The organism is Bacillus timonensis, from assembly GCF_004799755.1.
Lineage (GTDB): Bacteria > Bacillota > Bacilli > Bacillales > Bacillaceae_L > Ferdinandcohnia > Ferdinandcohnia timonensis_A.
Window position 1 is genome coordinate 57,672 of sequence record NZ_SLUB01000004.1, and the last position, 57,671, is coordinate 115,342.

The following is a 57,671-nucleotide window of genomic DNA, read 5'->3' on the forward strand; positions in this document are numbered from 1 at the left end:
TTGAAACAGCTCTTACAAAGAATAAAAAGGTTAATCGTAAGGCGATGAGTGTTGCAGAATTCCGTAAGCTATGTGAGGAATATGCATATGAGCAAATCAATAACCAAAGAGAGCAATTTAAACGTCTTGGTGTACGTGGTGACTGGGAGAATCCATATATCACATTAAAACCAGAATATGAAGCACAACAAATCAAAGTGTTTGGAGAAATGGCAAAAAAAGGCTATATCTACAAAGGACTTAAACCTGTTTATTGGTCTCCGTCAAGTGAGTCAGCACTTGCAGAAGCTGAAATTGAATATCAAGATAAGCGTTCACCGTCTATCTATGTTGCATTCCATGTTAAGGATGGGAAAGGTGTATTAGAGGGCGACGAAAAAATTATCATCTGGACAACAACACCTTGGACAATTCCAGCGAACCTTGGAATTAGCGTACACCCAGATCTTGAATATAGTGTGGTCAGTGTTGACAATCAAAAATATGTCGTAGCATCCGCACTTTTAGAGGCGGTAACTAAAGAAATCGGCTGGGAAGATGTTTCAGTCGTGAAAACTTTCAAGGGTCGTGAATTAGAAAATGTGGTGGCATCCCATCCAATCTATGGCCGTGACTCATTAGTCATGCTTGGTGAACACGTTACAACGGATGCAGGTACTGGATGTGTTCATACAGCTCCAGGACATGGGGAAGACGACTTTATCGTTGGTCAAAAATACGGAATCGGCGTTCTTTGTCCGGTTGATGAAAAAGGATATATGACAGCGGAAGCTGAAGGGTTTGAAGGCTTATTCTATGATGAGGCAAATAAACCAATTACAGAAAAACTAAATGAAGTTGGAGCTCTTTTAAAGCTTTCCTTCATCACTCACTCTTATCCACATGATTGGCGTACTAAGAAACCTACCATCTTTAGAGCAACAGCTCAATGGTTTGCGTCAATTAAGGATTTTAGAAATGAGCTAATGGAAGCTGTGAAAGAAACGAAATGGGTTCCAGCATGGGGCGAAACACGACTTTATAATATGGTTCGTGACAGAGGAGATTGGTGTATTTCACGTCAACGTGCTTGGGGAGTTCCAATTCCTGTTTTTTATGGTGAAAATGGTGAACCAATTATCACAGATGAAACCATTAACCATGTATCTGAGCTATTTAGAGAATATGGATCAAACGTTTGGTTTGAACGTGAAGCAAAAGATTTATTGCCTGAAGGATTCACACATGAATCAAGTCCAAATGGACAATTTACAAAAGAAGTAGATATTATGGATGTATGGTTTGATTCTGGTTCTTCCCACCAAGCTGTTTTAGTAGAAAGAGATGACTTACAACGTCCAGCAGACCTATATTTAGAAGGTTCAGACCAATATCGTGGCTGGTTTAACTCATCATTATCAACTGCAGTAGCGGTGACTGGAAAAGCACCATATAAAGGCGTACTAAGCCATGGTTTTGCACTAGATGGTGAAGGCCGTAAGATGAGTAAGTCACTTGGTAATGTAGTTGTTCCTGAGAAGGTTATGAAACAACTGGGAGCAGACATTTTACGTCTTTGGGTAGCTTCGGTTGATTACCAAGCAGACGTTCGTGTATCTGATGCGATTTTAAAACAGGTTGCTGAGGTGTACCGTAAAATCAGAAATACCTTCCGATTCTTACTTGGTAACTTAAGTGACTTTAACCCAGAAACAGATGCAGTGCCTGTAAATGAATTGCGTGAAGTAGATCGCTATATTCTTGTTAAGCTAAATAAATTAATCGATAAGGTTAAAACATCCTATGAAAATTATGAATTTGCGGGTGTTTACCACTCTGTTCATAATTTCTGTACAATCGAGTTAAGCTCTTTCTATCTAGATTTTGCGAAGGATATTTTATATATCGAACCCGTTAATCAACAGGATCGCCGTTCGATTCAAACAGTGTTATATGAGGCATTATTAAGTTTAACTAAGCTCGTAACTCCAATTCTTCCACATACAGCAGACGAGGTATGGTCTCATATCGATTCTGTTAAAGAAGAAAGTGTTCAATTGGTTGATATGCCTAATTCAGTTGAAATTCCAAATGCTGATCAAGTAGAAGCTAAATGGGATTCATTTATGGAGCTACGTGATGATGTTCTTAAAGCACTAGAAGCAGCAAGAAATGAAAAAGTCATTGGAAAATCGTTAGCGGCTAGCATTACATTATATCCGAATAAGGAAACAAAAGCCCTTTTAGATTCTGTTGAAGAAAACTTAAAGCAATTATTCATTGTATCAGGATTTGAAATTGGTGGATCGTTTGAAGATGCACCAGAAAATGCACAAGCTTTTGAACAAGTAAAGATCGTTGTAGGTGTAGCAGAAGGCGAAACATGTGATCGTTGTTGGGTCGTAACACCAACTGTTGGCGAAGACCAAGATCATCCAACTCTTTGCTCACGCTGTGCATCCGTTGTAAAAGAAAATTACCAAAACTAATCTAGGAAAAATGCCATGAATCTTAAGGTTCATGGCACTTTTTTATGGTCAAAAGATTATCTTGAAATATTGCGTTAATATAACTGTAAACTTAAAAAATGCTTGCCAACCGTCAATATTTTATAAGAAGAACGTATTATGTAATTGGAAACAGTGACAATATATTGAAAAAGAATGAAACTCTAAAGCGTCATTTTTTCAACTTACAGGAAAAAGTTGTTGGCTTTAACACAAACCTTTATCGGTAACACTAACTTTACTACCTTATAGAAATAGAAATGTTCTAATGCATTTAATCAAAAGCATGATAAGGAGGCGTTCCAATGAACGGTCAGTATGCAGAGATTAAAGCGGAGTTAGAATTAACGAAGAAGGAACTATTATCAAGGTTGAGGCAGTCAACACAATATGAGGTAAGTCAAGAATTTCTCTTTCAGAATCAGCAGTCTGAAAAAGAAAAATTTATTATCAGTCATATAAAAGAAGACCTATATGATGTCGAAAGAGCATTAAACAAAATGAAATCCGGAAGCTTTGGAATTTGTGAAGAAACAGGTGCAGAAATTCCAATCGAGAAATTAAGGATTCTTCCAACAGCTCGAACCATTTTTGAATTTTCCTTCACTGATTTATATGACAGAAATAAAGTCATATCTCCTCAACGTGAAAACCATCTATATTTAGTGTAGCAGAAGTGAAGGTTTACCTTCTGCTACTGCTTGCGTTATCCCTCAAATAATTGTACAGTCGTCCAATCATGTGCTAAAATGCAGAAAGGTAAAGTTTGTTAACATGGGGGCGTTTACGTGTATTATTATTTAATAGCTTTGTTTGTCATTTTATTAGATCAGGTTACAAAATGGGTCATTGTCCGTTTTATGGAACTCGGGGACTCAATTGAAATTATTCCAAACTTTTTGTATATAACTTCACATCGTAACCGTGGTGCAGCATGGGGAATTTTACAAGGACAAATGTGGTTTTTCTATATTATCACCATAGTCGTTGTGGTTATGCTTGTTCTGTACATTCAACGTCTCAAACCAAACCAGCGTTTATTTGGCATTGCGCTTTCATTGATGCTAGGAGGTGCAATTGGTAATTTTATCGATCGTATCTTTCGTAAAGAAGTTGTCGACTTTATAGATACATACATTTTTACATATAATTTCCCAATTTTTAATATTGCCGATTCCGCACTTGTTATAGGTGTTGGTTTAATCCTATTATTAACATTGTTTGAAGGGAAATTAGAAAAGGAGAAATCAAATGAATCAATTCGAACTAACGATTGAGGAACATCAGCAAAATGACCGAATTGATAAAATTGTCTCAGCCTTCAATTCAGAGTGGTCAAGAACTCAAGTTCAGACTTGGATTAAGGATGGAAACATTACGGTTAATGAGAATAAAACAAAACCCAATTATAAAGTAAATCTTGGCGACAAAATTCAAATAGTCATCCCAGATCCGGAACCGCTTGATGTTGTTCCTGAAGAGATGAATTTGGATATTTATTATGAAGATGGAGACGTTCTTGTTGTCAATAAACCGAAGGGAATGGTCGTGCACCCTGCTCCAGGTCATGTCAGTGGCACTCTTGTAAATGGTCTTATGGCTCACTGCAAGGATTTATCGGGGATCAATGGAGTTCTTCGCCCGGGGATTGTCCATCGGATTGATAAAGACACTTCAGGCCTGTTAATGGTTGCAAAAAATGATGTTGCTCATGAATCTTTAGTAAATCAATTAGTCGAAAAGACAGTCACTCGTAAATATAAAGCAATTGTCCATGGAGTCATACCGCATGACCAAGGGACAATAGATGCTCCAATAGGAAGAGATAAAAAGGACCGTCAAAGTATGACGGTTACTGATGAGAACAGTAAAGTTGCCGTTACTCATTTTAATGTTTTAGAGCGTTTTAAAGATTTTACCTTTATTGAATGTCAGCTTGAAACAGGAAGGACCCATCAAATTCGTGTTCATATGAAATATATAGGATATCCGTTAGCAGGTGATCCAAAGTATGGACCTAAGAAAACATTAGAACTTGACGGACAAGCTTTACATGCAGGACTACTGGGCTTTGTTCACCCAAGAACGAAAGAGTATCTTGAATTTGAAGCCCCACTACCTGCTTATTTTGAGGAACTTCTTGAAAAACTTCGTCATTAAAATTTTGTCACATAAAAGGATTGACAAAATTCGATACGAACATTAAAATTAACTTAATTAAATGAGCCCCTTTAAAATCAGTCCCGTGAGGCTGAGAAGGAAACGGAAATTACATTGGGATAGCTATATCTATATCTCTGTGTAAAAATCTCTTTGTCCTCTCACTAGCGGTGGGAGGACTTTTTTCGTTAATAAGGGAGTTATCCATGTAAGAGAGGTGGTACGAATGGCGGATACTGAAAAAGCTGTAGTATTAGACAATCAGGCAATTAGAAGAGCATTAACAAGAGTAGCTCACGAAATCATTGAAAAGAACAAAGGGATCGAGGATTGTGTAATCGTTGGGATCAAGACGAGAGGAATTTATTTGGCTAAACGTATTGCAAGTCGAATCGAACAAATTGAAGGCAAAAAGATTGCCATCGGTGAACTAGATATTACATTATACCGAGATGATTTAACAACAAAGACAGCAGATCAAGAACCGATTGTCAAAGGGTCTGATATACCAGTTGATATCACCAATAAAAAAGTCATCCTCGTTGATGATGTATTATTTACTGGGAGAACAGTACGGGCAGCATTAGATGCACTGATTGATATCGGACGGCCCGCACAAATTCAACTAGCTGTTTTAATTGATAGAGGTCATCGAGAGTTCCCAATTCGAGCTGATTATGTTGGAAAAAACATTCCAACGTCCAACTCGGAAAAAATAGTGGTGGAACTAGAAGAAATTGATCAAACAGACCAAGTAACCATCCATAAAAAATAAAACGAAATGCGTAAGCTCCTTGTACAGAAACGAGAAAACTGGCCGACTAAAGGCGCCACATTCTGTGGCAACGTCGGCACTAGCACGTCCTGTGCGTCGAAGACTCCGACAAAAGAAGCGTTCTTTGCTTCTGAAGGAGGAGTTGAAGTTTCTCGAGTTTCAAGGCGCTGAAGCTAGACAAATAAATACCCTTTAATTGTAGTCCAGAGAGGCTAACAAAGGGGTTACATTCCTTCTCTACATGTAAGGATTTGTGTACCTCTTTGTGTAAAAAACACAAAGATTTTTTTGTTTTGGGTATGTTAAACATGAGGAGGAAATAAGGTAATGAAAGATAACCAAAAGGTTGTTTTAGGCATAAAAGAAAAACCATCAGCAGGTCTCTTCGCAATACTTAGCCTGCAACATTTATTTGCAATGTTCGGTGCAACAATTCTGGTACCGTATCTAGTAGGAATTAGTCCTGGGGTTGCGCTAATCTCCAGTGGATTAGGTACACTCGCATTCTTACTTATCACAAAAGGTCAGGTTCCTGCATACTTAGGTTCGTCCTTTGCTTTCATCATCCCACTTCAAACGGCAATTGCAGCTGATGGTCCAGGCGCTGCAATGATGGCAAGTTTACTAGCTGGTTTAGTATATGGGGTTGTAGCACTCATCATTAAAGCAACAGGACATAAATGGCTAGTCAAAATACTGCCGCCTGTGGTTGTTGGTCCGGTCATTATTGTTATCGGATTAAGCCTAGCGGGAACAGCAGTAGGAATGGCAATGAATGATGCAAATGGCGCATACAGCCTACAGCATTTTTCAGTGGCATTAGTTACATTAGCAATCGTGATTATCGCAACCATCTTCTTTAAAGGTTTCCTAAATCTAATTCCGGTGTTAATCGGAATTATCGGTGGATATGTATATGCACTGGCAATTGGATTAGTGGATTTTACAGCTGTCAAACAAGCGAAATTTATTGAAATGCCAGATTTTATTATCCCGTTTGTTTCATACACACCACATTTTTCGATGGACATGATTGCCTTAATCGTTCCAGTAGCGGTTGTGACCTTGTCCGAGCATATCGGACATCAAATGGTGTTAAGTAAAGTTGTTCAAAAAGATTTGATTAAACAGCCAGGATTACATCGCTCGATTATGGGAGATGGAGTTGCAACGATGATTGCATCACTTCTTGGTGGCCCACCAAACACAACTTATGGGGAAAACATTGGCGTCCTTGCGATCACTCGTGTATTCAGTGTTTATGTAATCGGTGGTGCAGCAGTTGTCGCGATTTTCTTCGGATTCAGTGGAACAATCAATGCGTTAATCAGTTCGATTCCAACTCCGGTCATGGGCGGAATTTCCATCCTGTTATTCGGAATCATCGCTTCCTCAGGTTTACGGATGTTAGTGGATAGCAAGGTAGATCTTAGTGAAAACAGAAACTTAGTTATTTCTTCAGTCATCCTTGTTGTTGGAATTGGCGGAGCCTTCATTAGAGTGTTAGGTTTTGAAATTCACGGTATGGCATTGGCTGCCATCATTGGTGTGTTACTAAACATCGTTCTTCCTGGTGGAAAAGTGAAGGAAGATGAAGATATTTATGAGACTCATCTTGAGGATGATGACTCTGTTGCATAGTGCAACACCTTTTAAAATAACCCAGAGAGGTTATTAAGGGTGTCAGGTTTTGCGAAGGAGGGGTATAATTTTCTTTACCCTTTTTTAACCAAAATCAGATTTCATACACCCTTACCAGATATAGGTAAGGGTGTTTTTTATAGACATTAGACTTAATTAGGAGGAGAGAGAATGACTCATTTACTTACGATGACCGAATTAAGTATTGAAGATATTGACCGTATACTTTTTGATGCAGAGCTTTTTGCCCAAGGAAGTAAATGGAAGCTTGAAAAACAAACATTTGTAGCCAACCTTTTCTTTGAACCTAGTACGCGCACTCGCTTTAGTTTTGAAGTTGCAGAAAAACGATTAGGTGCAGATGTATTACATTTAGAGGCGATGACCTCAAGCGTTCAAAAAGGTGAAAGTCTATATGACACCGTAAAAACACTTCAATCAATCGGTGCTAATGCAGTGGTGATTCGTCATCCAAACGATGAATATTTCAACGAACTTAAGACTGGAATCACCATTCCGATCATTAATGCAGGTGATGGATGTGGTCATCACCCTACACAATCTCTCCTCGATTTATTAACGATTAAACAAGAGTTTACTAGATTCAAAGATATAAATGTTCTAATAGTAGGCGATATTCGTCATAGCCGGGTCGCAAGATCAAATGCGCAAACATTAACAAGACTCGGTGCAAAAGTTTATTTTTCTGCTCCATTAGAGTGGCAGGATCATACAAATCCATATGGTGAATATGTAGATCTCGATGAAGGACTTAAACAAGCAGATGTCGTAATGCTTCTGCGGATACAACACGAACGTCATCAATCATCCATGGGCCTAACGAAAGAAGAATATCATGAACAATACGGTTTAACGCTAAAACGAGGAAAAAACTTGAAAAAAGGGAGTATCATCATGCATCCAGCTCCAATTAATCGTGGCGTTGAAATGGCAAGTGAATTAGTCGAAGCGAAAGAATCAAGAATTTTTAAGCAAATGGAAAATGGTGTATTTGTAAGGATGGCCGTACTTAAAAGAGTTTTACAGCAGGTAGAAGGAGGAATTTTAATATGAGCACATTACTAAAAAACGCAAAGATTCTAAATGAACATGGTGAGTTAATCGCTGCAGATATCAAAATCAAAGACGGTTTAATTGAAGCAATTGGAACGGAACTAGTTCAAACCAATTGTGAGGTTATTGATGTAGAAGGGATGTTTGTATCAGCTGGACTCGTTGATGTCCATGTTCACCTTCGCGAGCCTGGTGGGGAACATAAAGAAACCATTGAAACCGGAAGCCTTGCTGCTGCAAAAGGTGGGTTTACAACGATTGCGGCAATGCCAAATACAAGACCAGTTCCAGATACAGTCGAGCAAATGAACTGGCTACAACAAAGAATTAAGGATACGGCTCATGTTCATGTCCTTCCATACGCATCTATCACTATTCGTCAGCTTGGTGAAGAGTTAACAGATATGAAAGGGTTAAAAGAAGCTGGAGCATTCGCATTTACAGATGACGGTGTTGGAATTCAATCAGCAGGAATGATGCTTGAAGCAATGAAGCAAGCGGCAGCTATTGATATGCCAATTGTTGCTCATTGCGAAGAAAATACGCTCATTAATAAAGGTGCTGTTCATGAGGGTGAATTTTCGAAGAAGCATGGGATTAATGGAATTCCTTCTGTGTGCGAATCTGTACATATTGCAAGGGATGTTTTATTAGCTGAAGCTGCAGGCTGTCATTATCATGTATGTCACGTAAGTACTAAGGAATCTGTACGAGTTATTAGAGATGCGAAGCGTGCAGGAATTCATGTAACTGCTGAAGTTACTCCGCATCACTTACTGCTATGTGAAAACGATATTCCAGGCTTTGACACAAATTATAAAATGAATCCTCCATTACGTGGAAAAGAGGATTTGGAAGCACTTATTGAAGGTCTTCTTGATGGAACAATCGATTTTATCGCAACCGATCATGCCCCACATTCAAGTGAGGAAAAGGAACAAGGGATGGCTTTAGCACCATTTGGTATTGTTGGCTTAGAGACAGCTTTCCCACTTCTTTACACTCACTTTGTTGAAACAAATAAAATCACTTTAAAGCAATTAGTAGACTTTTTAACTAGCAAACCAGCAAACACATTTAAGCTACCATGTGGAAGCTTAGAAATTGGGAAAACTGCTGATTTAACGATCATTGATTTAGAAGCAAAAGAAACAATCAATCCAGATAACCTCGTATCAAAAGGAAAAAATACACCGTTTGTAGGCTGGGAATGTAAAGGATGGCCAGTCATGACATTCGTAAATGGCAGCATTGTTTGGCAGAAGGGAAGTGTTCTAGCATGAAGCGACAACTAATCTTAGAAGACGGGACCATTATGGTTGGAGAGGGATTTGGAAGTGAGGAAGACACATTCGGAGAGGTTGTTTTCAATACTGGCATGACTGGGTATCAAGAAATTCTATCTGACCCGTCCTATTGTGGACAAATTGTAACCTTAACCTATCCGTTGATTGGAAACTATGGCATAAATCGGGATGATTTTGAATCAATCCATCCAGCAATAAACGGTTTTATCGTAAATGAAGTGTGTGACCACCCGTCAAATTTTAGGAGTCAATTTAGTCTAGACGATTATTTTAAATTAAAAAACATTCCAGGTCTTTCTGGAATTGATACAAGAAAACTGACCAGAATCATCCGTCAATATGGAACATTAAAGGGTTCTATTTGTGGAATGGATGTCGATGTGAATGAAGTTATCAACCAATTAAAAGATAAAACATTACCTGCTGACCAAGTGAAACAGGTTTCTACAAAAGGATCTTATCCTAGTCCAGGTAGAGGACAGCGTGTTGTATTAGTTGATTTCGGAATGAAGCATGGAATTTTACGAGAATTAAATAATCGCGATTGTGATGTCATTGTCGTTCCTTATAATGTATCAGCAGAAGAAATTCTTCGCTTAAATCCTGATGGAATCATGTTATCTAACGGCCCTGGGGATCCGAAAGATGTCCCTGAAGCAATTACGATGATAAATGAGGTTTTAGGTAAGGTTCCTCTCTTTGGGATTTGTTTAGGACATCAATTATTCGCGTTAGCATGTGGAGCAGACACTGAAAAAATGAAATTTGGACATAGAGGTTCTAACCATCCAGTAAAGCACCTAGCTTCGGGCAAGGTTGCCATTACCTCTCAGAACCATGGATATACAGTTAAAGAAGAATCATTAGCAACGACTAGACTTGAAGTAACACATCTAGCACTTAATGATGGAACTGTGGAAGGACTGCGTCATTTGGATTATCCTGCTTTTACAGTTCAGTATCACCCTGAGGCTTCTCCGGGACCAGAGGATGCAAATAGCTTATTTAACGACTTTTTACAGATGATTGAAAACTTCAAGAAAGAAGGCGAAGAGCTATGCCAAAACGTTTAGACATTAACTCCATATTAGTAATCGGTTCAGGTCCAATCATCATTGGCCAAGCAGCAGAATTTGATTATGCAGGAACACAAGCCTGCTTAGCACTTAGGGAAGAAGGCTATAAAGTTATCTTAGTTAACTCAAACCCTGCAACGATCATGACAGACGTTGAAATTGCAGATAAGGTTTATATAGAGCCATTAACTTTAGAATTTGTAAGTAAAATTATTCGAAAAGAAAGACCAGATGCAATCCTACCCACACTAGGAGGGCAAACGGGTTTAAATATGGCTGTAGAGCTTTCAAAATCAGGCGTACTCGAAGAATGTGGGGTAGAAATTTTAGGAACGACACTTACAGCAATTGAGCAAGCTGAAGATCGTGATTTATTCCGTAGTTTAATGAATGAACTTAATGAGCCAGTCCCAGATAGTGACATCATCCATAATTTAGAAGAGGCATATGGGTTTGTTGAACAAGTTGGCTACCCTGTGATTGTAAGACCAGCCTTCACATTAGGAGGTACTGGCGGCGGAATTTGTAATAACGAAGAAGAATTGATTGAAATTGTCTCAAGTGGTTTGAAAAATAGTCCAGTGACCCAATGTCTTTTAGAAAAAAGCATTGCAGGCTATAAAGAAATTGAATATGAAGTAATGCGGGACTCGGCTGATACTGCGATCGTTGTTTGTAATATGGAAAACATCGACCCGGTTGGTATTCATACTGGTGATTCAATTGTTGTCGCACCAAGTCAAACATTGAGTGACCGTGAGTATCAGCTTTTAAGAAATACATCTTTAAAAATCATTCGTGCATTGGGTATTGAAGGGGGATGTAATGTGCAGTTAGCCCTTGATCCTCACAGCTTTAATTACTATATTATCGAGGTAAATCCGCGTGTAAGCCGTTCTTCGGCTTTAGCTTCTAAAGCAACTGGTTATCCGATTGCAAAGCTTGCGGCAAAAATTGCAGTAGGGTTAACACTCGATGAAATGATTAACCCAGTTACGGGAAAAACATATGCTTCTTTCGAGCCAGCATTAGACTATATCGTTACAAAGATTCCGCGTTGGCCATTTGATAAGTTCGAGTCTGCAAATCGAAGACTAGGGACACAAATGAAGGCTACTGGTGAAGTTATGGCGATTGGAAGAAATTTTGAAGAATCCATTTTAAAAGCCGTGCGTTCTCTTGAAGCGGGCGTGTACCATGTAGAACTTGAAGATGCAACAAATGCTGATATAGCTACGATTGAAAAACGAATTCGCAAAGCGGGAGATGAACGACTATTCTATCTTGCAGAGGCTATTAGACGAGGCATCACGATCCAGCAAATTCATGAATGGTGTGAAATTGATTTATTCTTCCTGCAAAAGTTTGAAAATATGATTAAGCTTGGAGACACTTTACGCCAAAATGTTGGTGATCTCGAAACATTAAAACTTGCGAAAAAGAGAGGCTTTGCTGATGCAATAATTGCAAAGCTTTGGAATACGACGGAAATAGAAATTTACGAAACCCGTAAACAAGAAGGAATCCTCCCGGTTTATAAAATGGTAGATACATGTGCAGCAGAGTTTGAATCTGCAACACCTTATTATTACGGAACTTATGCAGAAGAAAATGAGTCAATTGTAACAGAACGCAAAAGTGTCATCGTTCTTGGTTCTGGACCAATTCGGATTGGTCAAGGTGTGGAGTTTGATTATGCAACAGTTCACTCAGTTTGGGCAATTAATCAAGCGGGATATGAAGCAATCATTATTAACAACAACCCTGAAACAGTATCAACGGATTTCAGTATTTCAGATAAGCTTTATTTTGAGCCACTCACAATCGAAGATGTCATGCACATCGTAGACCTTGAACAACCAGAAGGTGTAGTTGTCCAGTTTGGCGGTCAAACGGCTATCAATCTAGCAAGTGCATTAGCAGAACGGGGCGTTAAAATTTTAGGTACATCATTGGAAGACTTAGACCGAGCAGAAAACAGGGATAAATTTGAGCAAACGGTTATTTCACTTGGGATTCCGCAGCCAAAAGGAAAAACTGCAACATCAGTAGAAGAAGCAGTCGTGATTGCTGAAAATATCGGATACCCTGTACTTGTAAGACCGTCATATGTTTTAGGTGGAAGAGCAATGGAGATTGTCTATCAAACAGAAGAGCTCCTTCACTATATGGAAAATGCGGTGAAAATTAATCCGCAGCATCCGGTTCTTATTGATCGCTATTTGACGGGTAAAGAAATCGAAGTGGATGCAATTTCTGATGGGGAAACCGTTTATATTCCAGGAATCATGGAGCATATCGAACGTGCTGGAGTCCACTCGGGTGATTCTATTGCTGTGTATCCTCCTCAAACATTATCAGAGCCTGTAAAACAACAAATCATTGACCATACTATCGCACTTGCAAAAGGTTTAAATATTATCGGTCTATTAAATATTCAATTTGTAGTTTATAACGAGGAAGTATTCGTCATCGAGGTAAACCCAAGATCAAGCCGTACAGTCCCGTTTTTAAGTAAAATTACTGGCGTACCAATGGCAAATATCGCAACAAAGGTTATTCTCGGCAACTCCTTACCTTCATTAGGATACAAAACAGGATTACACCCTGAAAGTGAGGGAGTGTACGTAAAAGTTCCTGTCTTCTCATTTGCGAAGCTTCGCAATGTGGACATTTCCCTTGGTCCTGAAATGAAATCAACCGGGGAAGTAATGGGTAAAGATTATACGTTAGAAAAAGCACTATATAAAGGGTTAGTAGCTTCAGGCATCACGATTCCAACATACGGTTCTGTGTTACTGACGGTAGCAGATAAAGACAAGGAAGAAGCCCTTGAAATAGCAAAACGATTCCATATGATTGGTTATCAACTTCTAGCAACAAGTGGTACTGCTAGCTATATACAAAAGGCAAATATCCCAGTAACAGTTGTTAATAAAATTGGTTCAGAAAAACCAAATTTAATTGATGTTATCCGACAAGGAAAAGCGCAATTCGTCATTAATACCTTAACAAAAGGAAAGCAGCCTGCAAGAGATGGCTTTAGAATTCGTCGTGAAACCGTTGAAAATGGAGTTGCATGCTTAACATCATTAGATACAGCAAAAGCAATTGTGAAGGTGTTGGAATCAATGACATTTTCAAGCGAATCCATGGGTTCTCACGTGCAAAAGCGTGAGGTGGTACACTCATGATTAAAAAGGAACAAATGAAGGTTGTCAGCCACTCGCAAATTGCAGAGGATATTTTTGAGCTTACCCTAGCAGGGGATTTAGTGCAGGAAATGGGCGAACCCGGGCAATTTGTCCATATAAAGGTAAGCGATGGAATTGACCCATTGTTAAGAAGACCGATTAGTATTGCAAATATTAACCATCAAATCCAAGAATGCACATTTATTTATCGGAGGGAAGGACTCGGAACAAGAGTCCTTTCTGAAAAAAACATCGATCAATCAGTTGACGTCCTTGGTCCCCTTGGACGTGGTTTTCCGGTTGATGAAGTCAGAACAGGTGAAACCGCATTGCTTGTCGGTGGAGGAATTGGTGTTCCACCTCTTTATGAATTATCACAGCAATTAGTTGCAAAAGGTGTAAATGTCATCCATGTCCTTGGATTTCAATCAAAATCTGCAGTCTTTTATGAAGAAAAATTTAATGAGTTAGGAAAAACTCATATTGCCACAGTCGATGGGTCTGTCGGGACTAAAGGGTTTGTGACAGATGTCATAAATAAGTATGGAATCACATTTGATACCCTTTATTCCTGTGGGCCGACACCGATGCTTAAGGCACTTGAAAATAAATATCCAGATCAAAATGCATATATCTCTTTAGAAGAACGAATGGGCTGCGGGATTGGCGCATGCTTTGCGTGTGTTTGTCATCTTCAAAGTGATCCTGACGGGTCTTCCTATAAAAAGGTTTGTAGTGATGGTCCAGTATTTAAGGTTGGAGAGGTGATCCTATGAATAGACTTCAAGTTGAACTTCCAGGTTTATCATTAAAAAATCCCGTTATGCCAGCATCTGGTTGCTTTGGATTCGGAAAAGAATACTCTAAGTTTTATAATTTAAGCAAGCTAGGTGCGATAATGATCAAAGCAACAACCATTGAACCAAGATTCGGGAACGCAACCCCACGAGTAGCAGAAACAAGTGCAGGAATGCTGAATGCAATTGGATTACAAAATCCAGGGCTTGAGAAGGTATTGTCTGAAGAGCTACCATGGCTTGAACAGTTTGATGTACCGATCATCGCCAATGTTGCTGGTTCACAAATCGAAGACTATGTCGAAGTAGCTAAGGAAATTTCAAAAGCACCTAATGTTCATGCAATTGAATTAAATATATCGTGTCCGAATGTTAAAACAGGAGGAATTGCTTTCGGTACAATTCCAAAGGTTGCGGCAGAGCTGACGAAATATGTGAAAGATGCATCAAGTGTACCGGTTTATGTAAAATTATCTCCAAATGTTTCAAATATTGTTGAGATGGCAAAAGCAATAGAAGAAGCGGGTGCAGATGGTTTAACGATGATTAATACATTAATTGGAATGCGCATTGACCTTAAAACAGGACATCCGATTTTAGCGAATAAAACAGGTGGTTTATCAGGTCCGGCAATTAAACCAGTTGCCATTCGAATGATTCATGAAGTAAGTCAGGCCGTGTCTATTCCGATTATTGGAATGGGAGGGGTTCAAACAGCTGAAGATGTACTAGAATATTTCTATGCCGGTGCAAGTGCTGTTGCAGTAGGTACCGCGAACTTCGTTGACCCTTATGTTTGCCCTACAATCATTGAGGAGCTTCCAAGTTTACTAGATAAATATGGATTTAATCATATATCTGAATGTCAAGGAAGGAGCTGGAAATAATGAATCGTCCCCTCATAATCGCTCTTGATTTTCCAAGCCTAACAGTTGCGAAACATTTTCTAGCAGACTTTCAAGAAGAACAGCTTTTCGTGAAGGTTGGAATGGAATTATATTATCAAGAAGGCCCATCAGTCATTCATTTTTTAAAAGAGCAAGGCCACTCTGTTTTCTTAGATTTAAAGCTTCATGATATCCCCAATACGGTATATTCAAGCATGAAGCGTCTTGCTGGACTTGGTGTTGACCTAGTCAATGTGCATGCGGCAGGCGGAAAGAAGATGATGGAAGCAGCTAGAGAAGGACTTGAAGCGGGAACATCCATCGGGCGATCAAGACCTAAGTGTATTGCCGTCACTCAACTTACAAGTACAACTGAAGACGTAATGAGAAACGAAATATTAATAGAACGTAATCTACTAGATGTAGTTGTTGAATATGCCACATTAACGAAAAAAAGCGGATTAGATGGAGTTGTCTGCTCGTCTCTTGAAGTTCCAGTCATTAACAACCATCTAGGAAACGAATTTATGACAGTCACTCCAGGAATTCGTCAGGCTTCTGATGAAGTTGGTGATCAAGCACGGGTTGTTACACCCGAAAAGGCACGAGAATTAGGATCTTCTGCGATAGTTGTCGGCCGTTCGATCACAAGAGCGAATAACCCATTACAAACATACAAACAAATGAAAGCAGCATGGGAAGGGGTACAAGTATGAATAAAGAAATTGCTGGACATTTATTAGAGATTGGTGCTGTATTTTTACAGCCAAATGAACCATTTACGTGGTCTTCAGGATTGAAATCTCCTATTTATTGCGACAATCGTATGACCCTTTCATTTCCACATGTTCGTAAAGAAATAGCAAAGGGACTATCCGAATTGATTCAAACTCACTATCCAGATGTGGAAGTAATAGCAGGAACAGCAACAGCAGGAATTCCTCACGCAGCCTGGGTAAGTGATTTGTTACAATTACCGATGTGTTATGTTCGCAGTAAAGCAAAAGCACATGGCAAAGGAAATCAAATTGAAGGCAAGGTAATGAAGGGACACAAAGTAGTGGTGATTGAAGACCTTATTTCAACTGGTGGTAGTGCGATTACTGCAGCTGAAGCCCTTCGTGAAGCAGGATGTGAAGTAGCAGGTATTGTGGCAATTTTCTCATATCAGCTTCAAGCAGCTGCAGATCGTTTACAAGCAGCAAAACTTAGTGCACATACACTAACAGATTATCCTACATTAATCGAAGTAGCTTTAGAAAAAAATGTCGTAACTGAAAATGATATCGATAGTCTTCAAAGCTGGAGAGAAAACCCAGCTGAATGGAATACAAGTAAAGCGTAAAAAGAACCCTAGGAATTCGTTCCTAGGGTTTTCTAAGTTTTAGTATTACATCCTCTTCTGGTGTTATATATACAGTTTGTTGATTGTCATAGATTACATAACCTGGCTTTGAACCATTTGGTTTTTTGACATGACGAACCAATGTGTAATCGACTGGTACGGAGGATGAGTTTTTGGCCTTGCTGAAATATGCGGCAATGGTTGCAGCCTCAAGGATCGTTTCATTTGTTGGTTGCTTACTTCTAATAATGACATGTGAACCTGGAATGTCTTTCGTATGAAGCCAAATATCATCTCTAGCTGCTAATTTATTCGTTAAATAATCATTTTGTTTATTATTTTTACCAACGAGGATATCAGTCCCATCACTCGCTTGATAATGCTCAATGGACGGTTTCGTCGGCTTTATTTTTTTATGCCCTTTTTGTTGTTTGTTTTTAAGGTAGCCTTCCTCCATAAGTTCCTCACGAATTTCTTGTAAGTCCTTTGGTGCAGCAGATTCGATTTGTTGTAACAGAGAATCAAAATAGGCAATTTCTTCGTTTGCTTTTTCTATTTCATGCATGACATACGCAACAGCATTCTTTGCCTTCTGGTACTTTGAAAAATAGCTCTGAGCATTTTCAGATGGCGTTTTTTGCGGGCTTATAGGAATTGTTACCATCTCATTGTCTTCGGAATAGTAATTTAACACCTTTGCTTCCTTATCACCGCGGGAAATTGCATACATATTGGCGGTCAATAGCTCGCCAAATAGTTTATATTTTTCAGCTTTTTCGGATTCCACTAAGGTTGCTTCAAGCTTTTTAATCTTCTTTTCATTTTTCGATTTTTCATTCGCGATAAACCGTTCCAAATCGTTTCCTTGCTGCTTAACCCTATCCCGTTCTGCTTTTCCAAAATAATAACGATCAAGCATTTCACTAATTGAAGCGAATTCTCTTGCCTCACCGCCAATATGCTGTAAAGGAAGGATATAGAAAAAGTCCTTCTGCCCTTTTGTAATGATTTGTGGTGTGATTTGATGTTGCTTTAAGGCATCAATCATCGATAAAAATGGTCCAGCCAATGTTTTCCGGTTGGCTATTCCAGCTCGATATACAACTTCCTTGGCAAATAGCGGAGAAATGCCAGAAAACTTATTTACAATTTGCTGATCTAATTTACCAGCATTAAAATCGATTTTTGCCAAAAATAATTCTTCGTCGACTGTAAAAGGATCCGTCTTTTCTTGGGCTGGTGGTGCGACATATGTATAGCCTGGTAACACAGTGCGGTGTCGATTGACCGCTGGGGAGACGTGCTTAATACTATCTAAAATGGTTTGCTTTTGGGCATCAACAAGAATGATATTGCTATGTCTGCCCATAATTTCAATGATAAGTTGTTTTAATGAAACATCACCAAGTTCATTTCGACCCTTCATATCAAAGATGATAATCCTGTCCATGTCTACCTGACGAATATTTTCGATGATGCTGCCTTCAAGATGTTTGCGCAGTAGCATACAGAACATCGGTGGTTCATGTGGATTATCATATAATTCATTTGTCACATGAATACGGGCATAGCTTGGGTGAGCTGAAAGCAATAGCTTTTGATTCCTGCCATTTGAACGAACCTGAAATATTAATTCATTTTTATATGGTTGATAAATTTTTGAAATTCTTCCGTTTTCTAGTGTTTGTTGTAATTCATTCACGATTTGTTTAGTGAATATCCCATCGAATGTCATATCAATTTCCTCTTTTCTATATCAATAGAAGGAAGGCCTTCTACATCTCTTCAAACAATTGTACCAACAAAAAGGTGACTTAGAAAAAGTATAGCATTTTTTTGGACGAGACTGAATAAGCTTTCATAGATAGAACATTAATCATCAGAAGTTTCCACTTCTAATGATTAAGTTCAAGCCTCCGGCGGATGCTACGATTTTTCAAAGGAAATTTTTCGATCGTAAGACCAAAGACTAGGAACGCCACTTCCTGTGGCAACGTCTTTGTGACCCACATCGTGTGGGCCTAAAAAAATCGGGCGGCAAATACGCCAAGGCGCATTTGATTTATTGTGAGGGGTGTGTAAAAGACGGATGAAGTGGTATGAGCTTAGGTCAGAAGAAGTCGAAAAAAAAGTTAATACAAGCCTTTCTAGCGGTCTTTCCGACCACGAAGTGAAACAGCGACAAAAGCAATTTGGATATAATGAATTGAAGGAAGCAGAACGCCCTTCAGCACTTTTGCTTTTTTTAGCTCAGTTTAAGGATTTTATGGTTCTTGTATTACTTGCGGCAACTCTTGTTTCCGGGTTGTTAGGGGAATACATCGATGCCATTGCGATAATGGCGATTGTCTTAATCAATGGGTTTTTAGGTTTTTTTCAGGAACGAAAAGCAGAAAAATCGCTTCAAGCTTTAAAAGAGCTTTCTGCACCTCAAGTGAATGTATTCCGAAATAATGAATGGGTTCGAACTCCTTCTAAAGAACTTGTGGTAGGGGATATTATCAAATTCACTAGTGGAGACCGGATTGGTGCAGATATACGATTAGTAAATGTGAAAAGCTTAGAAATTGAAGAATCTGCATTAACAGGGGAATCAGTTCCGGTTACAAAGCAAGTTGACCCCATTCGTGATGAGGATGACGTTTCACTTGGTGACCAAGAAAATATGGCGTTTATGGGAACGATGGTAACACGTGGTAGTGGTGTCGGAATTGTAGTGGGTACAGGTATGGATACAGCGATGGGGCAAATTGCAGAGCTTCTTCAAACAGCACAAACGATGATTACCCCATTGCAAAGACGACTAGAGCAGTTAGGGAAAATCTTAATCACAGTTGCATTAATTTTAACGCTTATAGTTGTTGTTGTGGGTGTTATAAATGGACATGAAGTCTATGAAATGTTCTTAGCTGGAGTTTCTTTGGCTGTTGCCGCAATACCTGAAGGTCTTCCTGCAATTGTTACAGTTGCACTATCATTAGGTGTTCAACGGATGATTAAGAAGAATGCCATTGTCCGTCGTTTGCCAGCTGTTGAAACTTTAGGCTGTGCATCTGTCATTTGCTCTGATAAGACAGGGACAATGACACAAAATAAAATGACGGTAACGCATCTATGGTCTGGTGGCAAAACATGGACTGTTTCAGGTACAGGCTATGATGTAAATGGGAAATTTTTTGCGGAAGAAAAAGAAATCATACCTTCCGATCACAAAACCCTTCAACAATTATTAACCTTTGGCGTTTTATGTAATAATGCTTCATTAAAGCGAACCGATGATGACATTATTGTTGATGGTGATCCGACTGAAGGTGCTCTTCTTGTAGCGGGTATTAAGGCTGGCTTCTCAAATGAATTTTTAGCAAACCAATTTGAGATCGTTGAAGAGTTCCCATTTGATTCTGCAAGGAAAATGATGAGTGTCATTGTTAAGGATCGTTCAGGAAATCAATTTGTGGTGACAAAAGGGGCACCAGACGTTTTACTTGGTGTAAGTAAATCGGTTCTTTGGGATCATAAACAACAAACTTTATCACGAGATTACGAAAATAAGATTAAAGATGCGATTGAAGGATTAGCTTCAAATGCGCTTCGTACAATTGCGGTTGGTTTTAAACCATTACGCCCAAATCAACAAATAGTATCTGAACGTGAGGCAGAAAGTGATTTAACCTTTATTGGAATACAAGGGATGATTGACCCGCCACGCCCAGAAGTAAGAGCAGCTGTTAAAGAATGTAAGGATGCAGGTATTAAGACAATCATGATCACGGGTGACCATCTCGTTACGGCTAAAGCAATTGCTACTCAGCTCGGAATTCTACCAGCAGGTGGCAAAGTGCTAGATGGAAATGCTCTTTCGAAAATGGATGTTGAAGAGCTAGAAAACATTGTTGATGATGTCTATGTATATGCAAGGGTATCTCCTGAACATAAACTGAAAATTGTTAAAGCACTTCAAAGCAGAGGTCATATTGTTGCGATGACGGGTGACGGGGTAAACGATGCTCCAGCAATTAAAGCATCTGATATTGGAATAGCGATGGGGATTACAGGAACAGATGTTGCGAAAGAAGCTTCATCACTTGTATTGCTTGATGATAACTTTGCAACCATTCGTGCAGCGATTAAGGAAGGTAGAAATATCTATGAAAATATTAGAAAGTTCATCCGATATTTATTAGCTTCCAATGTTGGGGAAATTCTAGTGATGTTGTTTGCGATGCTAATGGCTCTTCCACTGCCACTCGTACCAATTCAAATTCTTTGGGTCAACCTTGTGACAGACGGATTACCAGCGATGGCACTTGGGCTTGACCAACCAGAGGGTAATTTGATGAAACATGGACCCCGACATCCAAAAGAAGGAGTATTTGCAAGAGGCCTAGGTTGGAAAATCATAAGTCGCGGTTTCTTAATCGGTATTGCGACATTAGCTGCCTTTATGGTGGTATATCATCGAGACCCTAACAATCTAGGGTATGCGCAAACAATCGCGTTTGCAACACTTGTCATGGCTCAGTTAATCCATGTATTTGATTGTCGGAGTGAGCGTTCTATTTTTCATCGAAATCCATTCCAAAATATGTACTTAGTATGGGCGGTAATCTCATCTATTCTTTTGATGTTAATTGTTATTTACTATCCGCCGCTACAACCTGTTTTCAAGACGTATGCGATCGAACCAAGAGATTGGCTCCTAGTAATTGGAATGTCAGCATTACCAACATTCCTACTTGCAGGATCGTTATTAACAAGCAAAAAATCCGAAGCACGTGCATAAAATCGAGCAATACTTGGAATTTAGACATAAAACTGTGTTATAATTCATGAGGTAATGGAGATCATACTCTATTACCTTTTTTCATTGGTTTAAAACTATTCGCTTTTAAAAAACAGTGGTAAAATATAAATTGTTATGGTGAACGTGTACATATAAAGAAATACCTGTTTTGAAGGAATGGATGTGATATGATGATTGCAAGTATGACAGGTTATGGACGTGCCAAAAAAGAATCCAATACATTTTTCGTTCATGCAGAGTTAAAATCTGTAAACCATCGATTCTTTGAAATCAATGTAAGATTACCTAGACAACTACTGTTCCTTGAAGATAAAATAAAAAAAGCAATAGGCGAGTATGTAAAAAGAGGGCGTGTCGAGGTATTTCTTACAATTGAAGGTGAAGGACTTGTTACGAAAACAGTCTCTATTGATTGGGATTTATTAGAAGCCTTAGTAACATCAACAAAGCAAATCCAAGATAAATACCAGCTTACTGATCAAATCACAACCGGGCAGCTGCTTTCAAATGAAGATATTCTCTCCATTGAAGAAAAAGAAACAGAAAACCAAGAACTGGAAACCGTCGTTCTAGAGGTTATTGAACGCGCAGCACTGCAGTTGAGACAAATGAGAGAAGTTGAAGGTAAGGCGTTAATCGAAGATATTTTTTTATTTCTTGGACAAATCGAAGAGAACATACATACGATCAAAGAATATGCACCAAGAGTAGTTTCTCATTATCGTGACCGTATTGAAAAAAGAATTAAGGAATATATTGGAAATGAATTTGATGAAAATCGGATTCTCACAGAAGTTGCTTTATTTGCGGAAAAAGCGGATATCAGTGAAGAATTAACACGACTTGAAAGTCATATGAATCAGTTCAGGGAGACCGTCCAAACAAATGAACCTATTGGTAGAAAGCTTGATTTTATTGTTCAAGAAATGAACAGGGAAATCAATACAATTGGTTCAAAAGCAAATGATTCTTTAATTGCTAAGCATGTGGTGGAAATGAAAAGCTTATTAGAGAAAATAAAAGAGCAAGTTCAAAATATAGAATAAGCTTGATTAGTAAACCATATTCGCGGCAAAAATAGAGGGGTACATAATGGGGGAGATTAAGTGCAAATCAAATTAATAAATATCGGATTTGGGAATATTGTCTCGGCCAACAGAATTATTTCTATTGTTAGTCCTGAATCTGCTCCGATTAAACGAATTATTCAAGATGCTAGGGACCGAGGAATGCTTATTGACGCTACATATGGAAGAAGGACACGTGCTGTCATGATTATGGATAGTGACCACATTATACTATCTGCAGTCCAGCCAGAGACGGTTGCACAAAGACTATCAAAAGAAGAAGAGCTAACAGACGAAGGGTAGGGTTAAGGACGAATGAAAGAAAGAGGTTTACTAATTGTTCTATCAGGGCCATCTGGTGTGGGAAAAGGAACTGTTCGAAAAGCCATTTTTTCACAGCCTGATACAAAATTTCAATACTCCATTTCAATGACGACGAGAAAACCTCGAGAAGGCGAAGTCGATGGTGTCGATTACTTCTTTAAATCGAAAGAGGAGTTTGAAGAATTAATTCAAAATGACAAACTTCTTGAATGGGCAGAGTATGTGGGGAACTATTATGGAACTCCAATAGATTATGTCGAATCAACGTTACAAGAAGGGAAGGATGTATTTTTAGAAATTGAAGTTCAAGGTGCACTTCAAGTAAGAAAAGCGTTCCCAGAAGGTTTATTCATTTTCTTAGCTCCACCAAGTCTGAAAGAATTAAAGAACAGAATCGTTACGAGGGGTACTGAAACTGATGATTTAATTCTTAACAGAATGAAGGTTGCAAAAGAAGAAATTGAAATGATGGACGCCTATGATTATGTGGTTGAAAATGATCAAGTTGAGCTTGCCTGCGATCGGATTAATGCAATCGTTACTGCTGAGCATTGTCGACGAGACCGTGTGGCAAGACGCTATAAACAAATGCTGGAGGTTGATTTTTAATGTTAGACCCATCTATTGATTCATTATTAAATAAATTAAATTCCAAATATACGCTTGTGACTGTTGCTGCTAAACGGGCAAGAGTCATGCAAGAAAAAAATGATGGAATGGTACAAAATCCTGTATCCTTTAAGTCAGTTGGTAAAGCACTAGAAGAAATCGATGCAGGTCTTCTTTATTATTCAACTGATAAGAAGACTGATGTTGATACAACACCAACAATTAATGAATAACCGAAAATAACAACCTCTCTTGTAGGTTGTTATTTTTTTACAAAGTATGCTTTTTTGTTAAGGGGGATTCAAATGCTCAATAAAAATATACTGCTCTGTGTCAGTGGTGGGATTGCTGTATATAAAGCTGCAGCATTAACAAGCAAGCTAACTCAGGCTGGGGCTAATGTAAAAGTAATTATGAGTGATTCTGCAATGAAATTTGTCAATCCGCTCACATTCCAAGCACTATCAAGAAGTAATGTGTACTTTGATACCTTCGATGAAAAAAATCCTGCAGTTATTGCTCATATTGACCTTGCTGATTGGGCTGATCTTGTCGTTGTTGCACCTGCAACAGCCAATTCAATCGGTAAGCTTGCAAATGGAATCGCAGATAATATGATTACGACCACATTGCTTGCAACCACAGCACCTGTCTGGATTGCTCCAGCGATGAATGTCCATATGTATGACCACCCTGCAGTAAAACGTAATATCGATATTTTAGCTAAGGATGGATATCAATTTATTGAACCGTCTGAAGGTTATTTAGCCTGTGGATATGTTGGAAAAGGTCGACTTGAAGAGCCAGAAAAAATAGTCGAACTCATAACTGCTCATTTTTCGGAGCCACCGTTACTAAAAGGAAAAAAGATCTTAATTACGGCAGGACCGACTCGGGAAAGGCTAGACCCTGTTCGTTTCTTTACAAATCGTTCAACTGGAAAAATGGGTTATGCCATAGCTGAAGCGGCAAATAAAATGGGTGCAGAAGTAACCTTAATTTCTGGTCCGACTACTCTTCAGACTCCTCCTAATGTCAAGGTCATTCGCGTTGAATCTGCAGAAGAGATGTTTACACAAGTCATGGCCTTTTATAAACAAAGTGATATTGTCATTAAATCAGCAGCTGTTGCAGATTATCGTCCAAAGCAAGTCTATGATGGGAAAATGAAAAAGAAATCTGGGGATCTCGTCTTAGAGCTTGAAAGAACAACTGATATATTAAAAACATTAGGTGAACAAAAGGAACACCAATTTTTAGTTGGTTTTGCAGCGGAGACGGACAATATTGGTGAATATGCAAAACGGAAACTTTTATCGAAAAATCTTGATATGATTGTTGCAAACAATGTAACTACACAGGGAGCGGGATTTGGTACGGATACAAATCTTGTAACCATCTACAAAAAGGATGGAACCTTCAAAGAACTTCCGATGATGACAAAGCTTGATGTTTCTAAAGCATTACTTCGTGAAGTGAAGCTGATGATGGATGGCGAAATAGAATGAAAATTGCTAGCATTATTGTCGATGTTCCTGCCATGCAAACAGATAAGCCATATGATTACCTCGTTCCTGACAAATGGAGTGACATGATTGTACCCGGAATGAGGGTCGTCGTGCCATTTGGTCCTCGTAAAGTACAGGGGTTTGTTATGAGTCTATCAAACGAGGCCGAAGTTAATAAGCTGAAGGAAATTCACTCTGTGCTTGACCTCACACCTGCTTTGAATGAAGAACTTCTTCATATTGGCAAATGGTTAACGGAAAAAACACTATGCTTTACGATATCTGCTCTACAAGCAATGCTTCCGTCCGCGATGCGGGCGAAATATGAAAAGGAAATTAGACTGCTTGACTCATCGAAAAGACATGATTTGAATCCGGCAATTCAGGCTTCTTTTGAAAAGCATGATGAGGTTCATTGGGAAGATGCTGAAAAAAGTGATTTATTGCATATTTACCAAAAGGATATTAAAAAAGGACTTCTCGAAGTTGTCTACAAGGTGAAAAATCGCAGCAACAAGAAAACGATGAAACAGGTGCAGCTATCACTCTCGAGAGAAGAAACTGAAAATGTGGTCCAGGAGCTACCGGCGACAGCAAAAAAACAAAAACAAGTACTTGAATTTTTTCTGACAAATAATCAGCCAATCTTTTTAAAGGAACTTTTGCAAGAGGTTGGTGTAACGGACAGTACAATTCGAACAATGGTGAAGAAAGGGTATATTTCCGAACAAAATGTTGAAGTTTACCGAGATCCTTACGCGGACAAGCATTTTGAGCAAACGACACCAATGCCATTGACAAGTGAACAGCAAAAGGCGATCTCTCCGGTTTTAGCTTCAATTGAAGATGTCTTGCATAAGGTATTTTTAATGTATGGCGTTACCGGAAGTGGAAAGACCGAGGTTTATATGCAGGCGATTGACGCTGTCCTAAATAAGGGAAAAGAAGCGATTGTCCTTGTTCCTGAAATCTCCCTGACACCACAGATGGTAAATCGATTCAAGGGGCGCTTTGGTTCCCAAGTGGCTGTGATGCATAGTGGACTTGGGATTGGCGAGAAATATGATGAATGGCGAAAAATTTATCGTAAGGAAGTAAGTGTTGTAGTTGGAGCAAGATCTGCGATATTTGCTCCGTTTGAAAATATTGGGATAATTATCATTGATGAAGAACATGAGTCTAGCTATAAGCAGGAAGATAATCCAAGATACCATGCCAGAGACGTCGCGATTTTTCGTGGACAGCTGCATAATGCGCCTGTCATTTTAGGAAGCGCAACACCAACTCTTGAATCCTTTGCACGTGCTTCAAAAAATGTCTATGAACTTCTTACATTAAAGGAGCGAGTCAATCATAGACCGTTACCGACTGTTGATATTGTTGATATGCGCGAGGAGTTACGTAATGGAAATCGTTCGATGTTCTCAGGTGCCCTTTTTGATAAATTAACTGCACGACTTGAACGAAACGAACAGTCGGTTTTATTTTTAAATAAACGCGGACACTCTTCTTTTGTTATGTGTAGAGATTGTGGCTATGTTGCAAATTGTCCGCATTGTGATATTTCATTAACCTATCATCGACCACATCACCGCTTGAAATGTCATTATTGTGGCTATGAAACATTCATGCCTACTGCATGTAATGAGTGCGGCAGTGAACATATCCGATTTTTTGGAACGGGTACGCAGAAGGTCGAAGAAGAACTTGCAAAAGTGTTACCTGAAGCAAGGGTAATCCGAATGGACGTCGATACAACGAGTCGAAAAGGGTCCCATGAGAAATTATTGAAGGAATTCGGAGAAGGAAGAGCCGATATCTTATTAGGAACACAAATGATTGCAAAGGGATTAGATTTTCCGAATGTCACATTAGTCGGCGTTCTCACTGCAGATACGATGCTCAATCTACCGGATTTTCGTTCGTCAGAAAAGACATTCCAGCTTCTCACACAGGTTAGTGGAAGGGCCGGACGTCATGAGTTATCTGGTGAGGTTGTGATTCAAAGCTACACACCGGAGCATTATAGCATTGAGTTTGCAAGTCATCATAATTATGATGGATTCTATCAAAATGAAATGCGAATAAGGAAGGCTCATTCCTATCCGCCTTTTTACTATTTGGCATTAGTCACAATAACTCATCCCGAGCTTACAAAAACGGTAGATGTGGCTGAGAAAATTGCAATCTATTTACGTAAGTCATTATCCAATCAATCCATCATCTTAGGTCCGGTGACCTCACCGATTGCCCGAATTAATAATAGATATCGATATCAATGCATGATAAAATACAAAAATGAGCCAAATCTGAATAAGCTTTTAAAAGGGATTTTGGATCGTTACCAAAGAGAAATTGCACAAAACTCACTTACATTGTCAATTGACTTAAACCCATATATTATGATGTAGTTTAAAGTTGAGAAAAAAGAGAGAGACTAATAGAAAAGTGCAAGGCGCCTTGGTAGCGGAACATCGACTAACTACCGCCACGTCCTGTGGCGAACGTCGATGTCAGCACTTCCTCGAAAATGCCATGCATTTCCTTCGTGCGATGATAATGCTGCCGACGCCTTCCTTGTCCTGTGCAAGTCTAAGCATAAGACGAGCGCTGACAGAAGGTGCATTTTACCTTCCGAAGCAATTGGCTTATGACCAGAGAGCCGATGGCTTCTTGAGCTAGACATATAAAAAAGTAGAATGTTGGAGGAACTCGCTTGTCTTTATTACCAATTGTTAAATATCCAAATGAAATACTCGAAGTAGAATGTGAAAAGGTGACAACCTTTGATCGGAAATTATCGAAATTAATTAAAGATATGTATGATACAATGCTTGAGGCGGACGGTGTTGGCTTAGCAGCTCCTCAAGTTGGAATTGCAAAACAAATCGCGATCGTTGATATAGGAGACGAGAGTGGACTCATTGAATTGATAAATCCCGTGATCCTTGAGCAAAAAGGGGAACAGGTAGGTCCAGAAGGCTGTCTAAGTTTTCCGGACCTTTTTGGTGAAGTAACCCGTTATGATTACATTAAGGTGAGAGCGCAAAACCGAAGAGGAAAAATATACGTATTTGAGGCAAGAGATTTCTTGGCTAGAGCCATTCAGCATGAAATCGATCACCTTCATGGTATTTTATTTACCTCAAAGGTGAACCGTTTTTATGAAGAAGGAGAAATTGAAGGGTAGGTAATAATATGGAACGCATTGTATTTATGGGTACCCCTGATTTTTCGGTACCTGTTTTACGTCAAATAATAGAGGATGGCTACGAGGTTGTAGCTGTTGTGACACAACCGGATAGACCAGTAGGAAGAAAAAGAGTGTTAACACCACCACCTGTTAAAGTTGAGGCGTTAGCACATAATATCCCAGTCTTACAACCAAATAAAATAAGAGAACAACAAGAAATCGAACAAGTGTTAAGCTATAAGCCTGATTTAATCATAACTGCGGCATTTGGGCAAATCCTTCCAAAAGAACTGCTGGAAGCTCCTCAGTATGGATGTATAAATGTACATGCATCTTTACTACCTGAGCTAAGAGGGGGAGCGCCGATTCATTATTCACTCCTTCAAGGCAAGAAAAAAACAGGTGTTACCATTATGTATATGGTTGAAAAGCTTGATGCAGGGGATATTTTAACACAAGTAGAAATCCCGATTTTAGAAACAGACCATGTTGGTTCATTACATGACAAATTAAGTGTGGCTGGTTCCAAGCTTTTATCGGAAACCCTGCCTTTACTTTTAGCTAATAAAATAACACCGATAAAGCAGGATGATTCCAGGGCAACCTTTGCATCAAACATTAAACGCGAACAGGAAAAGATAGATTGGACAAAAGATGGAGAGGATATTTATAACCATATCCGTGGGCTCCACCCTTGGCCTGTTGCATATACCACATTAAATGGAGAGGTTATGAAAATCTGGTGGGGTGAAAAGATACCTTCCTCTACATCAAAACCCTGCGGTACTGTTGTTTCAATTGAAAAAGATGGCTTTATTGTTTCGACTGGGAATACTACTTTTATAAAAATCACTCAACTCCAGCCTGCCGGAAAGAAAAAGATGACTGCAGCGCAATTCTTAATGGGGGCAGATTTACAGGTAGGGACTCGGTTAGGAGACAACGATGACGAAGACTAATGTTCGAAATGTAGCACTTGAAATATTATTACAAATTGAAAAAAATCAAGCATATAGCAATATACTGTTGAACCAAATGATTAAAAAACATGAGGTTAAAGGGAAAGATGTAGGACTTCTCACCGAGATTGTCTATGGTACGATCCAACGTCGCGATACACTCGATTTTTATTTAGCTCCATTTTTAAAAAAGAGTAAAAAGCTTGATCAATGGGTAAGAATTCTATTAAGGCTTTCCCTCTACCAAATGGTTTTTTTAGACAGAGTACCAGAACGGGCAATCTTTTTTGAAGCGGTCGAAATTGCCAAAAAAAGAGGACATAAAGGAACGGCTTCGCTTGTAAATGGAGTGTTACGTTCCATCCAACGCGAGGGTTTGCCGTCACTTGATCAACTTAAAGATGAAGTGGAACGACTTGCAATTGAAACGAGTCACCCACTATGGCTTGTTAAGCGATGGATCCGGCAAATTGGAATGGAAGAAACTCGCAAAATGTGTGAGGTCAATTGTACGCCTCCAGAACAAACTGCACGTGTCAATCGTGTATTGACAACGCGAGACGAGCTTATTCAAATGCTAAAAGAGGATGGAATCGAAGCGGAAGCAGGGTCCGTTTCTGTTGATGCTATTAAAGCTACTCGTGGCAATCTAGTCCATGCAAATGCCTTTAAGGAAGGCTATATCACCATTCAGGATGAAAGTTCCATGCTTGTGGCCCGTGCGCTCGGTGTTAAGAAAAACGATCAAATTCTTGATAGCTGCGCTGCACCTGGTGGTAAAACAACACATATTGCTGAATTACTGGACAATACAGGTAAGGTTTTTTCGATAGATCTCCATAAGCATAAAGTTAAATTAATAAATGAAGCCGTAAACCGATTGGGGCTTGAAAATGTGGAGACAAAAGCCCTTGATAGTAGAAAAGCAAGCGAAATTTTCAAAGCACAAAGCTTTGATAAGATTCTCGTTGATGCCCCTTGTTCAGGTTTTGGGGTTATTAGAAGAAAGCCAGACATAAAATATGCAAAATCAGAATTAGACAATGGAAACCTTGCAAAAATACAATTAGCCATTTTAAATGAGGTTTCAACTTTATTAAAAAAAGATGGTATACTCGTGTATAGCACATGTACAATAGAGTACGAAGAAAATGAAGGTGTCATTAAAGCCTTCCTTGAACAAAATGAAGATTTTGAGTTAGACGATACAATAGAAAATTACCTGCCTGAAATAGTGAAGCCATATCTTAAAAATGGACAACTTCAGCTTTATCCACATTATTTTGGAACGGATGGATTTTATATTGCAAGATTAAGAAAGCGGGTGTAAAGTATTGGAAGAAGTACAAACAACTAGAAGAAAAAAACAAAACTTACCAAATTCAAAACCATCCATTTATTCTCTTCAATTAGAAGAAATCGAAAACTGGCTCATTGAAAACGGTGAGAAGAAATTTCGAGGAAATCAGATTTTTGAGTGGCTCTACACGAAGCGGGTAACATCATTTGATGAAATGACCAACTTATCAAATGCACTACGACAAAAGCTTGCTGAACAATTTACAATAACAACACTTAAAACAATCATCCAGCAAACATCAGCTGATGGAACGATGAAGTTTTTATTTGAACTACATGATGGGTATTCAATTGAAACAGTTCTTATGAGACATAGCTATGGGAACTCCATTTGTGTGACAACACAGGTTGGCTGCCGGATCGGTTGTACCTTCTGTGCGTCAACATTAGGTGGCCTAAAGCGAAATCTTGAGGCTGGCGAAATTGTTGCCCAAGTGGTAAAGGTTCAAAAAGCATTGGATGAACTTGGTGAACGAGTCAGTCATTTAGTCATTATGGGAATTGGTGAACCATTTGATAATTACGACCAAATGCTTTCATTCCTAAAAATTATTAATCATGATAAAGGACTAAATATTGGGGCACGTCATATTACCGTTTCAACAAGTGGAATCATTCCAAAAATCTATAAGTTTGCAGATGAAAAATTACAAATAAATTTTGCAATCTCTTTACATGCACCTAATACAGAAATTAGAAGCAGATTGATGCCCATTAATCGTGCATATAAACTGCCAGATCTAATGGAAGCAGTACGCTATTATATTGAAAAAACAGGGAGAAGAATTAGCTTTGAATACGGGTTGTTTGGTGGTGTCAACGATCAAGTTGAACATGCTGAAGAACTTGCTGAGCTATTAAAGGGAATTAAGTGCCATGTTAATTTAATTCCAGTCAATTATGTTCCTGAACGCGATTATGTGAGAACACCAAGAGAACAGATCTTTGAATTTGAAAAGACGTTAAAGAAACATGGTGTGAATGTAACAATTCGACGCGAACAAGGTCATGATATCGATGCTGCCTGTGGTCAATTACGAGCAAAGGAGCGTAAAGAGGAGACGAGGTGAAACTTATGAAGTCGTTCTTTTTGACAAACCGGGGAAAAGTAAGGCAAATCAATGAAGATAGCTGTGGTGTTTATCATAATAAGGATGGACAAATATTAGCGGTCGTCGCAGATGGAATGGGCGGGCATTTAGCTGGTGATGTTGCAAGTCATATGACAACATCACAGCTCAAGTCCTACTGGGAGGCAAGTGAAAAGCTCTCTACATCTGATTCAGCTGAAAGCTGGCTAGAAGAGCATATCTTTAAAATCAACTCAAATCTATTCAAACATTCTCAAGAAAATAAGGAATGTAAAGGTATGGGAACGACTGTTGTTGCTGCAATATGTACGGACCTATTTACCACTGTAGCTCATATTGGTGATAGTCGTTGCTATTGTCTGAATAGTCATGGGTTCCAACAAATTACAGAAGATCATTCACTTGTGAATGAACTTGTTCGTTCAGGTCATATTTCTAAAGAAGATGCAGAGCATCATCCACGGAAAAATGTTGTTTTACGTGCATTAGGTACGGAAGCAAATGTCCAAATGGATTTAAAAACATTAATATTAGAAGAAGGCGATATGCTTTTAATCTGCTCAGACGGTTTGTCTAATAAAGTCTCGGAAGTGGAATTAAAAGGTATTCTCGAAAGTGACGATTCAATCGAAAAAAAGTGCGAAAAACTTGTTCAATTGGCCAATGACAATGGCGGAGAAGATAATATAACACTCGTAATCGTCGATTACACGTCTGAAAGTGAGGGAGAATAATCCTATGCTTATTGGTAGACGATTAAGTGGTCGTTATAAAATTCTTGAAGTCATTGGTGGGGGCGGAATGGCGAATGTGTATCTTGCACGTGACGTAATTCTCGAACGAGATGTCGCCATTAAAGTTCTACGGTTAGATTTTTCAAATGATGAAGAATTTATCAAGCGCTTTAGACGAGAAGCCCATGCGGCTACAAGTTTGGCTCACCCAAATATTGTGAGTATTTACGATGTGGGTGAAGAAGAGGATATTTATTATATCGTAATGGAATATGTTCCTGGCCAAACCTTAAAACAATACATACAACGAAATGCACCGCTTCATCCAAAAGAAGCAATTAACATCATGTTGCAGCTTACATCTGCAATCACACATGCACATCAAAATCAGATTGTTCACCGTGATATTAAACCTCAAAATATCCTAATTGATCACGACGGAACAGTAAAGGTAACTGATTTTGGGATTGCAGTTGCACTTAGCTCAACAACGATAACGCAAACAAACTCTGTGCTAGGTTCAGTTCATTATTTATCACCCGAACAAGCAAGAGGCGGCATGTCAACACGAAAGTCTGACATCTATTCTCTAGGTATTGTGATGTTTGAACTATTAACAGGTCGTGTTCCTTTTGAAGGTGAATCTGCAGTATCAATTGCACTCAAGCATTTGCAAACAGATACTCCTTCACCAAAAAGATGGAATGCTACAATCCCGCAGAGTGTTGAAAATATTATTTTAAAAGCGACTGCAAAAGACCCATTTCATCGCTACGATACAGCTGAAGAAATGGAAGAGGATTTGCAGACAGCACTTTTCCCTAATCGTTTAAATGAAGAAAAATTTGTCATACCCGATATGGATGATGAAGTGACAAAAGCGATTCCAATTATTAAGGAAAATGCCCCATTATCACCTGAAACACTGGTCAGAGACTCTCAGAAGAACAGTAATCAGACTGAGAAGGACGATCCAAAACCAAAGAAAAAGAAGAAAAATAGGCTTTTAGTAACACTTGCCATCATCTTTTTCTTTATCATTGGCGCTGGTGTAGCAGCAGTTACGGTTTTTCCAGCTTTATTTTTGCCGAAGGATGTTGAAGTACCTAACGTTTCAAATATGGATTATGATCGAGCAGTGACCAAATTGAAGGAAGCTGGATTTACGATTGGTGACACTATTGAAATCAGTGACCAAGAAATCCAAGAAGGATATATCGTTCGGACAGACCCTGAAGCAGGAGATTCGGTAAAGGAAGGCGCCACGATTGATTTATATGAAAGTACCGGCAAAAAGAAAGTGGCATTTAAGGATTATATAGGTAAAGATTTCGAGGAAGTTAAGGCCAAACTAGATAAAGAAAATTACTTTTATGTGAAAAAGGAAGAAGAATTTAATGATAGTGCTCCTGGAACCATCCTTAAGCAATCCATTGAAGCAGGAGAAGAGGTTGTTCCAGAAGAAACGGAGGTTACCTTTACGGTAAGTAAAGGACTCGAAACTATTAAACTTGCTGATTTAACATATTATCCAACAAATGCACTTGATGAATATGCAAGAACAACGGGGCTCTCGATCGACTATACAGAAGAACAATTTTCAAATGATATTCCAGCAGGCCAAGCGATTTCTCAATCACCAGAACAAGGGAAAGAGTTAACGAAGGGTGCTCAGGTCAAAGTAATTATGTCAAAAGGGCCTGAACCTAAAAAGCCGGTAACGGTTAAACGTACATTAACACTTGAATATACACCTGATGAAGAAGGAAATCCACAATTAGTGAAAATCTTTATTGAGGATGCAGAACATAAGATCACGGACGTATATAAACAGATTGAACTCAAGGAAACACAAAAAATTGATATTGATTTTGTAATTAATCCTGGCGAAACGGCCGAATATCTGGTCTATATTGACAATGAACCTTCTATGAAAGAGGAAATTCAGTATCCAGAAGAATAGGTTGAAAAGGGGTAGCTTACATGTAGCTACCCGATATGTCGAGACGAATGAAATGAAAACAAGGAGTGAAACTATGCCAGAAGGCAAAATTATTAAAGCATTAAGCGGTTTTTATTATGTTCAAGACGAAAATGGAGAACTGATTCAATGTCGTGGTAGAGGGGTCTTTCGAAAAAATAAAGTCACCCCATTGGTAGGTGACAATGTTCTATTTCAGGCAGAAAATAATACAGATGGCTATATTTTAGAAGTAATGGAACGTAAAAATGAACTGGTTCGTCCACCAATTGCAAATGTTGATCAAGCTATTTTAGTTTTTTCAGCGATTAAACCCGATTTCAGTCCATTGTTGTTAGATCGCTTTCTGGTTTTAGTTGAATCCAACGATATAGAGCCTATTATTTGTATAAGTAAAACGGATTTAATTTCGGAAGATGGGGTTCAAGAAATAGAGGAATATGCAAGAAACTATCGAAAAATTGGCTATCACGTCCTATTAACGTCGACGAAGGAAAAAGATGGGATAGACCAGCTGCTACCTTTATTAGAAAAGCGAATTTCAGTATTTGCTGGTCAATCCGGTGTAGGGAAATCATCCCTGTTAAATTCGCTTCGACCAGATTTAGAACTAGAAACAAATGAAATTTCAATGTCACTAGGCAGAGGAAAGCATACGACTAGACATGTGGAATTAATTGAAATCGGCAATGGGCTTGTTGCAGATACGCCAGGATTTAGTTCGTTGGAATTTCTTACAATCGAAGCAGAAGAACTAGCATATTGCTTTCCGGAAATATATGAAGCGGGTGCAAATTGTAAATTTCGTGGTTGCACCCATATTTCTGAGCCGAAGTGTGCTGTCAGACAAAGCATAGAGGATGGAAGTATTGAACAATTTCGGTATAACCACTATGTAAGTTTTTATGAAGAAATAAAGGAAAGAAAGCCGAGGTATTAATCATGATTAAAATTGCACCATCCATTCTTTCAGCAGATTTTGCAAAACTTGGAGAAGAGATCAAGGATGTTGAAAATGGGGGAGCAGACTATATCCATGTAGATGTCATGGATGGTCACTTTGTTCCAAATATTACAATCGGTCCACTCATCGTAGAAGCGATTAGACCTATTACTAAATTACCATTAGATGTTCATTTGATGATTGAAAATCCTGACCAATATATTCCTGCTTTTGCAAAAGCAGGGGCGGACTTTTTAACAGTTCATGTAGAGGCATGTCCACATCTTCATCGTACCATTCAGTTAATTAAATCTCATGGCGTAAAGGCTGGTGTTGTTTTAAACCCAGCTACACCGGTTGATTCGATAAAGCATGTGATTGAGGATATTGATTTAGTGTTATTAATGACAGTAAACCCTGGATTTGGTGGGCAAAAATTCATCCATTCTGTCCTTCCTAAAATTGAGGAAGTTGCACAGATGGTCAAAGAAAAGAATTTGAATGTAGAGATCGAAGTTGACGGAGGAGTCAATCAAGAAACAGCAAAACTTTGTGTCCAGGCAGGTGCAAATGTTCTTGTTGCTGGATCAGCGATTTATGGTCAAGAGGATCGGAAGGCGGCAATGGAGAAAATACGTAGTTTGTAGAAAGAGCAGATCTTCCTGCTCTTTTTTTTCTTGTAAGATAAGAAAGTATAAAATTTTTACGTAGTTTTCGATGTCTAGCTCCAGGCGCCATCGGCTCGAGGTCATAAGCCAATCGCTTCGGAAGGCAAGAAGCGCCTTCTGTCAGCGCTCGTCTTATGCTTGTCGCCGATAGGCGGGCGCCTTGCACTTTTCTTAACTTGTATATTGATTCTAAGTGAGAACGATGTTTTAGGAATAATCTTCAATTGAATTGTACTTTTTTTCATCGATAAGGCATAAGAATGTTTTAAGAGGTTTCCATGAAATTGCTTTTATTTATATGTACTATGGTACTATTTTTTTTCATTTGAATATTAATAATAAGGTAGACCGTGTGAATTCAAAGAAAGTACGTGGATATTGCATTGAGGAGGGAAAGTATGAAATTTTATACAATTAAGTTACCAAAGTTCTTAGGCGGTATCGTCCGTGCGATGTTAGGATCATTTAAAAAAGGATAAAAAAAGCACCGTCCATAGGTGCTTTTTTTGTGCAAATTTTTAGCTCTTACAATTTGTAAGAGCTAATGCGCTTCTTTATTACACGCGTTCTACTTTACCAGATTTTAATGCTCTTGCAGAAACGTATACGCGTTTTGGTTTACCATCAACTAAAATACGAACTTTTTGTAGGTTAGCTCCCCATTTACGTTTTGATGCGTTCATTGCATGGGAACGAGCGTTACCAGTAGTAGTTTTTCTACCTGTGATTACACATTTACGTGCCATTCTATTTCCCTCCTAACTTACATAGCAACAATCAAACATATCGCTTTCTTCATAGAAATACTTATATAATTTATCATAACTGATGGGATATTGCAATACTTCAAAACCTGCGTTTAAAGGAAAAATACTTGTCATGACATAGAAATTTTTAAAAGTTATATACTAAATCATAATGAATCCATAATAGAAGCTGACGAATTACTTTTAAAAAATGCGATATTATAGTAAAATGACTGTAGCCAAGGTGAACAATTATAAAGGGGGAGTCTCTCATGTCCATCGAATTAAAAACAAAGTACGGACAAATTGATATATCAAACGATGTAATTGCAACAGTTGCTGGTGGAGCTGCTATCGATTGTTACGGGATCGTCGGAATGGCGTCACGAAAGCAAATAAAAGATGGTATTTCTGAGCTTTTACGAAAAGAAAATTTTGCCCGTGGTATTGTTGTTCGTCAAGAAAATGATGAAGTGCATATCGACATGTACATAATTGTAAGTTATGGCACGAAAATTTCTGAGGTTGCCCACAATGTTCAATCTAAGGTGAAATATACATTAGACCAAACAGTAGGACTTGCTGTAAGCTCGGTTAATATTTACGTGCAAGGAGTTCGTGTAACGAACCCATAAAGAGGAGGAAAATTGCGTGTCAATTACTACATTAGATGGAAAACGTTTTGCAAAAATGGTGTTATTAGGAGCTACTCATTTATCTAATAACGCAAAAATGGTAGATGCCCTTAACGTTTTCCCTGTTCCAGATGGTGATACCGGAACGAATATGAATCTTTCCATGACATCTGGTGCAAAGGAAGTAAAAAATAATGTTACCCCACATATTGGTAAAGTCGGAGCATCATTAGCACGAGGATTATTAATGGGTGCCCGTGGTAACTCTGGGGTTATTCTATCTCAGCTTTTTAGAGGCTTTTCCAAGGCTATTGAACAAAAGGAAACGTTGAATGCTGCTGAATTTGCCCATGCTTTTGAAATGGGTGTGGAAACAGCATATAAGGCTGTTATGAAACCTGTTGAAGGAACGATACTAACAGTTGCAAAAGATGCTGCTAAACGTGCGGTTGCTGTTGCAAGTAACGAGTCTGATATCATTGTTGTGATGGACGAACTTTTAAAAGAAGCGAAGGCGTCATTAAATCGTACTCCTGATCTATTACCTGTATTGAAGGAAGTTGGGGTTGTTGATAGTGGCGGACAAGGATTAGTACTTGTTTACGAAGGATTCCTTTCAGAATTAAAGGGTGAAACAATTGAGAACATGTCAATTGCAGCACCATCAATGAATGAACTTGTTAATGCAGAACATCATAAAAGTGTTCAAAGTCATATGAATACTGAGGATATCGTATTTGGTTACTGTACAGAATTTATGGTGAAGTTTGAACCGGAAAAAACGAGCAAACATCCATTTTCTGAAGAACAGTTCCGAAATGATTTAAGTCGTTTTGGTGATTCTTTATTAGTGATCTCTGACGATGATATTGCAAAAGTACATATCCATTCGGAGCAGCCTGGTGAGGTTTTATCCTATGGCCAACGTTATGGAAGCTTAATCAAAATGAAGATAGAAAATATGCGTGAGCAGCATACGGCTATTCTAAATGAAGATGAAGCACATGCTCCAGTACAGGAGAAACGTCACAAAGAAAAAGAGAAATTTGCGATCATCACTGTTGCTATGGGTGCGGGAATTACTGAGTTATTTAAGAGTATCGGTGCACATGTTGTGATTGAGGGTGGCCAAACGATGAATCCAAGTACTGAGGATTTTGTAAAAGCAATTGAATCAGTACATGCGGAAAACTTTATTCTTTTGCCTAATAACAAAAATATCATAATGGCAGCTGAGCAGGCAGCTTCTGTCGTTGATGGAAATGTGATCGTTGTTCCTTCACGCACCGTGCCTCAAGGGATGTCTGCATTACTTGCATTTAACCCATCCGGTGAATTAGATGCAAATAAAGCAACGATGACAGGTGCATTAAGCAACGTAAAGACTGGTCAAATCACATATGCAGTACGTGATACGAATATAGATGGAATCGACATTGCCAAAGATGATTTCATGGGAATAGCAGATGGAAAAATTGTCGTTACCGATAAGGATAAGTTAAAAGCGGCAAAAGATCTTTTAGCAAAAATTATTTCGGCTGATGACGATGAAATTATAACGATTATTTATGGTCAGGACGCTTCAGAGGACGAGGTAAATGCAATTGTCCAATATCTTGAAGAAGAGTATGAGGACATAGAGGTTGAAACACATAATGGTGAGCAACCCCTTTACGCATTTATTTTCTCAGTTGAATAAAGGTACAAAATAGTAGAAGGGATTTATCCCTTCTATTTCAATGTCTGGGGACAATTTCCTGTAGATAAAATAGTTAGAGACAAATAGAGTAATATGTAGGAACATCGTTTGACCTTACTCCATATAACAATATACAGTCAGATAAAAATCTGACTGTATATTGTTAAACCTCCGGCGGATGCCACAGATTTTTTAAAGGAAGTTTTTCGAGCAGTAAGTTCAAAGACTAAGTGCGCCACTTCCTGTGGCAACGTCTTTATGACCCACTTCCTGTGGGTCTAAAAATCTGGGCGCAAATACGCCGAGGTGTATTTGATTAAGTATGTAAGGGGGAGAGTAGATGAAGTTTAGAAGTGTTTTTGATATTATTGGTCCGGTTATGATTGGTCCTTCAAGCTCGCATACAGCAGGTGCCGCTCGTATCGGAAGGGTGGCTAGAAGTTTGTTTGGGCGTGAACCTAAATGGGCAAACATCTCATTTTATGGATCTTTTGCTGAGACGTATAGAGGTCACGGTACAGATGTTGCGATCATTGGTGGTTTGCTTGATTTTGACACATTTGATGAAAGAATAAAAACTTCATTAGAAATTGCTAATGATGCAGGTATTAAGATAAAGTTTGTTGAAGAGGAAGCTATACCAGAACATCCTAATACTGCACGAGTTTCAATCGGTGATGATGAAGGGGAATTGGAGCTTGTTGGTATTTCTATAGGTGGCGGAAAAATTGAAATTACTGAATTGAATGGGTTTCAGCTTCGTTTATCTGGAAATCATCCGGCCATACTTGTCGTTCACAATGACCGCTATGGTGCGATTGCTGGTGTTGCGAATGTGCTTGCGAAATATGCCATCAATATTGGACATATGGAAGTGGCGCGGAAGGAAAAAGGAATGCAGGCTCTTATGACAATTGAAGTGGATCAAAACATCGACGAGCATGTTTTAGAAGAACTTGCTACCTTACCCAATATCTTAAAGGTAACTAAAATTGTCGAATAGGCATCATTTATAAACCGTTTACACGTTATCAATGTCTAGCTCCAGGCGCCATCGGCTCACGGGTCTAAGCCAATCGCTTCGGAAGGTAAAATGCACCTTCTGTCAGCGCTCGTCTTATGCTTGTCGCCGATAATCGGGCACCTTGCACTTTTCTGACAGGAGGTTTTTATATGTTTCGTAATGTTGCTGAGTTAGTAGAACTTGCTACAACAAAAAATATGAAAATAGCAGATGTGATGATTGAACAAGAGGTTGAAGTAACAGGAAAAACCCGTGAAGAAATCATTGCTCAAATGGAACGTAATTTAGAAGTAATGGAAAAAGCTGTTGAAAGAGGGTTAGCCGGTGTTTCATCTCACTCTGGTTTAACAGGTGGAGATGCGGTTCTCTTACAAGATTATATAAAAAAAGGAAACTTCTTAACTGGTAAAACCGTTTTAGATGCTGTTAGTAAGGCTGTTGCGACAAACGAAGTAAATGCTGCAATGGGAACGATTTGTGCAACACCTACTGCTGGTTCTGCTGGTGTTGTGCCAGGGACTTTATTTGCGGTTAAGGAGAAATTAAATCCGTCAACAGAGCAAATGGTTCAGTTTTTATTTACTGCAGGTGCTTTTGGATTTGTTGTTGCAAACAATGCCTCGATTTCGGGTGCTGCAGGTGGCTGCCAAGCGGAAGTTGGTTCTGCTGCTGGAATGGCTGCAGCGGCAATTGTTGAAATGGCAGGAGGATCTCCACAGCAATCGGCTGAAGCCATGGCGATCACATTAAAAAACATGCTTGGACTCGTTTGTGATCCAGTTGCTGGGCTTGTTGAGGTACCGTGTGTAAAGCGTAATGCTATGGGAGCGGCAAATGCGATGGTGGCTGCAGACATGGCATTAGCAGGTGTCACCAGTCGAATCCCGTGTGATGAAGTAATCGATGCAATGTATAGAATAGGTCAAACGATGCCGACGGCGTTAAAAGAAACAGCGCAGGGAGGGCTAGCGGCAACTCCAACAGGTCGTGCTCTTGAGGCAAAGATCTTTGGGATTAGCGCTAAACAAGGTGAATAGTCATTTACAGCAGCCTGTCACTGAAATTAAAGGAATCGGTGAAGAGACAGGTCTACAGCTTAACGAGATGCACATTTTCACTATTTCTGACCTACTTTTATACTTTCCATATCGATTTGAAGATTATAGTTTGCGAGACCTTGCGGAGGTCAAGCATGAGGAGAAAATTACGATTGAAGGCAAGGTTCATAGTGAACCACTGTTAACCTATTATAATCGGAAACGATCTCGCTTAACCTTCAGGGTCTTAGTAGGTCGCTATTTAATAACAGCGACCTGTTTCAATCGCCCGTATTATAAAAATAAAATCACGTTAAACGATACTGTAACAATTACAGGAAAATGGGATCAGCATCGGCAAACGATAACTGTTAGTGAGATTGTTTTTGGACCGATGATCAAAGACAACCGAATCGAACCAGTCTATTCAATTAAAGGAAAAATCACGATAAAGGGAATGAAGCGTTTTATTGCGCTTGCCCTTGAACAATTTGGCGACCAGATTGAGGACAACCTTCCTGAACAATTATTAGCGACATATCGACTTTTACCTAAGCAGGATGCAATTAAAATTATGCATCATCCAACTAATCATCAGGATTTAAAACAAGCGAGACGGCGTTTTGTGTACGAAGAGTTTCTGCTTTTTCAATTAAAAATGCAAGCATTAAGAAAGTTTGAGCGAGAACAATCTGCTGGTGCAGCGATGGAGTTTCAGATGGATAAATTAGAAGAATTTATGAATAGACTGCCATTTCCGTTGACAAATGCCCAAAATCGAGTTGTTACTGAGATTATGAATGACATACGTTCTCCGTATCGAATGAATCGATTACTTCAAGGTGATGTTGGGTCAGGGAAAACTGTTGTAGCAGCTATTTCTTTGTATGCTGCCATTCTTTCGGGTTATCAGGGAGCATTAATGGTGCCTACAGAAATTTTAGCTGAACAGCATGCTCAGTCACTTGTTGAGCTTTTCTCGGATTATGGGTTAAATATTCAATTGTTAACAAGTTCGGTAAAGGGTAAACGAAGAAGAGAAATACTTGAACAGCTTGAAGCAGGGGATATTCATATATTAGTAGGTACACATGCGCTTATCCAGGATGAAGTCAATTTCCATAAGCTTGGGCTCGTCATAACGGATGAGCAGCACCGCTTTGGTGTTGAACAGCGGAGGATTTTACGAGAAAAAGGTGAAAGCCCTGATGTTCTTTTTATGACCGCAACCCCAATCCCAAGAACACTTGCCATTACGGTTTTTGGTGAGATGGATGTTTCGGTAATCGACGAAATGCCAGCAGGACGTAAGAAAATTGAAACGTATTGGGTAAAGCATGAGATGCTTGAGCGGATTTTGGCATTTATTGAAAAAGAACTTGCTAAAGGGAGACAAGCCTATGTCATTTGCCCTTTGATTGAGGAATCCGATAAGTTGGATGTTCAAAATGCAATTGATGTTCATACCATGCTCTCTTTTCATTTTCAAAACAAAGCGAAAGTTGGCTTAATGCATGGTCGTTTATCAGCAGATGAAAAAGAAGATGTAATGAGACAATTTAGTGAAAATGAAGTTCAAATTCTTGTATCTACAACGGTTGTTGAAGTAGGTGTGAACGTTCCAAATGCGACTATGATGGTGATTTATGATGCAGAACGTTTTGGTCTTTCGCAGCTACATCAATTACGAGGACGTGTCGGAAGAGGTAGTGAACAGTCCTATTGTATTCTTCTTGCTGATCCAAAGTCTGAGGTGGGGAAAGAAAGAATGCTGATCATGACAGAGACAAATGATGGCTTTGTTCTTTCGGAAAAAGATTTGGAGCTTCGTGGACCTGGGGACTTCTTTGGTCGTAAACAAAGTGGTGTTCCCGAATTTAAGGTAGCAGATATGGTTCATGATTATCGTACCTTAGAGGTAGCACGAAATGATGCTGCGAAATTAATTAATTCAAAGGCGTTTTGGGAGGATTCCTCCTACAAACACCTACGGGACGATTTGTTACAATCCGGTATTTTAGATGGAGAAAAATTGGATTAAACCATTTGTATGTAGAGGTGGATTGTAAGGATATTTTTTCTTGCAATCTGCTTTTTTTAATTATATACTTACTATTAGTACCTAGTCATAAGAGTGCGGACGGTGTATTTTTAATGAGAAGAAATAAAAAAGAACGGCAACGATTGCTTCAGGAAACAATCGAAATGAATCCATTTATTACAGATGAAGAGTTAGCTGAAAAATTTAAGGTCAGTGTTCAAACGATTCGTTTGGACCGACTGGAGTTATCGATTCCTGAACTTCGTGAACGAATCAAAAATGTAGCTGAGAAAAAACTAGATGATGAAGTAAAAGCTTTGCCAATAGAAGAAGTCATTGGTGAGATTATAGATATTGAACTAGATCAAAGTGCTATTTCAATCTTTGATGTAACAAATGAGCATGTATTTAAACGAAACCAAATTGCTCGTGGGCACCATCTTTTTGCTCAAGCAAACTCACTAGCGGTTGCTGTGATTAATGATGAACTTGCGCTTACTGCTAAAGCTAATATTCGATTTACGAGACAGGTAAAAGTAGGGGAACGGGTTGTCGCAAAAGCAAAAGTGAAGGGATCCCAGGAAAAAGATAGAACAATCGTAGATGTAAATAGCTATGTTGGTAACGAACTCGTATTTTCTGGTGAATTTACAATGTATCGTTCTAATAAACAAGTAAAAACTGATTGATAATAGAACAATACGTGTAGATAACTACCTAATAGCAAACAAAGGAATGATACAAAATGAAACTTGCAATAGATGCAATGGGTGGGGATCACGCCCCAGAGGAAATTGTGAAAGGTGCAGTGACTGCTTTAAAACATTATAAAGACCTTGAAGTAACTCTTATTGGTGATGAAGCAAAAATTCGTCAATACATAACGGAAGAAGATAGAATTACGATTATACATACAACCGAAGTAATTGAAGGAACAGATGAACCTGTTCGGGCTGTTAGACGAAAAAAAAATGCATCCATGGTCTTGATGGCGAAAGAAGTTAGTGAAGGGCGGGCAGATGCATGTATTTCAGCTGGAAATACGGGAGCTCTCATGACGGCAGGGCTTTTTATCGTTGGTAGAATTGAAGGAATTGACCGGCCAGCATTAGCACCTACTCTCCCTACTTTAGATAAAAAGGGTTTTCTTATGTTAGATGTAGGCGCAAATGTCGATGCGAAGCCTGAGCATTTGCTTCAATATGCCATCATGGGTTCAATATACTCAGAAAAGGTTCGAGGAGTGGTAAATCCTAGAGTCGGTTTATTAAATGTCGGTACAGAAGATAAAAAAGGAAATGATCTTACTAAGCATGCTTTTGAATTAATCAAAGCTACAAATCTCAATTTTGTTGGGAATGTAGAGGCAAGAGATTTACTAGACGGAGTGGCAGATGTTGTTGTTACAGATGGATTTACAGGAAATGTAGCCTTAAAAACAATCGAGGGTACGGCTCTTTCGATGTTTAAAATGCTTAAAACAGCCTTTACAAGCAATCTAAAAAGTAAAATAGCGGCAGGTCTTTTAATGCCAGAATTAAAGGTCTTAAAAAAGACGCTGGATTACTCAGAATATGGTGGCGCCGGATTATTTGGCTTAAACGCACCTGTTATTAAAGCACATGGTTCTTCAGATGCCAATGGAATATTTAGTGCAGTAAGACAAACCTATGAGATGGTTGAGAAAGATGTTTCAGGAACAATACGTAAAACACTAGAGGATATCAATCCAAAAGTTGATGAATAGGGGGAATGTAGAATGAGTAAGATTGCATTCGTTTTTCCAGGACAAGGATCTCAAGTTGTAGGAATGGGAAAGGAATTAGCGGATTCTTCAGAGGTAGTTCATGAGATTTTTACAAGAGCTGACAAAGCATTAGAAGAGGAGCTTTCCTCTTTGATTTTTAACGGACCACAGGACACGCTTACATTAACGGTGAACGCACAACCGTCTCTTTTAACAACAAGTATTGCGATTCTAGAAAAATTTAAAGAAGCTGGTATAACACCTCAATATGTTGCTGGTCATAGTCTTGGTGAGTACACGGCATTAGTCGCTGCTGGTGCACTTAGCTTTGAAGATGCTGTACGTACGGTACGTAAACGCGGTGAGTTTATGGAGGAAGCCGTTCCTGCTGGCCAAGGAACAATGGCAGCAATCCTTGGAATGGGTAGCGATGATTTACAAGCAGTAACAAATGAAATTTCTGCAGCAGGACATCCTGTTCAGCTTGCGAATATCAATTGTCCAGGTCAAATTGTAATTTCAGGTGCTGCCGAAGGTGTTAAGCATGCTTGTGAGTTGGCTAAGGAAAAGGGTGCGAAACGTGCGATTCCACTCGAGGTTAGCGGACCATTCCATTCATCATTAATGGAACCTGCAGCTGAAAAGTTACGTTCGGAACTTGATCAAATTGAAATCAGTGATGCATCTATTCCTGTTGTAGCAAATGTGAATGCTACGGAAATGACATATGCTGACCAAATTAAAGAAAATCTAGTAAAGCAATTATACTCTCCTGTACTATGGGAAAATTCAGTTCAATACATGCTTGACCAAGGAGTAGACACGTTTATCGAAATTGGACCTGGTAAGGTACTCTCTGGATTAATAAAGAAAGTAAATCGTAGAGTTGCTACATATGCAATCAGCGATTTAGGAACACTTGAAGCAACCATTCAAGCGTTAAAGGAGGGACAATAGAATGTTAAATGGAAAGGTAGCATTGGTGACCGGCGCTTCACGTGGCATCGGACGTACGATTGCAATTGAACTTGCAAAAGCAGGTGCGAAGGTTGCCGTAAACTATTCCGGAAGTGAGCAAAAAGCAAATGAAGTAGTCGATGAAATCAAAGCCTTAGGACAAGAAGCGTTCGCGATTCAAGCAAATGTATCAGATGCAGATTCAGTTGTTTCTATGGTGAAAGAGGTTATCTCTAACTTTGGTAGTCTTGATATCCTAGTTAATAATGCAGGAATTACACGAGACAATTTATTGATGAGAATGAAAGAAGAAGAATGGGATGATGTTATTAATATCAACCTAAAAGGGGTATTTCTCTGTACAAAAGCTGTTACAAGACAAATGATGAAGCAGCGTTCTGGTAAAATTATCAATATCGCCTCTATCGTAGGAGTTAGTGGTAATCCTGGACAAGCTAACTATGTTGCAGCAAAAGCAGGTGTGATCGGCTTCACCAAGACTGCTGCTAAAGAATTAGCGAGTCGCAATATTAACGTTAACGCTGTTGCACCAGGGTTTATTACGACAGATATGACGGATAAACTTCCTGAAGATGTAAAAAATGAAATGCTAAAATTAATTCCTCTTGCAAGATTCGGTGAAACAACTGATATTTCTGGTGTTGTTTTATTTCTAGCATCAGACCAAAGCGATTATATGACAGGTCAAACCCTTCATATTGACGGCGGAATGGTTATGTAAAAAAAAGAAAAAAGCGCAAAATTGATATCCTTTTGGCTAAACGTGCTTGCGCTTTTCTAGTAAAACCAAATATAATACCTTGAGGGGAGGTGAATGGAAATGGCAGATGTTTTTGAGAGAATTACAAAAATCGTGGTTGACCGCTTAGGTGTTGAAGAATCAGCAGTTAAATTAGAGGCTTCTTTTAAAGATGATCTTGGAGCGGATTCACTAGACGTTGTTGAACTAGTTATGGAACTTGAAGACGAGTTTGACATGGAAATTTCAGACGATGAGGCTGAAAAAATTTCTACAGTTGGTGACGCTGTTAATTACATAAAAAGCCAGCTATAATTCTTAAAATGCAAAAGTCCCGTTATATAAACGGGGCTTTCTCCTTGGGAGGTTACGTAAGGTGAAGCGGATAAATAAAGATAGAGGCAATAAGTTTACTCCGAAATTTAAAGCTTTTCAGGAGCGACTAGGGGTTCATTTTCATAATGAAAGTCTACTTATTCAAGCATTTACACATTCATCTTATGTGAATGAGCATCGAAAAAAGCCGCATGAAGATAATGAACGGCTTGAATTTTTAGGAGATGCTGTTTTAGAGCTAACCATATCCCAGTTTTTATTTAAAAAGTTTCCAATTATGAGCGAAGGCGAATTAACAAAGATGCGGGCCGCTATTGTATGTGAACCGTCTCTAGTTACATTTGCAAATGAGCTAAATTTTGGAGAACTTGTCTTACTCGGAAAAGGTGAGGAAATGACTGGTGGAAGAGAACGACCAGCCCTGCTTGCAGATGTGTTTGAAGCATTTATCGGGGCGTTATACCTTGATAAAGGCTTAGAGGTAGTTAACCAGTTTTTAGATGAAACAGTAATTCCTAAAATTAATGCGGGTGCTTTTTCTCATGTGATGGATTATAAGAGTCAGTTACAAGAGCTCGTGCAACGAGATGGGACTGGAATTATCGAATATAAGGTGCTTCAAGAAAAAGGACCTGCCCATAGTCGTGAATTCATTTCGAGGGTATCCCTAAATGGTGAGGAACTAGGGACAGGTACAGGTAGATCAAAAAAAGAAGCTGAACAGCATGCAGCTGAAATTGCTTTGAAAAAGTTAAAAAGCAAACAATAATAAGCTAGTGTACCCCACGAATTCGTGGGGTTATATTTTTGCCATAAAAGGAAGGCTGTAAAAAGTAATCCAATAAAACAGTAGTTTGTGTTAAAATATGTAGGACTTGAATTTCGAATTGAGGGGGAAGCTTATGTTCCTCAAACGTTTAGATATAGTAGGATTTAAATCGTTTGCTGAAAGAATTGCGGTAGATTTTGTACCTGGTGTAACGGCTGTCGTTGGACCAAATGGTAGTGGGAAAAGTAATATAACCGACGGGATTCGTTGGGTTCTTGGAGAACAGTCGGCAAAATCTCTGCGTGGTTCGAAAATGGAAGACATCATTTTCGCGGGAAGTGACAGCCGGAAAGCATTGAATGTGGCTGAAGTAACATTAACATTGGATAATGAGGACCACTTTTTACCAATCGATTATCATGAAGTGAGCGTAACGCGTCGCGTCTATCGGTCTGGAGAAAGTGAATTTTATATTAATAAACAAGCATGTCGACTAAAGGATATCGTTGATTTATTTATGGATTCCGGACTTGGCCGTGAAGCTTTTTCAATCATCAGTCAAGGGAAAGTAGAAGAAATACTAAGCAGTAAAGCTGAAGAGCGCAGAAGCATCTTTGAAGAAGCTGCCGGTGTTTTAAAATATAAAACCCGTAAAAAGAAAGCAGAATATAAGCTTGCTGAAACACAGGAAAATTTAAATCGAGTGAACGACATTATTCATGAGCTTGCATCTCAAATTGAACCATTGCAAATCCAGTCTTCGATTGCAAAAGACTATTTGGAGAAAAAAGAAGAACTGGAAAAAATTGAAGTCGGCTTAACAGTATTTGAAATTGAAGATCTTCATGATAAATGGGAGAAGCTATCTAAGCTTGTTGAAGAGCATAAAGAACAAGAACTTGCTTTAAACACAAAACTGCAAAGCAAGGAAGCGAAAATTGAGGAGCTGAGAAGTGGAATCGAGGCGACAGATTTATCGATTCATGAGCTCCAACAGCTTCTTTTGCGTACAAGTGAGGAACTAGAAAAATTAGAAGGTCGAAAAGAAGTCTTAAAAGAACGCAAAAAAAATGCGACGCAAAATAAAGATCAACTTGAAAACTCCATTCTTGAGTTGTCACAAAGGGTAGAGAGCCTGAGCGAGAAAAAACAAACAGAGCAACATGAACTATCAAAACTTAGTGAAGAAGTAAGAGAGCTTGAACAACAGCTGAAAGAGAAACAATTATTACTGGCATCGTATGATCAAAACATTGAAGAAAAAATTGAGAATTTAAAAAGCGATTATTTTGAGTTGTTAAATAAGCAAGCCTCATATCGTAATGAAATGGGCTATATTAAGGAACAACTTGCACAGCAAGATGCGAAAGTAAATCGTTTAAGTGAATCAAATCAAAAATATCTTACGGAGCGCAAGGAAATACTTGATGAAAAAGTACGACTCCAAACGAAACTTTCTGTTATTGAGCAAGAAATTAACCATCAGATTGTTTCATATAGAGACTTACAAACAAAGCTAGAAAATAACAAGAAAAACTATCAGAAGCAAGAGAGTATGCTCTACCAGGCTTATCAATACCTACAACAAACGAAATCAAGAAAAGAAATGCTAGAAGAAATGCAGGATGATTATTCTGGATTCTTTCAGGGTGTTAAGGAAGTTTTAAAAGCAAGAAACGACCAACTTGAAGGTATTGAAGGGGCAATTGCCGAACTCATTCATGTGCCAAAGGAATATGAAACCGCGATTGAAATTGCATTAGGTGCAGCAACACAGCATATTGTTGTGGATCATGAAAAAAATGCAAGAACAGCGATCCAGTATTTAAAGAAAAATTCTTTTGGACGCGCGACATTTTTACCAATGAATGTGATTAAGGAACGTTCCATTTCCGCAACACAACTTGTTTCGATCAAAGGGCATCCAGCATTTATTGGTGTAGCTTCTGAATTAGTTACCTATGAAGAAAGATATCACTCGATTATCGCAAATCTGTTGGGTACCATTTTAATTACGACAGATTTAAAAGGTGCGAATGAACTGGCTTCCCTTGTAGGACACAGATATCGAGTGGTTACCCTTGACGGTGATGTTGTCAATCCTGGTGGTTCAATGACTGGTGGAGCTGTCAAACAGAAATCAAATTCTTTACTAAGCCGTGGTAGGGAGCTTGAGACCATTACAGAAAAGCTTTCTGAAATGGAAGCGAAAACTGCTGAACTTGAAAAAACAGTCAAGGATAAGAAAAAGCAAATCTCAGAACAAGAAGGTATGCTTGAAAGCTTGCGTCAAGCTGGTGAATCATTACGTTTAAAAGAACAAACCGTTAAAGGTGAATACCGTGAAGTAGCTTTAAAAGAGCAAAATGTGAATGAGCATTTGGAATTGTATGATGATGAAAAGCAACAGTACCAAGTTGATAAGGAAAGAATGACGGGTCGACTAGAAGAGTTAAAATCTGAACTATCCACTCTTGAAGAAGAGCTCAACACGTTGGATGAGACCATCAATCAGCTTAATTCCAAAAAATCTGACCAACAGACTTCACGAGAAACGGTACAAACAGAAATTACAGATCAAAAGGTTATTTTAGCAAGAAAAAAACAAGCGCTTGAACATCAACAAGAGAAAATGAATCGGTTAGAAGAAGAAGTGACTGAAGGGCTTGCTAAGCTAACTGAATTGAAAGAAGATTTATCGCTTCTGGATAATGAAATGACCTCAAGTAATTCTGGAGAAATGGAACTCGAAGAAGCAGCAAAACAAAAATTTAATGATAAAAATAATACGATTCAAATGATCAGCAATAAAAGAGAGCATCGCCTGAAACTACAAACGACACTTGAAGATCTTGAACGTGAATTAAAAGAATCAAGACGTCAGCATAAGCAACTTGTAGATATTTTAAAGGATGAAGAAGTCAAAGTGAATCGCTTGGATGTTGAATTGGAAAATTGTTTAACACATCTTCGTGAGGAATATTTATTAACCTATGAAGCTGCAAAAGAACAATTCCCACTTCAAATTGAAGTTTCCGAAGCTAGAAAGAAGGTAAAACTAGTAAAGCTTGCAATTGAAGAGCTTGGAACAGTGAACCTTGGCGCAATTGATGAGTATGACAGAGTATCGGAGCGTTATACGTTTCTAACTGAACAGCAAAATGACTTGCAGGAAGCGAAGGATACTTTGTTCCAGGTCATAGACGAAATGGATGACGAAATGAAAAAGAGGTTTGAAACAACTTTTACAAGTATTCGCTCCCATTTTGAAACTGTTTTTCAAGCGCTTTTTGGTGGTGGACGAGCAGACCTTCGCCTTACTGACCCAAATGATCTTTTAAATACAGGTGTTGAAATTGTCGCACAACCGCCAGGAAAAAAATTGCAAAACTTAGGACTTTTATCTGGTGGAGAAAGGGCATTGACAGCAATAGCGCTGTTATTTTCAATCCTGAAAGTTCGACCGGTTCCATTCTGCGTCTTGGATGAAGTTGAAGCAGCGCTTGATGAAGCGAATGTATTCCGATTTGCACAATATTTAAAGAAATATAGTAAAGAAACTCAATTTATTGTAATCACTCACCGAAAAGGTACGATGGAAGAAGCAGATGTATTATATGGTGTGACCATGCAGGAATCAGGCGTTTCTAAACTTGTTTCAGTTCGTCTTGAAGAAACGAAAGAATTGGTGACCCAAAACTAGATTGAAAGGGGATTTACATGAGCTTTTTTAAGAAATTAAAAGAAAAGATTACAAATCAGACGGATGCGGTTACTGAGAAATTTAGGGATGGTTTATCTAAAACACGTAATTCCTTTTCCGAACGAGTGAATGATTTAGTTGCTCGCTATCGTAAGGTTGATGAGGACTTTTTTGAGGAACTTGAAGAAATTTTAATTGCAGCAGACGTCGGTGTTTCAACCGTTATGGAACTAATTGATGAATTAAAGATGGAAGTCAAGAAAAGGAACATTCAGGACACAAAAGAGGTTCAAGGTGTCATTTCAGAAAAACTCGTCGAAATTTACCAAGGCGGTGAAGAAAAATCACCAAAGCTTAATATTCAAGATGAAGGACTCACAGTCATTTTAGTAGTCGGTGTTAATGGTGTTGGCAAAACGACATCCATTGGAAAAATTGCAAATCGCTTGAAAAATGAAGGAAAATCAGTCCTGTTAGCAGCAGGCGATACATTCCGTGCCGGTGCAATTCAGCAGCTTGAAGTGTGGGGCGACCGTGTGGGTGTAGAGGTGATTAAACAATCGGAAGGTTCAGATCCTGCAGCGGTTATGTATGATGCCGTTCAAGCAGCAAAATCTCGTAATGTCGATGTGTTAATATGTGATACAGCGGGACGTCTTCAAAACAAAGTGAACCTAATGAAAGAGCTTGAAAAGGTAAAACGAGTAATCGAACGTGAATTACCAGGTGCTCCGCATGAAGTGTTGCTTGTTCTTGATGCCACCACTGGACAAAACGCTTTAACACAGGCGAAAACATTCTCTGCGGCTACAAATGTTACAGGTATTGTATTAACAAAATTAGACGGAACTGCTAAGGGCGGTATTGTCCTTGCGATTCGTAATGAACTAAATATCCCTGTAAAACTGGTTGGATTAGGAGAAAAAGTTGACGACCTCCAAGAATTCGATGCACAAAACTACGTCTATGGTCTATTCGCAGATTTAGTCGAAAAAACAGAAGAATAAAACGTTTAAAAGAGAGCCTTCCCCAAGGCTCTCTTTTAAGTAAAGTAAATTAACTTGACAACGCTTTGTAAAGTAGGTAAACTATTGAATTGTAAAGGTATTTCACTTAACAAGGGGGAGATACTATGATTGAAAAAACAATGAGAATGAACTATCTCTTCGATTTCTATCAATCGTTGTTAACACCAAAGCAGCGAAACTATATGTCTTTATATTATTTAGATGACTTTTCCCTTGGTGAAATAGCAGAGGAATATAAGATTAGTCGTCAAGCAGTCTATGACAACATCAAGCGTACAGAGACAATGCTTGAAGAGTATGAGGAAAAACTGTTACTATTTCAGAAATTTCAAGAGCGCAGAAAACTGTTTGCTGAGCTAACACGACTTTCACATAAATATGATGATAGCCTAGAGCTTCAAAATGTGATACAGTTGCTTGAGAAATTAGAATAGGAGGCGGCAAGAATGGCATTTGAAGGATTAGCCGACCGACTGCAAGGAACACTACAGAAAATTCGCGGTAAAGGAAAAGTATCAGAATCCGATGTAAAGGAAATGATGCGAGAGGTTCGTCTTGCCTTACTTGAAGCAGACGTTAACTTCAAAGTTGTTAAGGATTTTGTAAAGCGTGTAAGTGAAAGAGCCGTTGGACAAGAAGTGATGAAAAGCTTAACTCCGGGACAGCAAGTTATTAAAGTCGTTCAGGAGGAACTTACTGCATTAATGGGTGGCGAGCAAAGTAAAATTGCGGTTGCCAAAAGACCACCAACTGTTATTATGATGGTTGGTTTACAAGGTGCAGGTAAAACAACCACTACTGGTAAGCTTGCAAATCTATTACGAAAAAAACATAATCGTAAACCGCTTCTTGTGGCTGCGGACATCTATCGACCAGCTGCGATTGATCAATTGCAAACTTTAGGAAAACAACTGAATATGCCGGTCTTTTCTCTTGGAGACCAAGTGAGTCCTGTTGAAATTGCAAAGCAGGCCATTGAAAAAGCGAAAGAAGAGCATCATGACTACGTATTAATCGATACAGCCGGCCGTTTACACATCGATGAAGAATTGATGGACGAGCTCAAGCAAGTCAAAGAAGTTGCTCGGCCTGATGAAATTTTCCTTGTTGTAGATGCAATGACAGGACAAGATGCAGTCAATGTGGCACAAAGCTTTAATGATTTATTAGGTTTAACTGGCGTTGTTTTAACAAAGCTTGATGGAGATACCCGTGGTGGTGCAGCGTTATCTGTTAAGGCTGTTACAAATACACCAATTAAGTTTGTGGGTCTTGGTGAAAAGCTGGATGCGCTAGAAGCATTCCATCCAGAACGTATGGCTTCACGTATTTTAGGGATGGGGGATGTTCTATCACTCATCGAAAAAGCTCAAGCTTCAGTTGATGAGGATAAAGCAAAAGAGCTCGAAAAGAAATTTAAGTCCATGTCTTTCACATTCGATGATTTCCTTGAGCAGTTAGCACAGGTGCGTAAAATGGGCCCTCTTGATGAGATCCTAGGTATGCTACCAGGCGCTAACAAAATGAAGGGATTGAAGAATGTTCAGGTTGATGATAAACAAATTGGCCATGTTGAAGCGATCATTCGATCCATGACAAAAGTCGAGAGAGAACAACCTGAAATCATCAATTCTAGTCGTAAAAAGCGAATTGCAAAAGGTAGCGGGCGAACTGTTCAAGAAGTAAATCGTCTATTAAAGCAATTTGAAGATATGAAAAAGATGATGAAGCAAATGACAAACATGTCAAAAGGTAAGAAAAAAGGATTTAAGTTTCCTTTTATGTAAATTAAAAACTCAAGGAAAGCCATGCTTTTACTTGACTAAATGTAGTAATAATAACCATTTCACAGATGTAAAGAAAAAACACTTTACAAACAGATGTGGAACAGTTAATATTATATCTTGTTGAAATATTTTCGGAGGTGCTATTTAAAATGGCAGTAAAAATTCGTTTAAAACGTATGGGAGCAAAAAAATCTCCTTTCTATCGTATCGTTGTAGCTGATTCTCGTTCACCACGTGATGGACGTCAAATCGAAACACTTGGAACTTATAATCCAGTTGTTCAACCTGCAGAGGTTAAAATTGATGAAGAGTTAGCATTAAAATGGTTACAAAATGGTGCAAAACCATCTGATACTGTTCGTAACTTGTTCTCAAAACAAGGTATTATGGAAAAATTCCATAACGTAAAAAACGGTAAGTAATGGGTAACTTACAGATGAAAGAGTTAATTAAAACAATTGTACAGCCACTTGTTGATCATCCTGAAGACGTCGAAGTCACTGAGACTTCTGACAACCGTAATATCACCTTTTTGCTAAGTGTAAATAAAGACGATATGGGTAAAGTAATCGGGAAACAAGGCCGTGTCATTAAGGCGATTAGAACTGTTGTCTATGCAGCAGGAACAGGCCATAATAAACGAATTCATCTAGAAATTAACGAATGATTATGAGGGAAAAGGGAGAGGGTAACCTCCCCCTTTTTTCTGTATAAATGATCAACACTTTTTACAAAGTCCTTTGAATTCTATCGTAAGGGTTGTGTGGTGTGTGAAAATCATCCAAACAGTTGAAGTGAAACAAATTTTAACGCAAAATAGTAAAGCAAAGCTCCTTGGTTCTTTTCAAACAAACAAGCACCAGCTTCTCAAAGAGTGTGACCAGCTTATATTTGAACATAAAAAGATGGAAAAACAGAAGAAATTCGATTCGGCTAAAATCAAACTATATTTTACCAATGAAATTGAACTCAGACAGGAAAAAATCAAACAACTCGAGTTTCAAATTGAACAAATACATATGCTACCATTAGGCAGTGAAATAAAAGAAAAGGAAGTCCAATCCCTTATTGACATAAATGTAGGAGACAACTGGGACGAAGTAACATCTGCACGAACAATCGTAATCAAAGAAGGCATAGTTGAAGAAATTCGTTAGGGGTGAACAGAAATGGATAAATGGTATAACGTCGGAAAAATTGTGAATACACATGGAATCAAAGGTGAGGTCCGCATTATCTCAAGAACGGATTTTCCTGAGGAACGATACAAGATAGGAAATACATTATATATCTTTATGGAAGATAATGAACCGATTGAGGTTAAAGTCCAATCATATCGAACTCATAAAAATTTTGATTTAGTTACCTTTGAGGGCTATGAGAACGTAAATGAGGTAGAACGTTTTAAAGGTGCACTAGTCAAGGTTCATGAAAGTCAGTTAGGGGAATTAGATGACGGAGAATACTACTTTCATGAAATTATCGGCTGCTTGGTTGTGACAGAGGAAGGCGAAGAATTAGGGGCGATAAAAGAAATCTTAACACCAGGTGCAAACGATGTTTGGGTTGTTAAAGGAGCAAAAGGTAAAGATATTTTAATTCCGTACATTGATGAGATTGTGAAGGAAATTGATGTGGAGGATAAAAGAATTACCATTCACCTCATGGAAGGATTAATTTAATATGAAAATTGATATCTTAACTTTGTTCCCTAACATGTTTAATGGTGTACTAGGTGAATCTATTTTAAAAAGGGCTCAAGAAAAAGAAAAAGTTTCGTTCCGAGTTGTTAATTTCCGTGAATACGCGGACAACAAACATCAAAAAGTTGACGATTATCCATATGGGGGCGGGGCTGGAATGGTATTAATGCCACAGCCGATTTTTGATGCCGTTGAGGATTTAACGAAACAAACCGAATCTAAGCCGAAAGTGATTCTACTTTGCCCTCAGGGTAAAAGATTTAACCAGCAAAAAGCGGAAGAACTAGCAAAAGAAGAGCACCTTATTTTTATCTGTGGCCATTATGAGGGCTATGATGAGAGAATTCGTGAACATTTAAGTACAGAAGAAATTTCAATTGGGGATTTTGTCTTAACTGGTGGCGAACTTGCTGCAATGGTGATCTCTGATAGTGTCGTAAGACTTTTGCCAGGTGTGCTGGGAAATGAGGATTCACCAGTACAAGATTCCCACAGTACTGGATTATTGGAGCATCCCCACTATACTAGACCAGCAAATTTTAGAGGCATGAGCGTGCCGGAAGTGTTATTGTCCGGAAATCATAGGCATATTGAAGAATGGCGAGAAAAAGAATCATTCCGGCGTACCATTAAAAGACGGCCAGATTTACTCGAAAACTATCAGTTATCACCTAAGCAAGAAAAGTGGCTAGAAGAATTTAAAATAGATGAAGAGTAGCTATTGCAACAATGCAAGGATTATGGTAATATACTCTTTGTGACTTAGGACTATTTGTCCGTTGTCTTATTAAGATGTTCCGCTGCAATGAATGGATATTGGTAAGAGCATCTGTTGGAAGGAGTTGAAAAGACGATGCAAAACATTATTGAAGAAATCACAAAAGAACAATTAAGAACTGACCTTCCTGAATTCCGTCCTGGAGATACAGTACGTGTACACGTGAAAGTTATCGAGGGTACTCGTGAACGTATTCAGGTATACGAAGGTGTTGTGATTAAGCGTCGTGGTGGAGGAATCAGCGAAACATTCACTGTTCGTAAGGTATCTTACGGAGTTGGTGTTGAACGTACATTCCCTGTGCATACACCAAAAATTGCGAAGCTTGAAGTAGTACGCCGTGGTAAAGTACGTCGTGCGAAATTATACTACTTACGCGAACTTCGTGGTAAAAAAGCACGTATTAAAGAAATTCGATAATAAAAAAGAAAGGAGCTTGTATAAAAATAACAAGCTCCTTTTACATTTGCTTGGGTAATTATTATAATAAGAGAATAATACATAATGATTTAGATAAATTCTAATTGGTAGTTGAGAAAAGAACAGGTGGAGGAGCAATGATGGCCAAACAAAAAAATGAACTTTGGGAATGGATTAAAGCGTTAGCGATAGCTGTTATTTTGGCAGCTGTTATCCGTTATTTTTTCTTTGCACCGATTGTAGTAGATGGGCTATCAATGATGCCAACTCTTCATCACCAAGACCGTATGATCGTCAATAAAATTGGCTATAAGGTCGGTAAACCTGAACGCTTTGACATTGTTGTATTCCATGCAACAGTAGAAAAAGATTACATCAAGCGCATAATTGGATTACCTGGTGATCGAATTGAATACAAAGACGATATTCTCTACATCAATGGTAAACCGTATGATGAACCGTATCTAGAGGATTATAAGAAAAATCTAATTGATGGTCCACTTACAGACCCGTTTGTAT

Annotated in this window: 54 protein-coding genes (2 of these 54 cut by a window edge); 52 read left to right on the forward strand and 2 right to left on the reverse strand. The window is 38.7% G+C overall.

All coding sequences use genetic code 11. The features are described from left to right. From ileS to pyrE, 14 genes are all read left to right on the forward strand, one after another. A protein-coding gene (ileS, locus tag E1I69_RS03780) for an isoleucine--tRNA ligase (RefSeq protein ID WP_136378277.1) crosses the window boundary here: on the forward strand, window positions 1–2,468 show its 3' portion. Its footprint begins 301 nt before the window's first position; only the last 2,468 of its 2,769 coding nucleotides appear in the window; the start codon falls outside the window, past its left edge; the stop codon is at window positions 2,466–2,468. Between the two features lie 323 nt (window positions 2,469–2,791). After that, entirely contained in the window at window positions 2,792–3,157 is a 366-nt protein-coding gene (locus E1I69_RS03785; protein ID WP_136378278.1) for a TraR/DksA family transcriptional regulator, read from the forward strand. Window positions 3,158–3,274: 117 nt separating this feature from the next. Continuing rightward, window positions 3,275–3,763, forward strand: coding sequence for a signal peptidase II (lspA, locus tag E1I69_RS03790; protein WP_136378279.1), 489 nt, complete (start codon window positions 3,275–3,277; stop codon window positions 3,761–3,763). Next, window positions 3,738–4,646 (forward strand): RluA family pseudouridine synthase, encoded by a 909-nt coding sequence (locus E1I69_RS03795; RefSeq protein ID WP_136378280.1) that lies wholly within the window; start codon window positions 3,738–3,740, stop codon window positions 4,644–4,646. Before lspA ends, E1I69_RS03795 begins: the two co-directional genes overlap by 26 nt. A 226-nt stretch (window positions 4,647–4,872) precedes the next feature. Further along, window positions 4,873–5,421: a bifunctional pyr operon transcriptional regulator/uracil phosphoribosyltransferase PyrR gene (gene pyrR / locus E1I69_RS03800; protein WP_136378281.1), complete on the forward strand. Its 549-nt coding sequence runs from the start codon at window positions 4,873–4,875 to the stop codon at window positions 5,419–5,421. A 327-nt stretch (window positions 5,422–5,748) separates the two neighbouring features. Continuing rightward, window positions 5,749–7,062 carry a solute carrier family 23 protein gene (locus E1I69_RS03805; protein WP_136378282.1) on the forward strand — a complete coding sequence of 438 codons (1,314 nt, stop codon included), beginning with the start codon at window positions 5,749–5,751 and terminating at the stop codon, window positions 7,060–7,062. Window positions 7,063–7,233: 171 nt separating this feature from the next. Continuing rightward, window positions 7,234–8,136 carry an aspartate carbamoyltransferase catalytic subunit gene (locus E1I69_RS03810; protein ID WP_136378283.1) on the forward strand — a complete coding sequence of 301 codons (903 nt, stop codon included), beginning with the start codon at window positions 7,234–7,236 and terminating at the stop codon, window positions 8,134–8,136. After that, the gene (locus E1I69_RS03815; protein WP_136378284.1) at window positions 8,133–9,419 is read left to right on the forward strand and encodes a dihydroorotase; all 1,287 of its coding nucleotides are present in this window, start codon (window positions 8,133–8,135) and stop codon (window positions 9,417–9,419) included. The genes E1I69_RS03810 and E1I69_RS03815 overlap by 4 nt, the downstream gene beginning before the upstream one ends. Then, window positions 9,416–10,516 (forward strand): carbamoyl phosphate synthase small subunit, encoded by a 1,101-nt coding sequence (locus E1I69_RS03820; RefSeq protein WP_136378285.1) that lies wholly within the window; start codon window positions 9,416–9,418, stop codon window positions 10,514–10,516. The genes E1I69_RS03815 and E1I69_RS03820 overlap by 4 nt, the downstream gene beginning before the upstream one ends. Continuing rightward, on the forward strand, window positions 10,501–13,713 hold the full coding sequence (gene carB, locus E1I69_RS03825) for a carbamoyl-phosphate synthase large subunit (protein ID WP_136378286.1): 3,213 nt from the start codon (window positions 10,501–10,503) through the stop codon (window positions 13,711–13,713). The genes E1I69_RS03820 and carB overlap by 16 nt, the downstream gene beginning before the upstream one ends. After that, window positions 13,710–14,489 carry a dihydroorotate dehydrogenase electron transfer subunit gene (locus tag E1I69_RS03830; protein WP_136378287.1) on the forward strand — a complete coding sequence of 260 codons (780 nt, stop codon included), beginning with the start codon at window positions 13,710–13,712 and terminating at the stop codon, window positions 14,487–14,489. The genes carB and E1I69_RS03830 overlap by 4 nt, the downstream gene beginning before the upstream one ends. Next, a complete protein-coding gene (locus E1I69_RS03835) occupies window positions 14,486–15,397 on the forward strand; it encodes a dihydroorotate dehydrogenase (protein WP_136378288.1) in 912 nt (303 codons plus the stop codon). The genes E1I69_RS03830 and E1I69_RS03835 overlap by 4 nt, the downstream gene beginning before the upstream one ends. Beyond that, window positions 15,397–16,113 carry an orotidine-5'-phosphate decarboxylase gene (gene pyrF, locus E1I69_RS03840; protein ID WP_136378289.1) on the forward strand — a complete coding sequence of 239 codons (717 nt, stop codon included), beginning with the start codon at window positions 15,397–15,399 and terminating at the stop codon, window positions 16,111–16,113. Before E1I69_RS03835 ends, pyrF begins: the two co-directional genes overlap by 1 nt. Continuing rightward, entirely contained in the window at window positions 16,110–16,742 is a 633-nt protein-coding gene (gene pyrE, locus E1I69_RS03845; RefSeq protein WP_136378290.1) for an orotate phosphoribosyltransferase, read from the forward strand. The genes pyrF and pyrE overlap by 4 nt, the downstream gene beginning before the upstream one ends. Window positions 16,743–16,764: 22 nt before the next feature. On the opposite strand, the gene E1I69_RS03850 is transcribed toward pyrE, so the two are convergent. Continuing rightward, a complete protein-coding gene (locus E1I69_RS03850) occupies window positions 16,765–18,477 on the reverse strand; it encodes an Rqc2 family fibronectin-binding protein (protein ID WP_136378291.1) in 1,713 nt (570 codons plus the stop codon). A gap of 354 nt (window positions 18,478–18,831) precedes the next feature. Between E1I69_RS03850 and E1I69_RS03855 the strand changes: the two genes are divergently transcribed. The 16 genes from E1I69_RS03855 to spoVM all read left to right on the forward strand — a co-directional run bounded on the left by E1I69_RS03855 (window position 18,832) and on the right by spoVM (window position 36,461). Then, window positions 18,832–21,525, forward strand: a complete 2,694-nt coding sequence (locus E1I69_RS03855) for a calcium-translocating P-type ATPase, PMCA-type (RefSeq protein ID WP_136378292.1) — start codon at window positions 18,832–18,834, stop codon at window positions 21,523–21,525. A 191-nt stretch (window positions 21,526–21,716) separates the two neighbouring features. After that, window positions 21,717–22,592: a YicC/YloC family endoribonuclease gene (locus E1I69_RS03860; protein ID WP_136378293.1), complete on the forward strand. Its 876-nt coding sequence runs from the start codon at window positions 21,717–21,719 to the stop codon at window positions 22,590–22,592. Between the two features lie 60 nt (window positions 22,593–22,652). Further along, the gene (gene remA, locus E1I69_RS03865; protein ID WP_116350633.1) at window positions 22,653–22,916 is read left to right on the forward strand and encodes an extracellular matrix/biofilm regulator RemA; all 264 of its coding nucleotides are present in this window, start codon (window positions 22,653–22,655) and stop codon (window positions 22,914–22,916) included. Between the two features lie 12 nt (window positions 22,917–22,928). Next, entirely contained in the window at window positions 22,929–23,546 is a 618-nt protein-coding gene (gene gmk / locus E1I69_RS03870; protein WP_136378294.1) for a guanylate kinase, read from the forward strand. Further along, window positions 23,546–23,779, forward strand: coding sequence for a DNA-directed RNA polymerase subunit omega (rpoZ, locus tag E1I69_RS03875; protein ID WP_136378295.1), 234 nt, complete (start codon window positions 23,546–23,548; stop codon window positions 23,777–23,779). The genes gmk and rpoZ overlap by 1 nt, the downstream gene beginning before the upstream one ends. Before the next feature lie 72 nt (window positions 23,780–23,851). Next, complete coding sequence (coaBC, locus tag E1I69_RS03880) at window positions 23,852–25,054, forward strand: bifunctional phosphopantothenoylcysteine decarboxylase/phosphopantothenate--cysteine ligase CoaBC (RefSeq protein WP_136378296.1); 1,203 nt, start codon at window positions 23,852–23,854, stop codon at window positions 25,052–25,054. Continuing rightward, on the forward strand, window positions 25,051–27,465 hold the full coding sequence (gene priA, locus E1I69_RS03885) for a primosomal protein N' (protein WP_136378297.1): 2,415 nt from the start codon (window positions 25,051–25,053) through the stop codon (window positions 27,463–27,465). Before coaBC ends, priA begins: the two co-directional genes overlap by 4 nt. Window positions 27,466–27,770: 305 nt before the next feature. Then, the gene (def, locus tag E1I69_RS03890; protein ID WP_136378298.1) at window positions 27,771–28,244 is read left to right on the forward strand and encodes a peptide deformylase; all 474 of its coding nucleotides are present in this window, start codon (window positions 27,771–27,773) and stop codon (window positions 28,242–28,244) included. Window positions 28,245–28,252: 8 nt separating this feature from the next. After that, window positions 28,253–29,206 (forward strand): methionyl-tRNA formyltransferase, encoded by a 954-nt coding sequence (gene fmt / locus E1I69_RS03895; RefSeq protein ID WP_136378299.1) that lies wholly within the window; start codon window positions 28,253–28,255, stop codon window positions 29,204–29,206. Next, the gene (gene rsmB / locus E1I69_RS03900) at window positions 29,193–30,536 is read left to right on the forward strand and encodes a 16S rRNA (cytosine(967)-C(5))-methyltransferase RsmB (protein WP_136378300.1); all 1,344 of its coding nucleotides are present in this window, start codon (window positions 29,193–29,195) and stop codon (window positions 30,534–30,536) included. The genes fmt and rsmB overlap by 14 nt, the downstream gene beginning before the upstream one ends. 4 nt (window positions 30,537–30,540) lie before the next feature. Further along, window positions 30,541–31,635 carry a 23S rRNA (adenine(2503)-C(2))-methyltransferase RlmN gene (rlmN, locus tag E1I69_RS03905; RefSeq protein ID WP_136378301.1) on the forward strand — a complete coding sequence of 365 codons (1,095 nt, stop codon included), beginning with the start codon at window positions 30,541–30,543 and terminating at the stop codon, window positions 31,633–31,635. 5 nt (window positions 31,636–31,640) lie between these two features. Further along, entirely contained in the window at window positions 31,641–32,390 is a 750-nt protein-coding gene (locus tag E1I69_RS03910) for a Stp1/IreP family PP2C-type Ser/Thr phosphatase (protein WP_136378410.1), read from the forward strand. Window positions 32,391–32,394: 4 nt separating this feature from the next. Beyond that, entirely contained in the window at window positions 32,395–34,353 is a 1,959-nt protein-coding gene (pknB, locus tag E1I69_RS03915) for a Stk1 family PASTA domain-containing Ser/Thr kinase (RefSeq protein WP_136378302.1), read from the forward strand. A 73-nt stretch (window positions 34,354–34,426) separates the two neighbouring features. After that, window positions 34,427–35,311 (forward strand): ribosome small subunit-dependent GTPase A, encoded by an 885-nt coding sequence (rsgA, locus tag E1I69_RS03920; protein WP_136378303.1) that lies wholly within the window; start codon window positions 34,427–34,429, stop codon window positions 35,309–35,311. A 2-nt stretch (window positions 35,312–35,313) separates the two neighbouring features. Next, window positions 35,314–35,961: a ribulose-phosphate 3-epimerase gene (gene rpe / locus E1I69_RS03925; RefSeq protein WP_136378304.1), complete on the forward strand. Its 648-nt coding sequence runs from the start codon at window positions 35,314–35,316 to the stop codon at window positions 35,959–35,961. Window positions 35,962–36,380: 419 nt separating this feature from the next. Next, window positions 36,381–36,461, forward strand: a complete 81-nt coding sequence (gene spoVM / locus E1I69_RS03930) for a stage V sporulation protein SpoVM (protein ID WP_010282530.1) — start codon at window positions 36,381–36,383, stop codon at window positions 36,459–36,461. A gap of 78 nt (window positions 36,462–36,539) precedes the next feature. On the opposite strand, the gene rpmB is transcribed toward spoVM, so the two are convergent. Next, window positions 36,540–36,728, reverse strand: coding sequence for a 50S ribosomal protein L28 (rpmB, locus tag E1I69_RS03935; protein WP_010282529.1), 189 nt, complete (start codon window positions 36,726–36,728; stop codon window positions 36,540–36,542). Window positions 36,729–37,000: 272 nt separating this feature from the next. Here rpmB and E1I69_RS03940 point away from each other — a divergent pair, with 272 nt between their 5' ends. From E1I69_RS03940 to lepB, 22 genes are all read left to right on the forward strand, one after another. Next, window positions 37,001–37,363, forward strand: coding sequence for an Asp23/Gls24 family envelope stress response protein (locus tag E1I69_RS03940; protein ID WP_116350621.1), 363 nt, complete (start codon window positions 37,001–37,003; stop codon window positions 37,361–37,363). 16 nt (window positions 37,364–37,379) lie between these two features. After that, a complete protein-coding gene (locus tag E1I69_RS03945) occupies window positions 37,380–39,062 on the forward strand; it encodes a DAK2 domain-containing protein (protein WP_136378305.1) in 1,683 nt (560 codons plus the stop codon). 340 nt (window positions 39,063–39,402) lie between these two features. Then, window positions 39,403–40,065 carry an L-serine ammonia-lyase, iron-sulfur-dependent subunit beta gene (sdaAB, locus tag E1I69_RS03950; protein WP_136378306.1) on the forward strand — a complete coding sequence of 221 codons (663 nt, stop codon included), beginning with the start codon at window positions 39,403–39,405 and terminating at the stop codon, window positions 40,063–40,065. 170 nt (window positions 40,066–40,235) lie between these two features. After that, entirely contained in the window at window positions 40,236–41,123 is an 888-nt protein-coding gene (sdaAA, locus tag E1I69_RS03955) for an L-serine ammonia-lyase, iron-sulfur-dependent, subunit alpha (RefSeq protein WP_136378307.1), read from the forward strand. Then, on the forward strand, window positions 41,116–43,164 hold the full coding sequence (recG, locus tag E1I69_RS03960; RefSeq protein WP_136378411.1) for an ATP-dependent DNA helicase RecG: 2,049 nt from the start codon (window positions 41,116–41,118) through the stop codon (window positions 43,162–43,164). Before sdaAA ends, recG begins: the two co-directional genes overlap by 8 nt. A gap of 113 nt (window positions 43,165–43,277) precedes the next feature. Beyond that, entirely contained in the window at window positions 43,278–43,853 is a 576-nt protein-coding gene (fapR, locus tag E1I69_RS03965) for a transcription factor FapR (protein ID WP_136378308.1), read from the forward strand. 56 nt (window positions 43,854–43,909) lie between these two features. Further along, window positions 43,910–44,911, forward strand: a complete 1,002-nt coding sequence (gene plsX, locus E1I69_RS03970) for a phosphate acyltransferase PlsX (RefSeq protein WP_136378309.1) — start codon at window positions 43,910–43,912, stop codon at window positions 44,909–44,911. A 12-nt stretch (window positions 44,912–44,923) separates the two neighbouring features. After that, a complete protein-coding gene (fabD, locus tag E1I69_RS03975) occupies window positions 44,924–45,868 on the forward strand; it encodes an ACP S-malonyltransferase (protein ID WP_136378310.1) in 945 nt (314 codons plus the stop codon). Window position 45,869: 1 nt separating this feature from the next. After that, window positions 45,870–46,610, forward strand: coding sequence for a 3-oxoacyl-[acyl-carrier-protein] reductase (gene fabG / locus E1I69_RS03980; RefSeq protein WP_136378311.1), 741 nt, complete (start codon window positions 45,870–45,872; stop codon window positions 46,608–46,610). A 99-nt stretch (window positions 46,611–46,709) separates the two neighbouring features. After that, the gene (locus E1I69_RS03985) at window positions 46,710–46,943 is read left to right on the forward strand and encodes an acyl carrier protein (RefSeq protein WP_136378312.1); all 234 of its coding nucleotides are present in this window, start codon (window positions 46,710–46,712) and stop codon (window positions 46,941–46,943) included. A gap of 61 nt (window positions 46,944–47,004) precedes the next feature. Further along, on the forward strand, window positions 47,005–47,733 hold the full coding sequence (gene rnc / locus E1I69_RS03990; RefSeq protein ID WP_136378313.1) for a ribonuclease III: 729 nt from the start codon (window positions 47,005–47,007) through the stop codon (window positions 47,731–47,733). A gap of 133 nt (window positions 47,734–47,866) precedes the next feature. Then, window positions 47,867–51,436 carry a chromosome segregation protein SMC gene (gene smc / locus E1I69_RS03995; protein ID WP_136378314.1) on the forward strand — a complete coding sequence of 1,190 codons (3,570 nt, stop codon included), beginning with the start codon at window positions 47,867–47,869 and terminating at the stop codon, window positions 51,434–51,436. 17 nt (window positions 51,437–51,453) lie between these two features. Continuing rightward, on the forward strand, window positions 51,454–52,443 hold the full coding sequence (gene ftsY / locus E1I69_RS04000; protein WP_136378315.1) for a signal recognition particle-docking protein FtsY: 990 nt from the start codon (window positions 51,454–51,456) through the stop codon (window positions 52,441–52,443). Between the two features lie 125 nt (window positions 52,444–52,568). Continuing rightward, entirely contained in the window at window positions 52,569–52,898 is a 330-nt protein-coding gene (locus E1I69_RS04005) for a putative DNA-binding protein (protein ID WP_136378316.1), read from the forward strand. A gap of 12 nt (window positions 52,899–52,910) precedes the next feature. Next, window positions 52,911–54,251 carry a signal recognition particle protein gene (ffh, locus tag E1I69_RS04010; RefSeq protein ID WP_136378317.1) on the forward strand — a complete coding sequence of 447 codons (1,341 nt, stop codon included), beginning with the start codon at window positions 52,911–52,913 and terminating at the stop codon, window positions 54,249–54,251. A gap of 149 nt (window positions 54,252–54,400) precedes the next feature. Then, on the forward strand, window positions 54,401–54,673 hold the full coding sequence (gene rpsP / locus E1I69_RS04015) for a 30S ribosomal protein S16 (protein WP_136378318.1): 273 nt from the start codon (window positions 54,401–54,403) through the stop codon (window positions 54,671–54,673). Window positions 54,674–54,687: 14 nt separating this feature from the next. After that, window positions 54,688–54,918 carry a KH domain-containing protein gene (locus tag E1I69_RS04020; RefSeq protein ID WP_136378412.1) on the forward strand — a complete coding sequence of 77 codons (231 nt, stop codon included), beginning with the start codon at window positions 54,688–54,690 and terminating at the stop codon, window positions 54,916–54,918. 103 nt (window positions 54,919–55,021) lie between these two features. Continuing rightward, complete coding sequence (locus E1I69_RS04025; RefSeq protein WP_136378319.1) at window positions 55,022–55,408, forward strand: YlqD family protein; 387 nt, start codon at window positions 55,022–55,024, stop codon at window positions 55,406–55,408. A gap of 12 nt (window positions 55,409–55,420) precedes the next feature. Further along, window positions 55,421–55,933, forward strand: a complete 513-nt coding sequence (rimM, locus tag E1I69_RS04030; protein WP_136378320.1) for a ribosome maturation factor RimM — start codon at window positions 55,421–55,423, stop codon at window positions 55,931–55,933. A gap of 1 nt (window position 55,934) precedes the next feature. Continuing rightward, the gene (trmD, locus tag E1I69_RS04035) at window positions 55,935–56,672 is read left to right on the forward strand and encodes a tRNA (guanosine(37)-N1)-methyltransferase TrmD (protein WP_136378321.1); all 738 of its coding nucleotides are present in this window, start codon (window positions 55,935–55,937) and stop codon (window positions 56,670–56,672) included. Window positions 56,673–56,807: 135 nt separating this feature from the next. Continuing rightward, window positions 56,808–57,152 (forward strand): 50S ribosomal protein L19, encoded by a 345-nt coding sequence (rplS, locus tag E1I69_RS04040; protein ID WP_077617796.1) that lies wholly within the window; start codon window positions 56,808–56,810, stop codon window positions 57,150–57,152. 140 nt (window positions 57,153–57,292) lie between these two features. Continuing rightward, a protein-coding gene (lepB, locus tag E1I69_RS04045) for a signal peptidase I (RefSeq protein WP_136378322.1) crosses the window boundary here: on the forward strand, window positions 57,293–57,671 show its 5' portion. The gene runs 155 nt beyond the window's last position; the window shows 379 of its 534 coding nt (coding positions 1–379); it begins with the start codon at window positions 57,293–57,295; its stop codon lies beyond the right edge, outside the window.

Excerpts from the sequence above, each read along its gene's own strand:
- E1I69_RS03860 (WP_136378293.1), top strand. The coding sequence starts at position 21,717 with ATGATTGCAAGTATGACAGGTTATGGACGTGCCAAAAAAGAATCCAAT.
- trmD (WP_136378321.1), top strand. The coding sequence starts at position 55,935 with ATGAAAATTGATATCTTAACTTTGTTCCCTAACATGTTTAATGGTGTA.
- E1I69_RS03795 (WP_136378280.1), top strand. The coding sequence starts at position 3,738 with ATGAATCAATTCGAACTAACGATTGAGGAACATCAGCAAAATGACCGA.
- E1I69_RS03850 (WP_136378291.1), bottom strand. The coding sequence starts at position 18,477 with ATGACATTCGATGGGATATTCACTAAACAAATCGTGAATGAATTACAA.
- E1I69_RS03855 (WP_136378292.1), top strand. The coding sequence starts at position 18,832 with ATGAAGTGGTATGAGCTTAGGTCAGAAGAAGTCGAAAAAAAAGTTAAT.
- E1I69_RS03820 (WP_136378285.1), top strand. The coding sequence starts at position 9,416 with ATGAAGCGACAACTAATCTTAGAAGACGGGACCATTATGGTTGGAGAG.
- E1I69_RS03815 (WP_136378284.1), top strand. The coding sequence starts at position 8,133 with ATGAGCACATTACTAAAAAACGCAAAGATTCTAAATGAACATGGTGAG.
- rimM (WP_136378320.1), top strand. The coding sequence starts at position 55,421 with ATGGATAAATGGTATAACGTCGGAAAAATTGTGAATACACATGGAATC.
- rplS (WP_077617796.1), top strand. The coding sequence starts at position 56,808 with ATGCAAAACATTATTGAAGAAATCACAAAAGAACAATTAAGAACTGAC.
- gmk (WP_136378294.1), top strand. The coding sequence starts at position 22,929 with ATGAAAGAAAGAGGTTTACTAATTGTTCTATCAGGGCCATCTGGTGTG.
- fabD (WP_136378310.1), top strand. The coding sequence starts at position 44,924 with ATGAGTAAGATTGCATTCGTTTTTCCAGGACAAGGATCTCAAGTTGTA.
- sdaAA (WP_136378307.1), top strand. The coding sequence starts at position 40,236 with ATGTTTCGTAATGTTGCTGAGTTAGTAGAACTTGCTACAACAAAAAAT.
- pyrR (WP_136378281.1), top strand. The coding sequence starts at position 4,873 with ATGGCGGATACTGAAAAAGCTGTAGTATTAGACAATCAGGCAATTAGA.
- E1I69_RS03810 (WP_136378283.1), top strand. The coding sequence starts at position 7,234 with ATGACTCATTTACTTACGATGACCGAATTAAGTATTGAAGATATTGAC.
- rsmB (WP_136378300.1), top strand. The coding sequence starts at position 29,193 with ATGACGAAGACTAATGTTCGAAATGTAGCACTTGAAATATTATTACAA.
- fapR (WP_136378308.1), top strand. The coding sequence starts at position 43,278 with ATGAGAAGAAATAAAAAAGAACGGCAACGATTGCTTCAGGAAACAATC.
- plsX (WP_136378309.1), top strand. The coding sequence starts at position 43,910 with ATGAAACTTGCAATAGATGCAATGGGTGGGGATCACGCCCCAGAGGAA.
- fabG (WP_136378311.1), top strand. The coding sequence starts at position 45,870 with ATGTTAAATGGAAAGGTAGCATTGGTGACCGGCGCTTCACGTGGCATC.
- E1I69_RS03830 (WP_136378287.1), top strand. The coding sequence starts at position 13,710 with ATGATTAAAAAGGAACAAATGAAGGTTGTCAGCCACTCGCAAATTGCA.
- carB (WP_136378286.1), top strand. The coding sequence starts at position 10,501 with ATGCCAAAACGTTTAGACATTAACTCCATATTAGTAATCGGTTCAGGT.
- E1I69_RS03910 (WP_136378410.1), top strand. The coding sequence starts at position 31,641 with ATGAAGTCGTTCTTTTTGACAAACCGGGGAAAAGTAAGGCAAATCAAT.
- E1I69_RS04020 (WP_136378412.1), top strand. The coding sequence starts at position 54,688 with ATGAAAGAGTTAATTAAAACAATTGTACAGCCACTTGTTGATCATCCT.
- fmt (WP_136378299.1), top strand. The coding sequence starts at position 28,253 with ATGGAACGCATTGTATTTATGGGTACCCCTGATTTTTCGGTACCTGTT.
- rpsP (WP_136378318.1), top strand. The coding sequence starts at position 54,401 with ATGGCAGTAAAAATTCGTTTAAAACGTATGGGAGCAAAAAAATCTCCT.
- spoVM (WP_010282530.1), top strand. The coding sequence starts at position 36,381 with ATGAAATTTTATACAATTAAGTTACCAAAGTTCTTAGGCGGTATCGTC.
- rpoZ (WP_136378295.1), top strand. The coding sequence starts at position 23,546 with ATGTTAGACCCATCTATTGATTCATTATTAAATAAATTAAATTCCAAA.
- E1I69_RS03805 (WP_136378282.1), top strand. The coding sequence starts at position 5,749 with ATGAAAGATAACCAAAAGGTTGTTTTAGGCATAAAAGAAAAACCATCA.
- E1I69_RS04005 (WP_136378316.1), top strand. The coding sequence starts at position 52,569 with ATGATTGAAAAAACAATGAGAATGAACTATCTCTTCGATTTCTATCAA.
- ffh (WP_136378317.1), top strand. The coding sequence starts at position 52,911 with ATGGCATTTGAAGGATTAGCCGACCGACTGCAAGGAACACTACAGAAA.
- E1I69_RS03985 (WP_136378312.1), top strand. The coding sequence starts at position 46,710 with ATGGCAGATGTTTTTGAGAGAATTACAAAAATCGTGGTTGACCGCTTA.
- rpe (WP_136378304.1), top strand. The coding sequence starts at position 35,314 with ATGATTAAAATTGCACCATCCATTCTTTCAGCAGATTTTGCAAAACTT.
- rpmB (WP_010282529.1), bottom strand. The coding sequence starts at position 36,728 with ATGGCACGTAAATGTGTAATCACAGGTAGAAAAACTACTACTGGTAAC.
- E1I69_RS03785 (WP_136378278.1), top strand. The coding sequence starts at position 2,792 with ATGAACGGTCAGTATGCAGAGATTAAAGCGGAGTTAGAATTAACGAAG.
- smc (WP_136378314.1), top strand. The coding sequence starts at position 47,867 with ATGTTCCTCAAACGTTTAGATATAGTAGGATTTAAATCGTTTGCTGAA.
- pyrE (WP_136378290.1), top strand. The coding sequence starts at position 16,110 with ATGAATAAAGAAATTGCTGGACATTTATTAGAGATTGGTGCTGTATTT.
- coaBC (WP_136378296.1), top strand. The coding sequence starts at position 23,852 with ATGCTCAATAAAAATATACTGCTCTGTGTCAGTGGTGGGATTGCTGTA.
- ftsY (WP_136378315.1), top strand. The coding sequence starts at position 51,454 with ATGAGCTTTTTTAAGAAATTAAAAGAAAAGATTACAAATCAGACGGAT.
- E1I69_RS03835 (WP_136378288.1), top strand. The coding sequence starts at position 14,486 with ATGAATAGACTTCAAGTTGAACTTCCAGGTTTATCATTAAAAAATCCC.
- pknB (WP_136378302.1), top strand. The coding sequence starts at position 32,395 with ATGCTTATTGGTAGACGATTAAGTGGTCGTTATAAAATTCTTGAAGTC.
- sdaAB (WP_136378306.1), top strand. The coding sequence starts at position 39,403 with ATGAAGTTTAGAAGTGTTTTTGATATTATTGGTCCGGTTATGATTGGT.
- priA (WP_136378297.1), top strand. The coding sequence starts at position 25,051 with ATGAAAATTGCTAGCATTATTGTCGATGTTCCTGCCATGCAAACAGAT.
- pyrF (WP_136378289.1), top strand. The coding sequence starts at position 15,397 with ATGAATCGTCCCCTCATAATCGCTCTTGATTTTCCAAGCCTAACAGTT.
- E1I69_RS03940 (WP_116350621.1), top strand. The coding sequence starts at position 37,001 with ATGTCCATCGAATTAAAAACAAAGTACGGACAAATTGATATATCAAAC.
- rsgA (WP_136378303.1), top strand. The coding sequence starts at position 34,427 with ATGCCAGAAGGCAAAATTATTAAAGCATTAAGCGGTTTTTATTATGTT.